Source organism: Variovorax sp. WDL1 (assembly GCF_001541225.1).
GTDB lineage: Bacteria > Pseudomonadota > Gammaproteobacteria > Burkholderiales > Burkholderiaceae_C > Variovorax.
Genome location: NZ_LMTS01000092.1, coordinates 1 through 54,393, shown reverse-complemented (window position 1 = coordinate 54,393; position 54,393 = coordinate 1). Strand labels below are relative to the sequence as shown.

General features: G+C 66.1%; 59 protein-coding genes and 1 tRNA gene (1 of these 60 only partly in view). 14 read left to right on the top strand and 46 right to left on the bottom strand.

Annotated features, from left to right (window positions below):
- The 15 genes from APY03_RS13400 to APY03_RS13330 form a co-directional block, all read right to left on the bottom strand.
- Positions 1-238, bottom strand: partial view of a hypothetical protein gene (locus tag APY03_RS13400; protein ID WP_068677583.1) — the 5' portion only. Its footprint begins 35 nt before the window's first position; the window shows 238 of its 273 coding nt (coding positions 1-238); the start codon lies at positions 236-238; its stop codon lies beyond the left edge, outside the window.
- A gap of 183 nt (positions 239-421) precedes the next feature.
- Complete coding sequence (locus APY03_RS13395; RefSeq protein WP_068677581.1) at positions 422-1,465, bottom strand: branched-chain amino acid ABC transporter permease; 1,044 nt, start codon at positions 1,463-1,465, stop codon at positions 422-424.
- Between the two features lie 4 nt (positions 1,466-1,469).
- A complete protein-coding gene (locus APY03_RS13390; protein WP_068677579.1) occupies positions 1,470-2,330 on the bottom strand; it encodes a branched-chain amino acid ABC transporter permease in 861 nt (286 codons plus the stop codon).
- Positions 2,327-3,049 (bottom strand): ABC transporter ATP-binding protein, encoded by a 723-nt coding sequence (locus tag APY03_RS13385; RefSeq protein WP_068677577.1) that lies wholly within the window; start codon positions 3,047-3,049, stop codon positions 2,327-2,329. The genes APY03_RS13390 and APY03_RS13385 overlap by 4 nt, the downstream gene beginning before the upstream one ends.
- Positions 3,046-3,765, bottom strand: a complete 720-nt coding sequence (locus APY03_RS13380; RefSeq protein WP_068677575.1) for an ABC transporter ATP-binding protein — start codon at positions 3,763-3,765, stop codon at positions 3,046-3,048. The genes APY03_RS13385 and APY03_RS13380 overlap by 4 nt, the downstream gene beginning before the upstream one ends.
- Complete coding sequence (locus APY03_RS13375; RefSeq protein ID WP_068677574.1) at positions 3,762-5,018, bottom strand: ABC transporter substrate-binding protein; 1,257 nt, start codon at positions 5,016-5,018, stop codon at positions 3,762-3,764. The genes APY03_RS13380 and APY03_RS13375 overlap by 4 nt, the downstream gene beginning before the upstream one ends.
- Positions 5,019-5,067: 49 nt before the next feature.
- Positions 5,068-6,135 carry a maleylacetate reductase gene (locus tag APY03_RS13370; RefSeq protein WP_068677572.1) on the bottom strand — a complete coding sequence of 356 codons (1,068 nt, stop codon included), beginning with the start codon at positions 6,133-6,135 and terminating at the stop codon, positions 5,068-5,070.
- Positions 6,136-6,170: 35 nt separating this feature from the next.
- A complete protein-coding gene (locus APY03_RS13365) occupies positions 6,171-7,145 on the bottom strand; it encodes a Bug family tripartite tricarboxylate transporter substrate binding protein (protein ID WP_232081145.1) in 975 nt (324 codons plus the stop codon).
- Between the two features lie 28 nt (positions 7,146-7,173).
- Positions 7,174-8,637: an aldehyde dehydrogenase family protein gene (locus tag APY03_RS13360; protein WP_068677597.1), complete on the bottom strand. Its 1,464-nt coding sequence runs from the start codon at positions 8,635-8,637 to the stop codon at positions 7,174-7,176.
- Positions 8,638-8,697: 60 nt separating this feature from the next.
- Positions 8,698-9,174 carry a nuclear transport factor 2 family protein gene (locus APY03_RS13355; protein WP_068677567.1) on the bottom strand — a complete coding sequence of 159 codons (477 nt, stop codon included), beginning with the start codon at positions 9,172-9,174 and terminating at the stop codon, positions 8,698-8,700.
- A gap of 16 nt (positions 9,175-9,190) precedes the next feature.
- Complete coding sequence (locus tag APY03_RS13350; RefSeq protein ID WP_068677565.1) at positions 9,191-9,562, bottom strand: c-type cytochrome; 372 nt, start codon at positions 9,560-9,562, stop codon at positions 9,191-9,193.
- A complete protein-coding gene (locus APY03_RS13345; protein WP_083944329.1) occupies positions 9,559-11,307 on the bottom strand; it encodes an FAD-dependent oxidoreductase in 1,749 nt (582 codons plus the stop codon). Before APY03_RS13345 ends, APY03_RS13350 begins: the two co-directional genes overlap by 4 nt.
- Before the next feature lie 65 nt (positions 11,308-11,372).
- A complete protein-coding gene (locus tag APY03_RS13340; protein WP_068677563.1) occupies positions 11,373-12,380 on the bottom strand; it encodes a hydroxyquinol 1,2-dioxygenase in 1,008 nt (335 codons plus the stop codon).
- 23 nt (positions 12,381-12,403) lie between these two features.
- On the bottom strand, positions 12,404-12,916 hold the full coding sequence (locus APY03_RS13335) for a hydroxyquinol 1,2-dioxygenase (RefSeq protein WP_068677561.1): 513 nt from the start codon (positions 12,914-12,916) through the stop codon (positions 12,404-12,406).
- A gap of 162 nt (positions 12,917-13,078) precedes the next feature.
- A complete protein-coding gene (locus APY03_RS13330) occupies positions 13,079-14,029 on the bottom strand; it encodes a LysR family transcriptional regulator (protein ID WP_068677559.1) in 951 nt (316 codons plus the stop codon).
- Between the two features lie 61 nt (positions 14,030-14,090).
- Here APY03_RS13330 and APY03_RS13325 point away from each other — a divergent pair, with 61 nt between their 5' ends.
- Positions 14,091-14,525, top strand: coding sequence for a DUF1841 family protein (locus tag APY03_RS13325; RefSeq protein WP_068677557.1), 435 nt, complete (start codon positions 14,091-14,093; stop codon positions 14,523-14,525).
- Here APY03_RS13325 and APY03_RS13320 read toward each other — a convergent pair.
- A complete protein-coding gene (locus APY03_RS13320) occupies positions 14,501-15,460 on the bottom strand; it encodes a LysR substrate-binding domain-containing protein (RefSeq protein ID WP_068677555.1) in 960 nt (319 codons plus the stop codon). The genes APY03_RS13325 and APY03_RS13320 overlap by 25 nt on opposite strands.
- A gap of 99 nt (positions 15,461-15,559) precedes the next feature.
- Between APY03_RS13320 and pcaH the strand changes: the two genes are divergently transcribed.
- Both pcaH and pcaG read left to right on the top strand, forming a co-directional pair.
- A complete protein-coding gene (gene pcaH, locus APY03_RS13315) occupies positions 15,560-16,291 on the top strand; it encodes a protocatechuate 3,4-dioxygenase subunit beta (protein ID WP_068677592.1) in 732 nt (243 codons plus the stop codon).
- 16 nt (positions 16,292-16,307) lie between these two features.
- The gene (gene pcaG, locus APY03_RS13310) at positions 16,308-16,916 is read left to right on the top strand and encodes a protocatechuate 3,4-dioxygenase subunit alpha (RefSeq protein WP_068677590.1); all 609 of its coding nucleotides are present in this window, start codon (positions 16,308-16,310) and stop codon (positions 16,914-16,916) included.
- A gap of 72 nt (positions 16,917-16,988) precedes the next feature.
- Here the strand turns inward: pcaG and APY03_RS13305 are convergent, their stop codons facing one another.
- Positions 16,989-17,672, bottom strand: a complete 684-nt coding sequence (locus APY03_RS13305) for a c-type cytochrome (protein ID WP_068677553.1) — start codon at positions 17,670-17,672, stop codon at positions 16,989-16,991.
- Between the two features lie 160 nt (positions 17,673-17,832).
- On the opposite strand from APY03_RS13305, the gene APY03_RS13300 reads away from it, so the two are divergent.
- The 9 genes from APY03_RS13300 (at position 17,833) to APY03_RS13260 (ending at position 28,854) form a co-directional block, all read left to right on the top strand.
- On the top strand, positions 17,833-18,675 hold the full coding sequence (locus APY03_RS13300) for an AAA family ATPase (RefSeq protein WP_068677551.1): 843 nt from the start codon (positions 17,833-17,835) through the stop codon (positions 18,673-18,675).
- Complete coding sequence (locus tag APY03_RS13295) at positions 18,672-18,917, top strand: hypothetical protein (RefSeq protein ID WP_068677549.1); 246 nt, start codon at positions 18,672-18,674, stop codon at positions 18,915-18,917. Before APY03_RS13300 ends, APY03_RS13295 begins: the two co-directional genes overlap by 4 nt.
- 5 nt (positions 18,918-18,922) lie before the next feature.
- Entirely contained in the window at positions 18,923-19,543 is a 621-nt protein-coding gene (locus tag APY03_RS13290) for a GNAT family N-acetyltransferase (RefSeq protein ID WP_068677547.1), read from the top strand.
- Entirely contained in the window at positions 19,537-20,724 is a 1,188-nt protein-coding gene (locus tag APY03_RS13285) for a vWA domain-containing protein (protein ID WP_068677545.1), read from the top strand. Before APY03_RS13290 ends, APY03_RS13285 begins: the two co-directional genes overlap by 7 nt.
- Positions 20,725-20,879: 155 nt before the next feature.
- Positions 20,880-21,797 (top strand): 2OG-Fe(II) oxygenase, encoded by a 918-nt coding sequence (locus APY03_RS13280; protein ID WP_068677543.1) that lies wholly within the window; start codon positions 20,880-20,882, stop codon positions 21,795-21,797.
- 60 nt (positions 21,798-21,857) lie between these two features.
- Positions 21,858-23,753, top strand: a complete 1,896-nt coding sequence (locus APY03_RS13275; RefSeq protein ID WP_068677541.1) for an autotransporter assembly complex protein TamA — start codon at positions 21,858-21,860, stop codon at positions 23,751-23,753.
- A 2-nt stretch (positions 23,754-23,755) separates the two neighbouring features.
- The gene (locus tag APY03_RS13270; protein WP_068677539.1) at positions 23,756-27,805 is read left to right on the top strand and encodes a translocation/assembly module TamB domain-containing protein; all 4,050 of its coding nucleotides are present in this window, start codon (positions 23,756-23,758) and stop codon (positions 27,803-27,805) included.
- Positions 27,806-27,838: 33 nt separating this feature from the next.
- Positions 27,839-27,913: transfer RNA gene (locus APY03_RS13265), tRNA-Arg, on the top strand.
- Positions 27,914-28,506: 593 nt separating this feature from the next.
- Entirely contained in the window at positions 28,507-28,854 is a 348-nt protein-coding gene (locus tag APY03_RS13260; protein WP_232324248.1) for a hypothetical protein, read from the top strand.
- A 498-nt stretch (positions 28,855-29,352) separates the two neighbouring features.
- On the opposite strand, the gene APY03_RS41420 is transcribed toward APY03_RS13260, so the two are convergent.
- Both APY03_RS41420 and APY03_RS40165 read right to left on the bottom strand, forming a co-directional pair.
- Complete coding sequence (locus APY03_RS41420) at positions 29,353-29,850, bottom strand: hypothetical protein (RefSeq protein ID WP_146039392.1); 498 nt, start codon at positions 29,848-29,850, stop codon at positions 29,353-29,355.
- A gap of 1 nt (position 29,851) precedes the next feature.
- Complete coding sequence (locus APY03_RS40165; protein WP_083944328.1) at positions 29,852-30,619, bottom strand: TIGR04255 family protein; 768 nt, start codon at positions 30,617-30,619, stop codon at positions 29,852-29,854.
- 346 nt (positions 30,620-30,965) lie between these two features.
- Between APY03_RS40165 and APY03_RS13255 the strand changes: the two genes are divergently transcribed.
- Positions 30,966-31,145, top strand: a complete 180-nt coding sequence (locus tag APY03_RS13255; protein WP_068677534.1) for a DUF3606 domain-containing protein — start codon at positions 30,966-30,968, stop codon at positions 31,143-31,145.
- A gap of 551 nt (positions 31,146-31,696) precedes the next feature.
- On the opposite strand, the gene APY03_RS13250 is transcribed toward APY03_RS13255, so the two are convergent.
- Positions 31,697-31,972 (bottom strand): hypothetical protein, encoded by a 276-nt coding sequence (locus APY03_RS13250; RefSeq protein ID WP_068677533.1) that lies wholly within the window; start codon positions 31,970-31,972, stop codon positions 31,697-31,699.
- A 45-nt stretch (positions 31,973-32,017) separates the two neighbouring features.
- On the bottom strand, positions 32,018-32,794 hold the full coding sequence (locus APY03_RS13245) for an SOS response-associated peptidase (protein ID WP_068677531.1): 777 nt from the start codon (positions 32,792-32,794) through the stop codon (positions 32,018-32,020).
- A gap of 63 nt (positions 32,795-32,857) precedes the next feature.
- Here APY03_RS13245 and APY03_RS13240 point away from each other — a divergent pair, with 63 nt between their 5' ends.
- Complete coding sequence (locus APY03_RS13240; protein ID WP_068677529.1) at positions 32,858-33,112, top strand: hypothetical protein; 255 nt, start codon at positions 32,858-32,860, stop codon at positions 33,110-33,112.
- 11 nt (positions 33,113-33,123) lie between these two features.
- Here APY03_RS13240 and APY03_RS13235 read toward each other — a convergent pair whose 3' ends face one another.
- The 25 genes from APY03_RS13235 to APY03_RS13110 form a co-directional block, all read right to left on the bottom strand.
- Positions 33,124-33,606, bottom strand: a complete 483-nt coding sequence (locus APY03_RS13235; RefSeq protein WP_068677527.1) for an effector-associated constant component EACC1 — start codon at positions 33,604-33,606, stop codon at positions 33,124-33,126.
- 89 nt (positions 33,607-33,695) lie between these two features.
- Positions 33,696-34,259, bottom strand: a complete 564-nt coding sequence (locus APY03_RS13230) for a hypothetical protein (RefSeq protein ID WP_068677525.1) — start codon at positions 34,257-34,259, stop codon at positions 33,696-33,698.
- Positions 34,252-34,743 (bottom strand): hypothetical protein, encoded by a 492-nt coding sequence (locus APY03_RS13225; RefSeq protein ID WP_068677523.1) that lies wholly within the window; start codon positions 34,741-34,743, stop codon positions 34,252-34,254. Before APY03_RS13225 ends, APY03_RS13230 begins: the two co-directional genes overlap by 8 nt.
- 8 nt (positions 34,744-34,751) lie before the next feature.
- Complete coding sequence (locus tag APY03_RS13220) at positions 34,752-34,982, bottom strand: hypothetical protein (protein ID WP_068677521.1); 231 nt, start codon at positions 34,980-34,982, stop codon at positions 34,752-34,754.
- Complete coding sequence (locus APY03_RS13215; protein ID WP_068677519.1) at positions 34,979-35,209, bottom strand: hypothetical protein; 231 nt, start codon at positions 35,207-35,209, stop codon at positions 34,979-34,981. The genes APY03_RS13220 and APY03_RS13215 overlap by 4 nt, the downstream gene beginning before the upstream one ends.
- Before the next feature lie 14 nt (positions 35,210-35,223).
- A complete protein-coding gene (locus APY03_RS13210) occupies positions 35,224-36,012 on the bottom strand; it encodes a hypothetical protein (RefSeq protein ID WP_068677517.1) in 789 nt (262 codons plus the stop codon).
- A 197-nt stretch (positions 36,013-36,209) separates the two neighbouring features.
- Complete coding sequence (locus tag APY03_RS13205) at positions 36,210-38,774, bottom strand: hypothetical protein (protein WP_068677514.1); 2,565 nt, start codon at positions 38,772-38,774, stop codon at positions 36,210-36,212.
- Positions 38,774-40,570, bottom strand: coding sequence for a hypothetical protein (locus tag APY03_RS13200; RefSeq protein ID WP_068677513.1), 1,797 nt, complete (start codon positions 40,568-40,570; stop codon positions 38,774-38,776). The genes APY03_RS13205 and APY03_RS13200 overlap by 1 nt, the downstream gene beginning before the upstream one ends.
- Before the next feature lie 10 nt (positions 40,571-40,580).
- Positions 40,581-41,294 carry a hypothetical protein gene (locus tag APY03_RS13195; RefSeq protein WP_146039393.1) on the bottom strand — a complete coding sequence of 238 codons (714 nt, stop codon included), beginning with the start codon at positions 41,292-41,294 and terminating at the stop codon, positions 40,581-40,583.
- 52 nt (positions 41,295-41,346) lie between these two features.
- Positions 41,347-41,886, bottom strand: a complete 540-nt coding sequence (locus tag APY03_RS13190) for an aspartyl/asparaginyl beta-hydroxylase domain-containing protein (protein ID WP_068677509.1) — start codon at positions 41,884-41,886, stop codon at positions 41,347-41,349.
- A complete protein-coding gene (locus APY03_RS41415) occupies positions 41,883-42,263 on the bottom strand; it encodes a cupin domain-containing protein (RefSeq protein ID WP_068677507.1) in 381 nt (126 codons plus the stop codon). The genes APY03_RS13190 and APY03_RS41415 overlap by 4 nt, the downstream gene beginning before the upstream one ends.
- Positions 42,260-42,985: a hypothetical protein gene (locus APY03_RS13180; RefSeq protein ID WP_068677505.1), complete on the bottom strand. Its 726-nt coding sequence runs from the start codon at positions 42,983-42,985 to the stop codon at positions 42,260-42,262. The genes APY03_RS41415 and APY03_RS13180 overlap by 4 nt, the downstream gene beginning before the upstream one ends.
- A gap of 2 nt (positions 42,986-42,987) precedes the next feature.
- Positions 42,988-43,977, bottom strand: a complete 990-nt coding sequence (locus APY03_RS13175) for a tail fiber domain-containing protein (RefSeq protein ID WP_068677503.1) — start codon at positions 43,975-43,977, stop codon at positions 42,988-42,990.
- Complete coding sequence (locus APY03_RS13170) at positions 43,974-45,434, bottom strand: hypothetical protein (RefSeq protein WP_068677501.1); 1,461 nt, start codon at positions 45,432-45,434, stop codon at positions 43,974-43,976. Before APY03_RS13170 ends, APY03_RS13175 begins: the two co-directional genes overlap by 4 nt.
- Positions 45,434-46,033, bottom strand: a complete 600-nt coding sequence (locus tag APY03_RS13165; protein WP_068677499.1) for a phage adaptor protein — start codon at positions 46,031-46,033, stop codon at positions 45,434-45,436. Before APY03_RS13165 ends, APY03_RS13170 begins: the two co-directional genes overlap by 1 nt.
- A gap of 4 nt (positions 46,034-46,037) precedes the next feature.
- Complete coding sequence (locus APY03_RS13160) at positions 46,038-46,355, bottom strand: hypothetical protein (RefSeq protein ID WP_068677497.1); 318 nt, start codon at positions 46,353-46,355, stop codon at positions 46,038-46,040.
- An 88-nt stretch (positions 46,356-46,443) separates the two neighbouring features.
- Positions 46,444-47,412, bottom strand: coding sequence for an SU10 major capsid protein (locus tag APY03_RS13155; protein ID WP_068677495.1), 969 nt, complete (start codon positions 47,410-47,412; stop codon positions 46,444-46,446).
- Positions 47,413-47,422: 10 nt separating this feature from the next.
- Positions 47,423-48,427, bottom strand: coding sequence for a hypothetical protein (locus tag APY03_RS13150; protein WP_157103403.1), 1,005 nt, complete (start codon positions 48,425-48,427; stop codon positions 47,423-47,425).
- Between the two features lie 108 nt (positions 48,428-48,535).
- Positions 48,536-48,844 carry a hypothetical protein gene (locus APY03_RS13140; RefSeq protein ID WP_068677488.1) on the bottom strand — a complete coding sequence of 103 codons (309 nt, stop codon included), beginning with the start codon at positions 48,842-48,844 and terminating at the stop codon, positions 48,536-48,538.
- A 13-nt stretch (positions 48,845-48,857) separates the two neighbouring features.
- Positions 48,858-50,297: a hypothetical protein gene (locus APY03_RS13135; protein ID WP_068677486.1), complete on the bottom strand. Its 1,440-nt coding sequence runs from the start codon at positions 50,295-50,297 to the stop codon at positions 48,858-48,860.
- A 1-nt stretch (position 50,298) separates the two neighbouring features.
- The gene (locus tag APY03_RS13130; protein WP_068677484.1) at positions 50,299-50,664 is read right to left on the bottom strand and encodes a hypothetical protein; all 366 of its coding nucleotides are present in this window, start codon (positions 50,662-50,664) and stop codon (positions 50,299-50,301) included.
- Positions 50,665-50,668: 4 nt separating this feature from the next.
- Positions 50,669-51,133 (bottom strand): hypothetical protein, encoded by a 465-nt coding sequence (locus APY03_RS13125; protein ID WP_083944325.1) that lies wholly within the window; start codon positions 51,131-51,133, stop codon positions 50,669-50,671.
- A gap of 9 nt (positions 51,134-51,142) precedes the next feature.
- Positions 51,143-53,497: a cell envelope integrity protein TolA gene (locus APY03_RS13120; RefSeq protein ID WP_068677482.1), complete on the bottom strand. Its 2,355-nt coding sequence runs from the start codon at positions 53,495-53,497 to the stop codon at positions 51,143-51,145.
- On the bottom strand, positions 53,494-53,682 hold the full coding sequence (locus tag APY03_RS13115; protein ID WP_068677480.1) for a hypothetical protein: 189 nt from the start codon (positions 53,680-53,682) through the stop codon (positions 53,494-53,496). The genes APY03_RS13120 and APY03_RS13115 overlap by 4 nt, the downstream gene beginning before the upstream one ends.
- 21 nt (positions 53,683-53,703) lie before the next feature.
- Complete coding sequence (locus tag APY03_RS13110; RefSeq protein ID WP_102905551.1) at positions 53,704-54,351, bottom strand: hypothetical protein; 648 nt, start codon at positions 54,349-54,351, stop codon at positions 53,704-53,706.
- Positions 54,352-54,393: the final 42 nt, after the last annotated feature.

Genomic DNA, 54,393 nt, shown 5'->3' with positions numbered 1-54,393 from the left:
CGTGCTCCGCATCGCCCAGCGCGTCGTCAGCCGTGCTGCGCAATTCGGTGCAGACGTGGACGACGCGATCCTGCGAGGCCTCGCGGATCTTCACCACGCCCGACCAGCCCCGCTGGTGCCGCTCGCAATCCAGCAGCATGGTCTGGCCGTGGGCGTGCGCAAAGACGGCAAGGCGCTGGCGCCGTCTCGCGGGCCGGCGCCAGATGCGGAAGCACGAACTCAACAGGGTGGTGATCATGACGGGCCTCGGTGAGGGCGGTCAGGACATTGAACGCCCGCGAGGCGGTGCACGGAAGTGGCGGAAGTCCCGTCGCGCCCATGGAACGCATGGAAGCCGGCAAAGCGTGCAAAAAGCACGGCATTCAGTGGCCCGCCCGCGACATATCCACCGCACGCGTCGGCCGGCGTGACAGGTTGCCGCTCAATGCGCCGATATGCGCATGCCCCCCACCAGCACCCTCTGCGTTGGAAACAGCGACCACCCCCAGCGCTGCTGCGCATACCCCCACAGCCCTTGCTTGAAGAAGATCGTCACGACGATCGCCAGCAACCCGAGTCCGAGCAGATACCACGTCCCGTAGTCGCTCAGGAACTTGTTGAGCGCCCAGAAAATCAGCGCGCCCACCAGCGGCCCCTCGATGCGGCCGATGCCGCCGATCACCACCATGAAGATCGCGAAGGCGGTCCAGTTGACGCTGAATGCGGCATCAGGGCTGATGCGCAGGTTGCCGACGAAATAGAGCGCGCCTGCCAGCCCGGCCCCGAATGCCGCAACCACGTACACCGCCAGCTTCATGCGCGCCACCGGGACGCCCTGCGACTCGGCGGCCACCTCGTTGTCGCGGATCGCGAGCAGGGCCAGGCCGCGCTTGCTGCGCAGGAACAGGTACACCAGCGCGACAGCCGCCACCACGCAGGCCAGCGCCATCCAGTAGGTGACGCTCTCGCGCGTTGCCTTCTCGATGCCGCGCAGCGCGGTGAGCGTCGTGCCCGATCCGCCGCCCACGGCCGACACGTTGGCGAAGCTGAGGCGAAACACCTCCGCAATGACCCAGGTGCCGATGGCGAAGTAGCCGCCCGAGAGCCGGAAGGCGACGAAGGACACCGGCACCGCGACCAGTGCCGCGGCCAGGGCACCCAGGGGAATCGCGATGAATGGATTCACGCCCGCGAAGTTGCCCAGCATGAGCATCACGTAGCCGCCGAAGCCGAAGAAGGCCTGTTGGCCGATGCTGACCATGCCGCCGTAGCCGGCGAGCAGGTTCCACATGATCGCGAAGATGAGGTAGCACGCGATCTCGACGAACTCGCGCATCCAGCTTGATTCGCCCCAGAAGGGCAGCGTGGCGGCAAGCAGGGCGATTGCGACTGCCGCGCCCAGGGCGGTGCGGTTCGCGGCGGTGCTGCGCACCACATCGAATGCCGCGGGCGTGGCGCTCGCAACGAGGGATGGGTTCCGGGTCATGACGTCAGCCTCGTGTCTTGGGAAACAGCCCCTGCGGCCGGAGCACCAGCACGATCAGGAACACGATGTGGCCGACCCAGATGCCCCAGCCCGGGTCGAGCCGGAAGCCGATCTGCTGCGTGATGCCCAGGATCATTGCGCCGGCCAGGGTGCCCCAGAAGGAGCCCATGCCGCCGATGATCACGGCCTCGAAGGCGAACAGCAGCAGCAAGGGACCGTCGGAGGGCGATACCGTCGTTCGCATCCCCTGCAGCGCGCCGGCCACCGCGATCAACACGAAGGCGATGGCAGTGGCGAAGGCATAGACTTTCTTCGCGTCCAGCCCCATCAGCTCGGCGATCTCGCGGTCGTCCGATACGGCACGGAAGGAGCGGCCCAGCGCGGTGCGCGCGAACAACCATTGCAGACTCGCGGTGGCGGCGACCGCGATGGCAAGGATGACCAGTGGCAGCACGCCCAGCGAGAGCGAGTCGCCGAGGGCGAGGCCCTGCGTGTTGAGGCCGCTGGTCTCGATCGATCGCGGATCGGCCGAGAACAGCTCGAGCAGAAGGTTCTGGATCACGATCGAGAGCCCGAAGGTCACGACCAGCGAGGGCAGCGGATCCCTGCCCAGCGTGCCGTTGAGCACGTAGCGCTGCAGCGCGTAGCCGAAGCCGAAGGCCAGCGGCAGCACCGCCAGCGCCACCGCGAAGGGCGCGCCGCCCGCCAGCGTGGTGCCGGCGACCACGGCAAAGGCGCCGAGGATGATGAAGTCGCCTTGCGCGGTGTTGGTCAGGCGCATGACGCCGAACATCAGCGACTGGCCCAGCGCGAACAGCGTGTACAGGCCGCCGAGGAGGATGCCCTGGAGGACGGTTTCGATCATGGTGCCGCTCCTGGAGGCTGGACGCCGAAATAGGCCTGCGCGATCTGCTCGCGGGACAGCGCATCGGAGCGCCCGGCGAGCGAGACGCGGCCTTCCTGCAGGCAATAGATGCGATACGACACGCGCTGGGCCATGGTCACGTCCTGCTCGACGATGGCCACCGTCATGCCCTCGGCGGTGATCGCGGGCATCGCGGCGTAGATCTCGCGGATCACGATCGGCGCCAGGCCCAGCGAGAGCTCGTCGCACAGGAGCAGCTCGGGGTTGCTCATCAGCGCGCGGCCGAGCGCCACCATCTGCTGCTGCCCGCCCGACAGCGCGGTACCGGGGTCGCGGCGCTTCTCGGCAAGAACGGGAAAAAGGCCGTAGAGGCGCTGCAGGTTCCAGGGGCCCTTGCGCCCGGCGAGGCCGCCGATCAGCAGGTTCTCCTCGACGCTGAGGCTGGGGAAGAGGCGACGGCCCTCGGGCACCATCGCGAGTCCGCGCTTGACGATCTCGCCGGGTGGCAGGCCGCCGATGGCCTCGCCCTTGAAGCGCACCGCCTCGCGCGGGGCACGTACCAGGCCGGTCAGGCACTTGAGCAGCGTGGACTTGCCCGCGCCGTTGGCGCCGATGATCGCGACCAGCTCGCCCTGCGCGAGCGAGACGTCGACACCGAAAAGGGCCTGGGCGTCACCGTAGAAGGCCTGGAGGGCTCGGGCCGTCAGCAGGTCGTTCATGCATCCATCCCCATGTAGACCCGCCGCACCTCCGCATCGCCCATGACCGCCCGCGGTTCCCCCTCCGCCAGCTTCTGCCCGAAGTTGATGACGAACAGCCGGTCGGCCAGCGACAACAGCGCATGCACCACGTGCTCGATCCAGATCATGGTCACGCCGCGCGCCTTGATGCGCTTCAGCTCCTCCACCAGCTGCCTCGCCTCGGGCTCGGTCAAGCCGCCGGCGATCTCGTCCAGCAGCAGCAGCTTCGGGCGCGTTGCGAGCGCGCGCGCCAGCTCGAGGCGCTTGCGGTCCAGCAGCGTCAGCCCGCCGGCCGGCTTGTTGGCATGCGCCATCAGCCCGGTCTCGGCCAGTACCTCGTGCGCGGTCTGCCACGCTTCGCGCTCCGGCTGCCCGCCGCCGAAGCAGGCGGCCGTGACCAGGTTCTCGAACACGCTCATGTTCCCGAAGGGCTGCGGCACCTGGTAGCTGCGGCCGATGCCGGCATGGCAGCGCTGGTGCGGCTTGAGGCCGGTGACGTCGCGCCCTTGGTACTCCACCCGCCCTGCATCGGCGCGCACGTCGCCCGAGATCAAATTGAACAGCGTGGTCTTGCCCGCGCCGTTGGGCCCGAGGATGCCCAGCGTCTCGCCCTCGGCCACCGCGAGCGTGATGTCGTCGGTGACCTTGAGCGCGCCGTAGGACTTGCGCACGCCATGCAGCGCGAGAAGGCTCATGACAGCAACTGCAACGTACCCGCGACCGGGATGTTCTTCGCGGCCTCGTTGTTGACGATGCTCAGCTCGACCTTGTACTTCTGGCCCTTGTTCCACTGGCCCAGCACCAGCGGCGTCCTGCTCACGTTCTTGAACGGCCCCTGGCCGCCCCACTTCACCGGGCCGACCACCGTGTCCAGGGAAGTCGCCGCGACCGCGTCCCGCACATCGCCGGCCTTGGTCGACCTGGCCCGCGAGAGCGCATTCGCCGCCACCTCGAACAGCGCATGCGCAAAGCCGATCGGCTGCGTCCACTGCTTCTTCGCGCCGGCCTCGTAGGCTTCAGCAAGTGACTTGGCGCTCTGCTTCGTCAGGCTCGACGTGAAGGGATGGGAAGGGCTCCACCACACCTCGGTGGAGAGGCCGTAACCCAGCTCGCCCAGCGCCTCGATCGCGCCGGGGAACAGCAGCGCCTTGCCCAGTGTGATGACCTTCGGCCTGAAGCCCTGCTGCCGCGCCTGCGTGAGGAATGTCTTGGCATCGGGCGGGATCACCACGCCGGTCACGATCTCGACGTTGTCGCGCTTGAAGGCCGCTATCTGTGCGCTGAAGTCCTGCGTGCCGTTCTGGAAGCGGCCAGGGTCGGTGAGCGTGAAGCCCATCTGCGAAAGCGGCTTCGGGAAGCCGAGCTCCTTGTCGCCCCAGGCGTTGCCGTCGCCGTCGTTGGGAAAGAGCCCGCCGACCTTCTTGTTGGTGCTGACGGTCTTCCAGCCGTTGGTGAAGTTGGCGATGACGTCCTCCAGCCCCCAGAAGAGGTGGTAGGTCCAGGCGAAGCCCTTGGCCGGATCGCCCTTGCGGCCGAAGAACCAGGGCTGCCACGGCACCACGCTCGATACGCACGGCACCTCGTTGAGCTCGCAGGCGTCGCTCACCGGGTTGGCGGTCTCGGGCGTGCCGGCGGTCAGCACCAGCGCCACCTTGTCCTTGAGGATCAGGTCGTTGGCCACCTCGCCCGCGCGGTTCGGGTTGGACTGGCTGTCCTTGAGCACGATCTGCACCGCGTACTTCTTGCCGCCGACGCCGATGCCGTCCTTGAAGGCCATCTTCATCTGGTCGATGACCCACCTGTCGGCCTCGCCGAAAGGCGCGAGCGGGCCCGTCTGCGGCGAGACATAGCCGATCTTGAGGGTGTCGGCGGCGAACACCAGCGGCGCCGTGCCGCCGGCGGCCAGGGCGGCCGCGGCCTGGGTGAACTGCCTGCGATTGAGGGTCATGGTTGTCTCCTTCTTCGTTGTCTGCCTGCACAAAGCCAGGTGGATGTCTTCAGCCGGGCGGCGCGCCCACGTAGGCGCGCTGCAACAGTGCTCGGATCGCATCGCGCTCGGCCGGGCCGAAAGGGCGCGGGTTCCAGTAGGGGTTGCTCACCGCGAGCTCGGCGGCGCGGTCCAGGTCGGTTTCCTTCATGCCGATGTCCTTCAGCGCGATGGGCGCGCCGTTGTCGCGCGCCAGGGCCTGCAGGCCTTCGGCTGCGTTCGCGGTGCCGAGCGCACCTGCAATGCGCTGCATTGCGCGCGGCGCGGCACCGGCGTTGAAGGCGATTGCATGCGGCAGCACCACCGTGTGCACCTCCGCATGCGGCAGGTTGAAGCTGCCGCCCAGCGTGTGGCACAGCTTGTGGTGCAGCGCCATGCCCACGTTGCCCAGGACGATCCCGCACAACCAGGCGCCGTACAGCGCATCGGACCTCGCCTCGATGTCATCGGGGCTGCGCCGGATCGCCGGCAGCGCCCGTGCGATCGCGGCGATGCCCTCCTCGGCCATCAGGTCCATCACCGGGTTGCTGTCCTGCGCGTACAAGCCCTCGGCCGCGTGCGCGATGGCATTGATGCCGCTGGTGACGGAGAGGCCGACGGGCAGGCTGCGGGAGAGCTCAGGGTCGTAGATCACGGTGCGCGGCAGCACACGCGGGTCCTTGCCGGTCTTCTTGAGGCCGGCCTCGGTCAGGCCGTAGATGGGCGTCATCTCGCTGCCGGCATAGGTCGTCGGGATTGCGACGATCGGCAGGCCCGAGTCCAGCGCAATGGCCTTGCCGAGGCCGGTGGTGGAGCCCCCGCCGATGGCCACGGCGCAGTCGGCACCGAGCTTGCGCGCGACCTCGCGGGCCTCGCGCGCGGTCTCGACCGGCACATGCATGACCGCGCGGTCGAAGATGCCCGCGGCCTGCGCGCCGAGCAGCTCGGCCACGCGCTCGGCCTGCCCGCGCTGCTCGGGCGTGGACAGCACCAGCGCACGACGCGCCCCCAGCGCCTCGATCTCGCGCCCGAGGTGTGCGAGGCTGCCGGCGCCGAAGACTACGCGCTGCGGCTGGCTGGTATAGATGAAGTCTCGCATCGACGTGGCCTCTGTTTGCTTGCTCTCTGAATTTGCTAATCCAGGCTCAGGTTGCGCTCGCGCACGAGCCGTGTCCACTTGTCCTGCTCCCTGCGCAGCGCCGAGGCGAACTGCTCGGGCGTGTTCGCGATGCCGGTCAGGCCCTGCTCGCGCAGCCGCTGGTCGAAGGCAGGTTCGGTCACGATCTTGCGTACCTCGGCCTGCAACCGGTCGACGACCGGACGGGGTGTGCCCGCCGGGGCCAGCAGGCCGACCCAGGAGTTGACCTGGAAGTCGGGGTAGCCGCTCTCGGCCACGGTGGGCGTTCCGGCATAGGCGGGCACACGCTGCGCGCCGGTCTGGGCCAACGCACGCAGCTTGCCGGCCTTCACATGCGGCTGCGCCAGAACAGCAGAGAGGAACATCATCTCGACCTGTCCGCCCAGCAGGTCCTGCTGGGCGGGGCCGCCGCCGCGGTAGGGAATGTGCGTGACGAAAGTGCCGGTCTGCACCTTGAAGAGCTCGGCCGTCAGGTGGTTGCTCGAGCCGGGCCCGACACTCGCGTAGTTGAGCTGGCCCGGCTTGCTCTTGAGCAGGCCGACGAAGGACTTGAAGTCGCTGGCCGGCACCTTGGGATTGACCACCAGCACCAGCGGATTGCTCGCGATCTGCGTCACCGGCTGGAGGTCCTTCTCGATGTCGAAGCTGAGCTTGGGATAGACCAGCGGATAGGTGGCATAGCTGTCGAACACCATCAGCAGCGTGTGGCCGTCAGGCGCGGCCTTGGCAACCTCTGCCGAACCCACGGTTCCGCCGGCGCCGCCGCGGTTGTCGATGATGACCGGCTGCCCCAATGCGGCCTGCAGCCGCGGCTGCAGCTGCCTTGCCACGGTGTCGACGATGCCGCCGGGCGGGAAGGCCACGACCACGCGCACCGGCTTGGCGGGCCAGGGCTGCTGGGCAAGTGCCGCGCCTGCGGCCGCAAGGGCCAGGCTGCACGCGGCGAGGACTCGAACTGCAAGCGACGTCACGTTCATTCTTCTTCTCGAGGTTGGCTGCTCAGCGCACGAAGTGCGGCGGAATCTGCGCATCGACATTGACCCAGACGCTCTTGACCTGCGTGTACTCGCGCATCGCGTCGAAGCCCATTTCGCGGCCGTAGCCGCTCTGGCCCACGCCGCCGAAGGGCGAGCCCGGGTTGACGCGTTTGTAGCTGTTGATCCAGACCATGCCTGCGTGCAGGTCGCGTGCCACCTTGTGCGCGCGCTGGAGATCGGTGGTCCACAAGCCGCTGCCGAGGCCGTAGTCGGTGCCGTTGGCGATTCGCAGCGCCTCCTCGTCGTCCTTGAAGGTGAGCACGGTGACAAAGGGGCCGAAGACCTCTTCCTGCGCCACGCGGTCCTGGAAGGACCTGGCACGCACCACCGTCGGCTCGACGTAGCAGCCACCGGCCAGGTCGCCGCCGGGCGACTTGCCGCCGGCGAGCACCTCGCCGCCCTCGCCCTTCGCGACTTCGACGTAGCTCAGCACGCGCTCGCGATGCTGGGAACTGGTGAGCGGGCCCATCTCGGTGGCGTCGTCGAGCGGGTTGCCCAGGCGGATCGATTGCGCCAGCGGGATGAACTTGTCGAGAAAGGCATCGGCGATCCTCTCGTGCAGCATCAGGCGCGAGCCCGCGATGCAGGCCTGCCCCTGGTTGTGGAAGATGGCCCAGGCGCTGCCGTTGATGGCGGCCGGCAGGTTGGCGTCCTCGAACACGATATTGGGCCCCTTGCCACCGAGCTCCAGCTGCACCTTCTTGAGGTTGCCGGCGCTGGCCTGGACGATGCGCCTCCCCGTGGCGGTGCTGCCCGTGAAGGCGATCTTGGCGATCTCCGCATGCTCGGCGATGTACTGGCCGGCGACGCTGCCCAGGCCCGGCAGCATGTTGACCACGCCTTCGGGCATGCCCGCCTCGGCCATCAGCTCCACGATCTTGAGCGAGGAGAGCGGCGTGATCTCGGCCGGCTTCATCACGATGCAGTTGCCGGCCGCGAGCGCGGGCGCCATCTTCCAGCTGGTGAACATCAGCGGGAAGTTCCACGGCACCACCTGGCCGACGATGCCGACCGGCTCGCGCAAGGTGTAGTTGAGGAAGCCGGCCTCCACCGGAATGGTCTCGCCCTGGAACTTGTCGGCCATGCCGCCGAAGTAGCGGAAGCAGGCGGCGGTGCGCGGCACATCCAGGCGGCGCGAGTCGCGTACGGGGTGCCCAGTGTCCAGCGACTCCAGCCGCGCCAACTCCTCGGTGTTGGCCTCGATCAGGTCGGCGAGTTTCAGCAGGATTCGGCCGCGATCGGCCGCGGCCATGCGGCTCCAGGCCGGGAAGGCGCGCTTCGCCGCGGCAACCGCCTTGTCGACGTCGGCCTTGCCCGCCAACGCCACCTCGGCGATGGTCGAGTTGTCGTGCGGGTTGAGGGTGGCGAGCGTCTCGCCGGACTCGGCATCGACGAAGCGGCCATCGATGAAGAGCTGGTGGCGAATGGGCGTCTTGAGGCCGGCGGCCCGCTGGATGTCTGCGAGGTTCATGGTCGCTCAGTTCGCTCAGTTGTCGGTGCCTCGGCCGGCCAGCCACGGATAGCGCGCCGTGTCCTTTCCGGCGTAGTCGGGGTCCAGGTAGATGAAGCAGCGCTGGATCAGGAAGTCGCGCACCTCGAACACATCGCACCAGCGCCCCGCACCCCACTCGGGCACGCCGGCGCGCCAGGGCCCGTCGGCATGCTCGCCGTGACTGGTGCCTTCGCAGGCGAACAGGTGGGTGCCTGTGAAGATCCAGTTGAAGCTTGCGTAGTCGTGGCGAATGGACTTGCCACGGCTGCCGACCTCGCCGAAGAGCTTGCCGATCTCGTCCTTGCCGTTGGCCAGGCCCCACTTCGGGAAGTAGACCTGCGCATCGCTCGCGAACAGGTCGAGGATGGAGCCGCCGGTGGAAGTGACGCCGCCGTTGTCGTAGGCCTTGAGGTATTCGAGCGCCACTGACTTGCGTTGCTCGTCGGTCATGGTTTGACGGGTGAGGGCCATGGTGGATCTCCTTCTTTCACTTGAGTGACTGCATGTACTCGATGAGCGCGGCGCGCTTCTTCGGGTCGTCCTGGAAATAGGCCATCGTGCTGCCGGGCGCGACGGCCTGGGTGTCGGCAAGCCACTTGTCGAGCAGCGCGCGGTTCCAGGTCTTGCCCTTCATCGCGTCGAGGTACTGCTTCGAGTAGGTGAAGCTCGGGCTGGCCGCGGCCGGTTTGCCGAGCAGGCCGTAGAGGTTGGGGCCGACGCCGTTCGGCTCGCCCTTGCCGAAGCTGTGGCATTGCGTGCAGGCGTTCTGAGCCAGCCGCTGGCCGGGCGACTGGGCCTGCGCGTGGTGCACGGCGAGCACGAGGAAAGCAGCGAGCGGGAGCAGCAGCGAGGTCTTCATGCGGCGCTCCTTCCCTCGGCATGGGCCGCGTTCGCCGCACGGTAGGCGAAGGCGATGATCGGCCCCAGCGTCGCACCGCCGGCCCAGTAGGCGCGGCCCGAGGCCGAGGCCACGCAGTTGCCCACGCCGTAGAGGCCGGGGATCGGCTGCTCGCGGGCGTCGAGCACACGGCCGCTGGTGTCGGTCTTCGGGCCACCCTTGGTGTCCAGCGTGCCGGCGACCACGAGCGCCGCGTAGTACGGGCCGGCATCGGCCAGCGGCCACATGGTCGGATTGGTGCGGCCGGGCTCGGCCTTCACGTCGCCATTGAAGAGCTGCTCCACCACGCGCTCGCCGCGCTTGAAGTCCAGGTCCTTGCCAGTCTTCGCGAACTGGTTGAAGCGTGCGATGGCGGCCTGCAGGTTGGGCAGGAACTCAGGCGCCAACCGGGCGCCGCCGATGGCGCTCGCGTACCTGGCGAAGCGCTCGTCGATGCCGCGTGCCAGCTCGGCCAGTGTCGCGCCCTTGATCACATGGCGGTCGTCGGTGCCGGGCGGCACGATCAGCCTCCCGTACTCGGCGCTGGCCGAATTCTGCTGCGAGCGCTCGTCCCAGACCGCAATGCGCACGAGGTCGGGGTACTCGGCCTTCGCGCCGTCCCATTCGAAGAAGGTCTGCGCCAGCTCGTTGTACTGCAGCTTCTCGTTGACGTTGCGATGGCCGTACTTGTTGACGAAGAGCATGGAGTCGCCGGCCACCGAGAACATGCCGGAAATGGAGCCGTCCTTCGCGATCGCCTTCTCCAGCGGGATCGGGCAGGTCCAGGCGTAGTTCATGTTGCGCAGCTGCGCGCCCAAGGCACCGGCGATCGGCACGAAGTCGCCTTCGTTGCTGGGTGCCGCGCAGCCGCCGAAGATCGGGCCGTTGAGGAAGTTCCTGCGCAGCTCCACGTTGTGGGTGAAGCCGCCGGTGGCAAAGATCACCGCCTTGCGGGCACGCAGGCGCACGGTGGCATCGAGCTCGTCCTTTGCCTCGACGCCGATCACGCGGCCGCTCTTGTCCTGCAGGATCTTGGTGACGCGCATGCCGGTGCGGATGGGGATGCCGTCCTGCCTGGCCTTGGTTGACAGGGTGCGCACCGCCACCAGGCCGCCGTCCGACATGCTGGGGATCGCGTCCCTGGGCACCAGCACGCGTCCCTTGGGCGCCTTGTTCTCGGGCAGCTCGGCGAAGTAGTCGGGCACGTCGGCCACGTGTCGATACGGCAGCGCGCCCTTGGACGCAAGCAGCTCGGCCGCGGGGGATGCGCTGTCGTAGAAGGCGGCGCACATGTCGTACTCCCACTGCGTGAAGCCGTAGCGCGGATGGTTCGGGTCATAGCCTTGCGGGTTGGACAGGCGTGCCACGTACTTCAGGAAGTCGGGCTTGGGATCGGCGATGCCCGCCTTCTTCATGGCCTCGTTGTTCGGCACCCAGTACCAGAACGCGGCCTTGGCGGTGGTGCCGCCGATGCTGCCGGCCTTCTCCAGGATCACCGCGCTGTTGCCCTGCCAGCGCGCGAACAGCGCCGAGGCCAGGCCGCCGCAGCCGCTGCCCGCGACCACGATGTCGTAGGTGGCGTCGAAGGCTGGGGCCGTTGCTGCGTCGGCCTCTTGCGTCGCGAGCCCGAGGGTCGCTGCCGCGACGGCTGCCGAGCCCGCGCCGGCTTGCTGCATGAACCGCCGGCGCGGGTTGGCGCCGGCATCGGACCGGCTACGGTCTGCCATATGTGTCTCCTCAAGAAGGAAGCGAAGCTCAGAAGGACGCGCCGCAAGTGCGGCGCGTTATCGTCTTAAAAACTCACCGGGATCTCGGGGCTCTCGCCCTTCTGGATCTCGTAGACGAGGCTCGGCGAGCCGTTCTCCCACACCAGCAGCATCGAGCGCTTGGGGCTGAAGCCCTGGTGGCGGCAGTAGGCGGGCATGGCGGCCATGTCGCCGGCCTTCATGATCACGCGGGCCATGGGGCGGCCGGTGTTCTTGTCGCCGCAGTCCCAGTGGATCTCGTCGGTCATCTGGAAGAACCACTCGACGCGGTCATTGCCGTGGATGATCGGCAGGATATGCTCCTCCGTCGTCGGGCACATGAAGCTGTGCTTGACGACCGAGGTGAAGCTCGGGTTCCATGTGACCTGCGAGCGGCTCAGGAAGCCGAACAGGTTGAAGGCATGGACCTCGTTCTCGAAGCCGGGCTCGGGATGCAGCTCGGGTTGGCCTTGCGGCACGTCGGCGAAGGCGCGGTTCACCGGCGCGCCGGTGTCGTCGCTGCGCAGCCGGAGGTCGTCCTTCAGGCCGACGCAGCGCTTGGCAAGCTCGCGGGCGCGGGTGATCTTGGCGGTGTTGTTGCCCTTCTTGCGGCCGTAGGGCGAGCCGGTTTCCTGCGGCGCGGAGAACGGATCGAAGCTCTCGTTGGTCCAGTCGTCGAGCATGGCCTCGAAGGTGGCGCGGATCTGGGCGGTGGGGAAGTTCTCCAGCAGGTCGATGCCGGCCTCCTTCATGGTGCCGTTGTAGCTGCCGGCGTAGAGGTCGACCGACTGGTAGTGGTTGACGGTGCCGACCACGTCGTCGAAGTTGACCCAGCCGTAGAAGAAGCCCCAGGCGACGTCGCGCATGAGGGCGCGCAGGTAGTTGCCGGCGTCCATCGTGTGGCTCATCGGGCGGCCGTCCTTGGTCTTCCACGTGATGTGGGCGAAGTACTCGTCGCGACGGAAGCCGAAGCTGCCGAGGGTGAATTGCTTGTAGCCGAGTGAGGCATCGGGCTGCGACGCGATCACATTGGCGAGTTCGGCGGGTGCGTTCATGGTTGGACTCCTCGGGGTTCGGTTCAGTGGGTCTGGCAGATATCAGCCCACTTCTCGACGGAGAGATCGCCCTTGCAGGTCTGCAGCACGATCACGCCGGGCTCGCCGACGCTGCGGAACTGGTAGGCGGTGTTCTTCGGCAGCAGGCCCTGGTGTCCGCGCGTGAGCTTCATCCAGCCCATCTTCTGGCCCTTGGGTTCGCCCTTGACGAGCAGCGCGCCATTCTTGTTCTCATCCGCGACGGCCTGGGAAGGGTCAAGCTTGACCAGGTGCACGTCGACCTCGCCGTCCATGACGAGCGCGAACTCGTCATGCGCGCAGGTGTACCAGGGCGAAGTGCCTTCGGCACGCAGCGTCTCGAGCACGTAGATCTGGTTCTGGCCGAATACGACCTTCTCGTAGGGCTTGCTCTTGCTCGCGATGTCGAAGCAGTTGGACATCGCGTAGTGCTTGACGTCGTCGTCGATGGGCTCGACATGGCCCTTCTCGTAGCTCTTGAGCGAGCCGAAGCGGGTCTGGTAGGCGGTGGCTGTCATGGGCTTGTCTCCTTCGGTCATCGGGCAGCGCCGTGCTGCGATGGGTGAACTGTAGGAAGCCGGGCGCCTCTTCGGTAGGCCTTGGATGCGGGCCGCATTGTTCGGTGGATCCGGTCAATCGGCAGGGTTTTCCCTCGGTTGGCCGCCGAGCGACAGGGAAGGCTAGGCGTCGGCAATCAGGTCGGCGGGAAGCAGTCCCTGCTCGACCATCGCCGCGTCCCAGGGCGCCACCCGCGTGAACGCCGCCGTGATGTGCTCGATGAAGAGCTTGAGCTTGAAGGCGTTGCGCGAGGTCCCCGCATAGACCGCATGGAGCGAGAACGCAGACAGCTGGTGCTCCGGCAGCACCACCTGCAGTTGCCCCCGCAGGATCGGATCGCCAGCCACCAGTGTCGGCAGGCACACGATGCCGGCATGCTCCAGCGCATATTCGCGCAGCAGGTGCACGCTGTTCGTCAGCAGGGCCGCGGTCATGTAGATCGTCACCTGCTCGCCCTCGTGGTGGAAGGTCCACCGGTCTCGGCTCGGATAGCCCGAGTAGAGGCCCAGCCGGTGCTTGTGCAGGTCGCGCGGCGTCAGCGGCACGCCGTTTGCGCGCAGGTACTCGGGCGTGGCGCAGAACACGCGGCGCACGGGGAACAGCGGGCGCGAGATCAGCTCGGTCGAAGCAGCCGGAAAGATCTGCAAAGCGCAGTCCACGCCTGCCTTGACTGGATCGACCACCGCGTCGCTCACGATCAGCTCGAGATGAATGTCGGGATAGCTGGCCTGGAAGGCGCGCAGCACCGAGGCCAGGTGGCCCAGCACGAAGCCGGTGAGCGCATGGATGCGCAGGATGCCGGTCGGGCCGGCACGTGCGCCGCGCATCTGGTCCATGACGTCGTGGGCCCGGCCCACGAGCTCGGTGCAGTCGCGCAGGAAGGCCTGCCCGACATCGCTGAGCCGCACCACGCGCGTGCTGCGGTGGAACAGCGGCGCGCCCACATGCTCCTCGAGCTGCTTGACCCGCGCGGTAACCACCGACTTGGCGACGCGCATCTGCCGGGCGGCCTCGGCGAAGCTCTGCGTCTGCGCAACCCGCACGAATGTCTCTATGTTTTCAAGTCGGTCCATGGCCCGCAATGTAGCGGCCGCACGCGGCGTGCGCCCTTGGGGGCGGTGCTAACCTCTGCCCATGTTCAATCCCACCCAAGAGGAAGTGCGCCGCTTCTTCTGCGATGTCTACGCGAAGAGCCGGCAGGGCCTGCCGATGGAGGCATTGGAGATCATCGCCAGCCGCTGGATCGACGAGCACCCCGAGTACCACGCCGAACTGGTCGACGCCGAGGCTGCGGTGGCGCGCGTCTACGACGGCGCCGACGGGCGCGAGAACCCTTTCCTGCATCTCTCGATGCACCTGTCGATCAGCGAGCAGTGCTCCATCGACCAACCGCGAGGCATCCGCCAGGCAGTCGAGCTGCTGGCTGCTCGGCGCGACTCGCTGCTCGATGCGCACCACGAGGCGATGGAGTGCCTCGGGCAGATGATGTGGGAGAGCCAGCGCGCCGGCCGGCCACCCGACGGTGAGGCCTACGTGGCCTGCGTTCAGCGCCGCGCCACGCGCGTCTGAGCCTTTCCGCTCTCGCGCAGCAGTGCGATCAGCGCCTCGCGCGCGGCCGACGGCTCGGCGTCGGTGCGCAGCAGCAGGCCTACCGGTTCCTCGGTGCCCGCGGTGTCGACCGCCAGGCGCACCAGCTGGCCGCTGGCGAGGTCGTCGCGGGCAGCGCCGATGGGCGTGAACCACACGGCGTCCGAACGCAGCAGCAACGCGCGAGCGACCGAGAGATCCAGCGTCTGCGTCCCATGCGCAGGCAGGCGCAGGCCCAGACCCGACAGGAAGCTCTCGGTATGGTGGCGCGGGATCGTGCCCTCGCCGTAGATCACCAGCGGATAGCGCAGCACGTCCTGCACCGAAGGCGCGGCCTCTGACAAGGGATGGCCCGCGCGCGCGACCAGGGCGAGGGGCTCGGTGTAGAGCAGCTCGAAGGTGAGGCCGGCCATCAGCTGCGGATCGCTCATGCGGCCGGCCACGAGGTCCAGCTCGCCGGCGCGCAGCGCATCGAGCAAGGGGCCGTTGGCGCCGGTCTGCACCTGCACTTGCACCCGGGGCAGACGCTCGCGCAGCGCGGCCAGCGCCGCCGGCAGCAGGGAGGGCGCCACGCTGGGCAGCGCGCCGATGCGCAGGCGTTGCAGGCGCTCGCCTGAAGCCGGCATCAGTGCCTCGGCGCTGGCATCGAGCGCCTCGAGCACGCGCAGCGCGTGGGCGAGCAGTTGCTCGCCCACGACCGTGAAGCCCTGGATGCCGCGCCGCCCCGCGCTGCCGCGCTCCACCAGCCGGGCGCCGGCCAGGGCCTCGAGCTCGGCCAAGGTCTTCGACACCGCCGGCTGGCTCAACGCCAGCCGCTCGGCCGCGCGCGCCAGATGGCGCTCCTGCGCCACTGCCACCAGGCAGCGCAGGTGCCGGAGTTGCACATTGCGCAGGAAGGTCTCGGACTTGGCAGCCATTCAATTACCAATGCTTATGAAAAAACGCAAGAACGTCAATTTACATCAGCAACGCGCATGAATAGAGTGATGCATTCCCACGAACCCGGAGACAAGTTCATGAGCTCTTCCGCTCCCCCGACCGGCGCGCTGCCCACCCTGACGCCGCGCGACTGGGCCAGCCATCCCTCGTACGTCTATTCCGGCTACAAGTCGACCGCCAAGCGCGGGCCGCAGCAGCCGCTGATTCCGCTGAAGGCCTCGCTCGGCGAGCTGCGCCAGCCGGTTTACGGCCACAGCAGCATCGGCGAGTTCGACAACGACCTCACACGCAATGCGCGCAGGAACGGGGAGCCGCTGGGTGAACGCATGATCCTGACCGGCCAGGTGCTCGATGAGCGTCGCCGCCCGGTGCGCAACACGCTGGTGGAGCTGTGGCAGGCCAATGCCTGCGGCCGTTACGTGCACAAGGTGGACCAGCACGATGCGCCGCTGGATCCCAACTTCCTCGGCGCCGGCCGCTGCCTGACCGACAACGAGGGCCGCTACCGTTTCCTCACCATCAAGCCCGGCGCCTATCCGTGGGGCAACCATCCCAACGCCTGGCGGCCGCAGCACATCCACATTTCGCTGTTCGGCCAACATTTCGCGAGCCGGCTGGTGACGCAGATGTACTTCCCGGGCGATCCGTTGCTGCAGTACGACCCGATGATCACCGGCACGCCGGAGAAGGTGCGCAACCGGCTGATCGCCGATTTCAGCCTCGACGTCACCGAAGAGGGCTATGCGCTCGGCTACGTGTTCGACATGGTGCTGCGCGGCGCCGACGAGACGCCTTTCGAAAACCGCTGAAGCCCTGGAGACACGCATCATGATGAGCGCACTCGAAACCAACTTCGGCCAGACCCCTTCGCAGACGGTCGGCCCCTACTTTGCCTACGGCCTCACGGCGACCCAGTACGGCTACGACTTCGACCAGCCCTTCGACGCCGTGCTCGCACTCGACAACGCGCGCGGCGAGCGCATCCGCATCGAGGGCCGCGTGATCGACGGCGACGGCAAGCCGATCGATGACGCGCTGGTGGAGATCAGCCAGCCCGACGGCACCGGTGCCTACCCGCAGTCGGTGGAAGACGCGCAGGCCATCGGGTTCCGCGCCTTCGGCCGCGCGGGTACCGGCACCGATTCGCAGAAGCGCTTCGTGTTCCATACCGTCAAGCCAGGCGCCGAATCGCCCGGCGAAGCGCCGCATGTCAACGTGATCGTGCTGATGCGCGGCATGCTGCTGCACGCCTTCACCCGCATCTACTTCAGCGACGAGGCGACGGCCAACGCCGAGGACAAGGTGCTGGCCAGCGTGCCGGCGCAACGGCGCCAGACGCTGGTGGCGCAACGCAGCGAGATGGGCGGGCAGGTCACGTACCGCCTGGACATCCATATGCAGGGGCCGAACGAGATGGTGTTCTTCGATGTTTGAGCTATAGAAGCGCTGCGCCTGAAAAAGCAAAAAGCCCGCTGCTGCGGGCTTTTGCCTGAGAGCGGCGCCGCTCTATCTGGTGCGGTGGATGCGCGACTCGGGCACCGTCTTGAGCTCGCCGGGCAATGAGCTGATGTAGCTCGCCAGCTCCTTCAGTTCGGCGTTGCTGAACTTCTTGGCCTGCTGGCTCATCACGCCGTTGGAGCGGCCGATCTGCAGGTGCTTCTCGATCTTGTAGGACTTGAGCGCGACGTAGAGGTAGTCGGCGTGCTGGCCGGCCAGCTTGGCGACGGTGCCGTCGTTCGGGGTGTTGAAGTTGGCGCCGTGGCACTTGGTGCAGGCGTTGTCCTTGTCGCGCGAGATGAGGGCCTGCACGCGCTCGCTGGGCTGCGCGGCAACGGCGGCCGGTGGCGCATCGCCTTCCTGGACGCCGAGTTGGCTGTAGTAGGCCGCGAGATCTGCAATGTCCTGCTCGTTCAGCGAGTCGGCGATGGCGCGCATGGTGGGATGCTTGCGGTCGCCGCCCTTGTAGGCAGCGAGAGCCGAGACGAGGTAAGTGGCGCTCTGGCCCGCGATCATCGGGACCTTGTGAACTTCAGGAAAGCTGGCTTGATAGCCGACGATGCCGTGGCAGCCGATACACATCGCCACCTTCTTCGAACCGTTTTCGGCATTGCCGGTGATCTTCTGGGCTTGGGCGGAGACCGTCACGCAAGCGACAGCGAGGGCAAATACCGCGGACAACAACTTGTTCATTTTGCGCGCACAATCTCGTGGAGAACTGGTTTTCAAGTCAACATTTGATTATATGCGGGGGCTCCCGGCAGTCCCGTGCGTGAGGCACTCGGGCGTTGCGCGACGCAGATGAATGGAATGTTGGGTCCTTCATCCACCCCCTTTCTGCTCCACGCCATCCATGAAATTCAAGGGCTCCGACAACTACGTCGCCACACAGGATCTGATGCTCGCGGTCAACGCGTCTATCGCGCTCAAGCGCCCGCTGCTCGTCAAGGGCGAGCCCGGCACCGGCAAGACGATGCTCGCGGAAGAGGTGGCCGGCTCGCTCGGGTTGCCGCTGCTGCAGTGGCACATCAAGTCGACCACCAAGGCCCAGCAGGGCCTCTACGAATACGACGCGGTGAGCCGGCTGCGCGACTCGCAGCTGGGCGACGAACGAGTGAAGGACATCCACAACTACATCGTCAGGGGTGTGCTGTGGCAGGCCTTCACCGCCGATGAGCCCGTTGCGCTGCTGATCGACGAGATCGACAAGGCAGACATCGAATTCCCGAACGACCTGCTGCGCGAGCTCGACCGCATGGAGTTCTACTGCTACGAGACGCGCCAGTTGATCCAGGCGAAGCACCGGCCAGTCGTCTTCATCACCTCCAACAACGAGAAGGAGCTGCCCGACGCCTTCCTGCGCCGCTGCTTCTTCCACTACATCAAGTTCCCCGACGCCGAGACGATGAAGAGCATCGTGGCGGTGCATTTCCCCGGCCTCAAGCAGGAGCTGCTGGCTTCTGCGATGAAGACCTTCTACGACGTGCGCAACCTGCCCGGCCTGAAGAAGAAGCCTTCCACCTCCGAGCTGCTCGACTGGCTCAAGCTGCTGGTGGCCGAGGACATCCCGCTCGAGGCGCTGCAGAGCAAGGACGACAAGGTCGCCGTGCCGCCGCTGGTGGGGGCGCTGCTCAAGAACGAGCAGGACGTGACCTTGTTCGAGAAGCTGGTGTTCATGCAACGCCACAATCGATGAGCGAAGGCCGCCCGTCCACCCGCCAGTTGCTGTTGCTGGGCGTTGCGCAGGCCGTCCTGTTCGTCCTGGGCGCGGTGCTGGGTCGCTGGCTCGGCATGGCCCTCGGGCTTGATGCCTTCGGTCCCGGGGGCTACAGCAACGATGCGATCTTCGGCATCCTGCTGATCGGCCTGGGCGGCGGCGCCGGCGCGCAGCTGGCAAAGGCTTGGTTCACGAAAAGGTACGGTTCATCGAGGAGTTAGCGAAGATGGCATTCGTCGAACCGGTCACCTTGAGATCGCGCGGCGTCGCGCTGGTGCCGCTGGCACTGGCGCACGAAGAGGGCCTGCGCGCCGCGGCCGCCGACGGCGAGTTGTGGAAGATCCGGGTCACGTCGGTGCCGCAACCGCAGGACACGCGCGGCTACATCGAGGCGGCGCTCGCAGGCCGCGAGGCGGGCCACCGCTTCGCCTTTGCCGTGACCGACGAGGCGAGCGGCACGGTACTCGGGTCGACCAGCTTTCACGACATCCTGCCCGCGGTGAAGCGCGTCGAGATCGGCTACACCTGGTACGCCCGGCGCTGCCACCGCACACACGTCAACACCACCTGCAAGCTGCTGATGATGACGCACGCCTTCGAGACGCTGGGCTGCCACGTGGTGGGCTGGCGCACCGACAACTTCAACCATGCCTCGCAGCGCGCGATCGAGCGCCTGGGTGCACACAAGGACGGCGTGATCCGCGGCCACGCGTTGCGCCGCGACGGCACCATCCGCGACACCGTGATGTACAGCCTGCGCTCGGGCGAGTGGCCCGAGGTGCGGGCCCAGCTGCTCTACCTGCTGGACAAGCCGCGTCCCGAAAACCGGAGTGATTCGCCATGCTGATCGACTTCTTCTACACCCTGCGCTCGGCCAAGCTGCCGGTGTCGGTCAAGGAATACCTGAGCCTGCTGGAGGCGCTGCAGGCCGACGTGGTCGGCCCGAACTCGGAGGACGCCTTCGGGCTCGACGACTTCTACTATCTTTCGCGCACCGCGCTGGTGAAGGACGAAAAGCACTACGACAAGTTCGACCGAGCCTTCGCTGCCTACTTCAAGGGTGTGGAGCTGGTGACGGACTTCACCAAGGAAGTGCCGCTCGACTGGCTGCGCAAGACGCTGGAGCGCGAGTTCACGGCCGAGGAGAAGGCCAAGATCGAGAAGATGGGCTGGGACGAGCTCATGGAGACGCTCAAGAAGCGCTTCGAGGAGCAGAAGGAGCGCCACGAGGGCGGCAACAAGTGGATCGGCACCGGCGGCACCTCGCCTTTCGGGCACGGCGGCTACAACCCGCAGGGCATCCGCATCGGCGGCGCGGGCAAGAACAAGAGCGCAGTCAAGGTCTGGGACCAACGCGCCTACAAGGACTACGACGACAGCCAGGAACTGGGCACCCGCAACATCAAGATCGCGCTGCGGCGACTGCGCAAGTTCGCCCGCGAAGGCCACGAGGACGAGTTGGACCTGGATGAGACGATCCACAAGACGGCAGCCAACGCCGGCTACCTCGACATCAAGATGCGGCCGGAGCGCCACAACAACGTGAAGGTGCTGCTGCTGATGGACGTGGGGGGCACGATGGACGAGCACATCCAGCGCGTCGAGGAGCTGTTCTCCGCAGTCAAGACCGAGTTCAAGCACCTGGAGTTCTACTACTTTCACAACTGCGTCTACGACTTCATGTGGAAGAACAACCGGCGGCGCTTCTCCGAGAAGTTCGCCACCTGGGACATCATTCGCAAGTACAACAAGGACTACAAGCTGATCTTCGTCGGCGACGCGACCATGAGCCCCTACGAGATCCTGCAGCCGGGCGGCAGCGTCGAATACAACAACGAGGAGGCTGGCGCCGAGTGGATCCAGCGGCTGACCCACACCTTTCCGAAGTTCGCCTGGATCAACCCCGAGCCGCAGGGCGTCTGGCAGTACCGGCAAAGTATCGCGGTCATGCAACAACTCGTATCGCACCGCATGTACCCGCTGACCCTCAAGGGCCTCGAAGAAGCCATGCGGCTGCTCTCCAAGTAGGCGCCTGCGACGCCTGGGATACCTTTCCGACCCGTTACGGTCGGAAAGAATGCGAAAAAAGTTGTCACAGCGCCGAGACCTAGGGTTACATTTAACACCTAAGGATTCAAATAAGGCGCCTTGTTGACACGGCGCCCTGTTGGAGGTGTTGCGCCATGTCTGCCGTACTTTCGCTGCCGCTCGAGGCGCCCGTTCTTGAGCAAACGCTGCCGCCGGCGGCACCGGAGGCGCTATTCCCGCCCGACGACTACGTGAGCATCCGCGGCGTGCGCCTGCCGCGGACGGAGCTCGTCGATCGTTCCCTGTTCTCGGCGGCACAGCGGGATCGGCTTCGCAATGCTTTGATGGCCGCCTCCCCCTTCCCGCACCTGGTGCTGGAGAACTTGTTCAACCCGAAGCTGCTGGAACTGGTGGCCGAGGAATTCGATGCCCAGCCCGGAACCTCCTGGACGGAGGTCAAGAGCCGCTACGAATCCACCCGCCGTTCAGTGCTCGGTCCGGCGCTCGGCCCGGCAACACAGCTTTACTTCGACACGGTCCATTCCGGCTGGTTCATCGACTGGCTTTCCTCGCTGACCGGAGTGCCCTACCTGCTGCCCGACCCCAAGCTGTTCGGCGGCGGGCTGCACGAAAGCCGCACCGGCGCGACCTTTGCCGTGCATCGCGACTTCAATCGCCACCGCCACCTCGGGCTGAAGAACGAGATGGTCTTCATCACCTATCTCAACAAGGGATGGAGCCCGGACTGGGGCTCCGGCCTGGAGCTCTGGGACAAGAAGAACGACCGCTGCGTCAGCACCGTGCAGCCTGAATTCGGCCGCACCATCCTGCTGCCGCATGGCCCGATCAGCTACCACGGGCACACAAAGCCGCTACAGGCGCCGGACGGCCGCCCGCGCCGCTCGGTCGCCGCCTACTACTACAGCAGCCCGCTGGCCGGCAAGCAGCACGGCGATGAATCGGCGTCGGTCTTCATGAAGACGCATCGCGTGGACCGGGCGAAGGCGGTCGCGCGCATGCTCACACCGCCGGTGGTCTGGCTGCTGGCACGGAAGGTCACCGGCCGCGCTTGAACGGCAGGCCGCGGCTCCCGCCTACGGCGCCCGCGCCGGGCATGCTGTCAGAATGGCCGCATGCTCAGGGTGTTTGGGTCACTCGCGCCGGCGTGGATGCCGGCGTTTTTTTGTGCAGGCCTACTTCTGCTGCTGCAGGGCTGCAGCCTGCTGCCGAAGAGCGAGCCGGCTGAGTCCGCCGCGAGCGCCCGGCCCGTGAGCGGCGACAAGCCGGCCGGCACGCGCGAGGCCTTCAGCGTCGCGGTGCAGGCGCCCGACGCAGTGCGCGAGTACCTCGAGCGCCACCTCGAAATCCAGCGCTATCGCCAGATCGACGACCTGGGTGCCACCGAGCTCTCGCGCCTCATGGTGGCTGCCGAAGGCAATGCGCGCGAGCTGCTCGCGACCCTGGGCTATTTCGCGCCCGCACTCACGCTGGAGCTGAACGAAACGCCCGCAGCCAAGACGCCGCGCGAGGTGCGCATCAAGGTCGATCCGGGCGAGCCCACGCGGGTGCGCCAGGTGCAGATCGACTTCAGCGGAGCGATCGCAGCCGATGCCACCGCTGCGGCCCAGCGCGAGGCAATCCGCAACGACTGGCCTTTGCGCGCGGGACAGACCTTCACCCAGATCGGCTGGGACAACGCCAAATCTGCCGCGCTGCGCAGCCTGACGGCCAAGCGCTTCCCGACCGGCAGCGTGGCGCTGAGCCGCGCGGAGATCGACGCAGATCGCGGCGAGGCCAGCCTGCGCGTCGACTACCGCTCGGGCCCTGCCTACCGCTTCGGTCCGATGGAGGTGCGCGGCAACGAGCGCTACGACGCCGACGCCGCGCGTCGCATCGCGCGCGTGCCCACCGGCAGCGACTACGACCAGCAGAAGCTGCTCGATGCGCAGCAGCGCCTGGCCAGCAGTGGCTACTACGACTCGGTCTTCCTGACGCTCGACACCGACGGCAACAACCCCCTCTGGGCGCCCGTGATCGCCCAGGTGCGCGAGGCGCCGCTGCAGAAGGTGGTGCTGGGGGCCGGCTTCACGACCGACAGCGGGCCGCGGGTGTCGCTGGACCACATCCACAACCGCATGCCCCTGCTGGGCTGGCGTGCCGTCTCCAAGCTGTCGGTCGACCGCGAAACCAGGTCACTGGGCACCGAGTGGAACGCCGTGCCCGACGACAAGGGCTGGCGCCGGTTCGGCGCAGGCCAACTCAAGAGCGAGACCTCCGGCAGCTACGAGGTCGACAGCGGACGGCTGCGCGGCGGCCTGGCCAAGTCGAGCGACCACATCGACTACACCTACTTCCTGCAGTATGACTACGCGAAGAACCGCGGGATCAACGCCCCACCCTCGGCCTCGGCACTGTCGGTGAATTGGGGCTGGACCGGGCGCTACTTCGACGACCCGGGAGTGCCGACGCGCGGCCACGGGCTGGCGCTGGAGCTCGGCGCCGGCTACACCCTGACGGGCGAGCACCTGCCCTTCACGCGCATCTACGGCCGCTGGCTCGGCATCGTGCCGCTGGACTGGGGCGCGACGGGCGACAGTGCCAGTGCAGCGCGCAGCAGCCGCCTCCAATTGCGCGCGGAGGCAGGCGCCTTGACCGCCAGGCAGAGCGCGCAAATCCCGGCCACCCTGATGTTCCTGACCGGCGGCGACACCACGGTGCGCGGCTACGGCTATCGCCAGATCGGCACCGAGCGCAGCGACGGCCAGATCATCGTCGGCCGCTACATGACGGTGGCGAGCGTCGAGTGGCAGCGGCCCTTCGTCTATCGAGGCAAGCTGACGGAGTGGGAGAGCGCGGTCTTCATCGATGCAGGCGCGGTCGCCGACCGGCCTGGCGATCTCAAGACCAAGGTCGGCATCGGCGTGGGCGCGCGCTGGCGCAGCCCGGTGGGTCCGGTGCAGGCCGACGTGGCCTATGGCGTCGACACGAAGAAGTTCAGGCTCCACCTGCGGCTGGGCTTTACGTTCTGAACATGGAGCTGGACACGCAGACCTCCTCCCCTCCGCTCGCGCGCTCGCGCGGCCGGCGAGTCGTGCGCGCCGTGGCGTGGAGCCTGCTTGCCCTGATCCTGCTGGCAGGCGTGCTCACGGCTGGCGCCTGGTGGTGGCTGGGGTCGAACCAATCGCTGGCCTTCGCGCTGGCGCGGGCGGCGCGTTACCTGCCGGCGGGCCAGACCCTGGAGAGCCGCGAGGTCAGCGGCTCGCTGCGCACCGGCGGCCGCATCGGCTGGCTGCGTTGGCAGAGCGAAAGCCTGGCGGTGGAAGTGCACGAGGCCACCATCGGATGGCAGTTGGCGCCCCTGCTCAAGCGCAAGGTTCAGCTCGGCGAGTTGCATGCTGCGCAAGTGCTGATCGAGCACCGCGGACCGGTGGAAGACAAGCCGCCGGAGCCCTTGGCGCCGATCGTGCTGCCGGTGGATGTCGAGCTTCCGTTTCGCATCGACACGCTGCGCTGGGCCGGCCCACCTGCGCTTCGGGCGAACCAACTGGCAGGCAGCTATCGCTATGCCGGCAACGAACACCGGCTCGTGGTCCAGGGCGTGGACATCGCCGAGGGCCACTACGGCGCGCGCGTCACGCTGCAAGGCCCGGCGCCGATGGCTCTCGATGCTGCGCTCGAGGGCCGCGTGCGCGCGCCGCTGGCCGAAGGCCGAGACATAGAGGTGCTGGCCGAGGCCACCGCCAAGGGCACGCTCGCCACCGCCGATGCCCGGCTGGCCGTGGCGGCCCAGATCAAGCCCGCCGATTCCGGAACCGCAACGCCAATGGAGGCGCAGCTGCAGGCCAACATTGCGCCGTGGCAGCCGCAGCCGGTGATCGACGCCCGGGCGCAGCTGCAGAACCTCGATGTGGCTCTCCTTTGGCCCGAAGCGCCGAGCACGCTGCTGAGTGGCGAAATCGAAGCCGGCCCCGACAGCAGCGCGCCCACCGGCAGCACGGTGTGGCAGGCCCGCGCCGACATCCGCAACGCGAAGCCCGGCCCGTGGGACAGAGGCCGGCTCCCTGTCGAGCAGGTCCAGGTCCGTGCCAGCTTCGACGGCAGCACCTGGACCTTGCCCGAGGCCACGGTGCGCGCCGGCAGCGGCCGCATCGAGGCCCAAGGCCAATGGAGCCCGTCGCCTTTGCCTTGGCAGGCCCGCGCTCGGGTTCACGGCGTACGGCCCGGCGCGCTGCACAGCGAGCTGGCCGGGGCGCCGGTGAGCGGCAATGTCAGCGCCGAGCAGCGCGGCGAGGCGCTGCTCTTCGATCTCGCGCTGCAGACCAACGGCGGTGCCGGCAGCAAGGCGCTGCAGGGCCTGCGGCTCGACCGCGCGTTGGCCCGCGGCCAGTGGCAATCCGAGGTGCTGGACCTGCGCACGCTGCGCATCGACGCGGCCAATGCGAGCCTCGAAGGCAAGCTGCAGGTGCGCGTCGCCGAGCAGGCCGGCAACGGCGACCTGAAGCTCGTGGTGCCGGGCGGCAGCGCACAACTGCAGGGCCGCATCGGACCGGCCAGCGGCGGCGGCGAGTTCCGGGCCCGCGTCGACGAGGCAGCCACCCTGCAACGCTGGGTGGAGAGCCTGCCTGAACTCTCGGCTGTGTTCGCGGGCAGCAGCGCACAAGGCAGTGCCCAGCTCGACGCGTCGTGGAAAGGCGGCTGGCAGGCAGTGCAGCGTCGGCTGCAGAACGGGAGCACGCCGGCGCCCCGCGGCAGCGCCGAGCCGACCCTCGAGGCCACGCTCTCGGCGCCTCGCCTGGCGCTACGGCTGCCACCGCCTGGCAACGACCCGGCCCCGGCGAGGGAGATCCAGCTGCGCGACCTGCGGGCCGAGCTGGCCGGCAGCCTCGCCCAGGCCACCTTGGCACTCAAGGGCGAAGCCGGTAGCGGCACTCGGAAGCTCATCCTCGACGCGCGCGCCAGCGGCGGCCTGGAACGTGCGAACCAATGGCGTGCCTCGATCGCCACCCTGACCCTGCAGGCGCAGGACAGCCAGCGTCCCGGACCGTGGACGCTGGAGCTGGAACGCGCGCTCGACATCGCCCTGAAGAGCGACGACGCCGGCCACCTCGAGGTGGAGGCTTCGGCCGCCAGCGCCACGCTGCGGGGCCCGGCGCCGGGGACCGTGCGCATCGACTGGGAACCGCTGCGCTACAGCCACACCGGCGCCGCGCCTGACCGGGCCTTCCGGCTGCGTTCGCAGGGCCGCTTGCGAGGCCTGCCGATGGCCTGGGCCGAGGCGGCGGGCGGCAGCGCAACGTTGGCCGAGATGGGCATCAGCGGCGACCTGCTGTTCGACGGCGACTGGGACATCGACGCTGGCGACACGCTGCGCGCCCGCGCCCGGCTCGCGCGCGCCAGCGGCGACATTCGCGTGCAGGCCGGCGAGGCCGCGCTGGTCACGCGCATCGAAAGCCGTGGCACTGGCGCCGCGAGCGAGCGCAAGATGAATGCGGCGGCGGAAGGCCCCAGCACGCCCGCCGGCCTGCGCCAAGCCGAACTGGGCCTCGACGCCGAAGGCAACACCGTGCGGGCCAACCTGACCTGGGACAGCGAACGCGCCGGCCAGATCCGCGCCGAGGCCAGCACGCTCGTGCTGCAGCGCGCCGGCGGCTGGCAATGGGCGCCGGACGCTCCGCTCGCAGGACGGGTGACGGCGCGGCTGCCCAATCTCGGTGTCTGGTCGATGCTGGCGCCCCCTGGCTGGCGCGTGGCGGGCACCCTGGAGGCCGACGCGGCGCTCTCGGGCAACCGCGCTCTGCCGCGCTGGAACGGCACGCTGTCCGCCGACCAGCTCGCGCTGCGTGCGCTGGTCGAAGGGCTGGACCTGCGCGACGGGCGCCTGCGTGCGTCGCTGAGCGGCGAGCGCATCGAGATCACGGAATTCACCCTCAAGGGCGGCGCCGGCAGCAGCACCCGCATCCCGGGGCAGAGCGGCAACCTCAGCACCGCGGCCAGCGAGGCCGCCAGCGGCGGCGGCACGCTGTCGGCGCGCGGGGAGCTGAGCTGGGGCGCGGCACCGGCCAGCGGTACTGGCATCCGCATGGCCATGCAGGCCCAGCTGCGCGCGCTGCGCGTGCTGGTGCGCACCGATCGCCAGGTGACGCTTTCGGGCGATCTGCAGGCGCGGCTCGATAACGGACAGTTCAATGTGCGCGGCAATCTCAAGACCGACCGGGCGGTGATCATCCTGCCCGACGAGAGCGCGCCCGGCCTGGGCAGCGACGTGGTGGTGCGCTCGGCCGCCAGGGATCGAGAGGCGGCCGAGGCCGCGCAGCGCCGCACGGTCAGCGAGGACGCGCAGGCCGCCAAGGCGCAGACCGCGAAGCCCCCGGACATCGCCGTGGGGCTCGACCTCGGTGAGGATTTCGCGGTGCAGGGACGCGGGCTGACGACGCGGCTGGAAGGCAAGCTCGAGATCCGCAGCACCGCGCTGAACGCGCCGCCGCGCATCACCGGCGAGGTGCGCACCGTCAAAGGCCAGTACCGCGCCTACGGCCAGCGGCTGGATGTCGAAACCGGAATCGCCCGCTTCAATGGCCCCTACGACAATCCGGCACTCGACATCCTCGCCATACGGCCCAATATCTCGCAGCGTGCCGGCGTGCAGATCACCGGCAGCGCGCAATCGCCGCGTGTGCGCCTGTATTCGGAGCCCGTGTTATCCGACGCGGAGACCCTGTCATGGGTGGTGCTGGGCCGCGCCTCGGCCACCAGCGGCGGGGAATCGCTGCTGCTGCAGCAGGCCGCGCTGGCGCTGCTGGGCCGGCTTGGCTCGGGCAGCCACGGCGGCGGACTCGCAAGCCGCTTCGGGCTGGACGAGATCGGCTTCAAGGGCCCCGGCAACGGGGGCGACGTGCGCGATTCGGCCGTCACGGTGGGCAAGCGCTTGTCGAAGGACTTCTATCTGACCTACGAGCGCAGCCTCTCGGGCACATTGGGCAGCCTGTTCATCTTCTACGACCTCACGCGCCGGCTCACGCTGCGCGGTCAGGCCGGCCAGCAAAGCGGCATCGACCTGATCTACACGGTGAAATACGATTGAGGCCGCCGAGCTGTTAAAGTCGCCGCCGCCTCAGTCCTCGTAGTTCAATGGATAGAACGGGGTCCTCCTAAGACTCAGATACAGGTTCGATTCCTGTCGAGGGCACCAGTAAGGTATTGATTTTGTTTATGTTTCCCGCTGACCGGGACGGCTTCGGGACAACTCAATGAAATCGTCGCGCCCGTCGGGCCTCGTCCAGCGAAGTTGCGTCATTTGCGGCAAGCAATTTTGGTTGCCTCAGTGGCGAGCATCCGACGGTCGAGGGAGGTGCTGCTCCCTTCTCTGCGGCAGCCGCTACTCCACCCAGTTCCTTGCGAACGCATGGAAACCTGAGCACCTAGCGCTGATTCTGCGTCTGAAGGAGGACGGACTTTCGGATGCCGAAGTGGGCGCCCTGATCGGCAGAAGTGCCGATGGTGTGGCAAGGCAGCGAAGCAAGCTGGGCGTTACAGCAACACGCATGCCTCCATGGACCGCTGAGGAGATTGTCATGTTGCATGAGCTCGCCCCCGTGTTTTCTGATCGGGAGATCTCAGCGCTACTGGGTCGCTCTTCAGTAGCGGTCAACATGAGAATTCACGCTCTGGGCATTCAACGACCCGTCTCCTTCTACATCGAGCGCAACAGATTCCGCCCCCTCTATCCGCCAGAGTTGCGAGAGGTCATCGCCCTCCAAAACAAGGTCAAGCGAAAACTCAATGATGCAGAGAACAATTGCAGATCTCAGAGAGAAACTGTTCGGGCAGCTCGAAGAGCTAAGTGACACGAGTAAAAAGGTTGACCTTCGTCGTCATCGCCTCAGGGTTGACGTGTCGCAAGCCATCATCGATTCCGCCAGGGTGGAAGTTCAGCTCGCCGCGGTGCTGAAGGGCGGACTTGACGTGCCATTCGTGGAAGGTCAAACGTCAGAGCGCTTGCCGGGAAGTGCGGCAAAGCCGCCGCTGCCCGCTCCAGTCGTTTCGCCGATGCAGCGCACCGCCGAGCTGCTCCAGGGCGGCCCGGACGCTGGGCACCCGTGGCGTAGAGATCAAGCCAAACGACGCGCCTGAGCACCGTACGCGATGCCCGGCGCTAGCTATGCGGGGTGCTGTTGAGTTTCAAGCTTGCCGGGTTCCCAATAGGTCATGGCAAGGTACAGGAGCTGCTGGACAGCCAAACGCCCGGGGGCATCGCTCTGCAAAGGCCACGTCTCAACGCCAGGTGAAGGGGTCACCGAGGCATGCGGATCGCCGTCAAAGCGCGGAGAATGGCAACAGTCCATGATGCCTTGAGCGTCCGTCAGCGCCTTGCCTTGGATGGCTGCGACCGGCACTACTGCTAGCGCACCGAGCTTCGTAGGCTTTACGTCGCCTGGCGGGCGAGCTAAAAGCCACGTACGTAACGTTGCGAGCTTGGCTGAATACTCCGCCGGCTCAGGATGAAGAAATTCTAGCCAATTTACCGAAACAGAGGCTTCGTGGCCCTGCTCACCATAGCGAAGTTCGAATGCAGCCGTTGTAGGCTTTCCACCGTCGCATTGCGAAGCCCGACATGTTCGCGCAACTGAATCAGTAATTGGAAGCGGCACTTGCAGCGCGAGAAATAATTTGAGCAGCCGAGCGGTGATCGGCAACAAAGAAAGCAATCTGGCTCTTTCCCCAATCTCTCTTTAACTGCTCACCCGATTTGACCGTAATTGCAAAATCAATCTCGTATCGGTCAGCAAACCGAATCGAAAGACATTTTCCTTCTATCTCCCAAGTCGCCACCAATCGCCCATCCGATTCTGCACCGAGAGACGGCATCCGGGCGGCGGGCTGGTATTGCATGAAGCAAGCAAACCCCTCACGCGAGTTCTCATCCAAAGGCCGAGAACACTCCTCAAAGAACATCAAGTCGAGCTCAATCAATTTTCGCTCGATTGACTGGCGCGATGTCACGTCTGCGGCATCTCCGCCTACCGCCGCGTACAATGTCGAATCGCTAAATCGAAGACCACTCCACTCACGGCGAGCATCAGAAAGACCGCTTGCTTTGAATGAACTTGGTGCTGTTTCATATGTCATATCAGGACCTTAGCTCCCAAAGTGAGTGCATATTCGAGGAAGTTAGATCTTTGAATCCTGCGACTAGAAAGTCGTGTGCTTTTACTATCCACCTGTCGTAGGTCTCACCTTCTATAATGGGGCCTCGAACAGCCAACTCAAGCTTTATGGCCTCCTGCTTTGTAGCCATATTTTTTGCTGGCTGAAGTACCACTTCGAGGGTGCTCGAACCATCAGGCAAAGGAAAGGTCAAGCTTCGATTAAATCCGGCTGGCGGAGGAAGAAAGCGATCTCCCTCATTCCAAAAGAAATCCCTCAAGGAATTTTGGGCGATTGCAGCAACCGATCCAGGCTCGCCGTCTATGTAATTCACATAGGTGATTTCCCCACCAATGGTCTGCAATTTAATGCCCGTTAATTCGCCTACGACATCGTCGAGAACTGCCCAGATCTCTTGACTATCCTTAAGTAGCTGGGGGAAACGCGGATACTCACCGCCTCCGGGTCGACTACGCCAGTTGTAGTAGAACCGATTCTGTTGCAACTGCACAAGCAACGCCTCGTCCTGAGAGACATACCACACTCGCGGCAACATACTGAGCGGATTTAGTTGAAGCATTTCGTGTGGCGCATAGATAGGCTGCACATGCTCAACTTTTGGAAAGCGGTCGCGGATTTTGGCCCAGAAAATTCCGTGATACGGCGCTAAGAAGTCCGGCCGATGCAGAAAGTTGCGACCTAAGACAACCTCGTTGATCGGAGGTTTTCCAAAGGTGATGGGTTCAGGCACGTTCGCTCCTCATGTGGCGCACTGTAGCAAGAAAGCCTGCGCAAAATCTCGCCTATGGCAGACGCGACCCTTAGCCGCGGCCTTTTTGCGCGGATCATCCGTGCTCCGTCATCGCCGGCTAGATGAAGCCTACTCCTTCAACGGGCGTGCGTTGAGGTCGGCCGGCGACGCGCGTTGACTCGCTTGCCTTGACGAGATTGGTGTTCCTACACGCCCAGCTCGCAGAGACCGTGCGCTCTTGGCCACAGCCCTTCCCAATCCGAAGAAGCCATGGCCTGAAACGGGACGCCGCCTACACAGAGCACAGCGGCTGAGGGCAATCTGTTGGCACGTATAGGAGAACTACATGGCAGACGACAAGACCAAGGTGGGCGGCCAGGACCGCAACCGCATCAATCTGAACCAGGACTACGAGGTCAGGGACTGGACCCAGTCGCTTGGCGTCACCGAGGACGAACTGCGCAAAGCGGTCGCTGCGGTGGGGAACCAGGCCGACAAGGTTCGGGAGTACCTGAAGGCGAAGTGACGGTAAAGCTTCCGATCTCGGCCGAGCGGCTCGTGGCGCCGCTGCGCAAGGGCTCGGCTGCTGGAACGGACAAGCCTACTTCGCGGCTGGCGCCAGTACGAAAGGGTGCGCGCCGCGTCAGTTCGAGTTCGAAATGAAGTAATGCGTGGTCAGCGCTCATGATGGCGCCATGGTTAGATCACTCGCCCTTCTTTTGACTCCGCTGGTCACCCTAGGTCTCGTGTATGCCTTCGGCATCGGTGCGCTGATCACATGCGTTGTGCTCGCCTTTCTTACGTTGATGCTCTCAACAGGAAATTCGAACACGACGCTGCGAAAGAACGTCGCCGCGACTTCGGCCACACGACTGTGGCGGCCGGGCTATACGGTCGCAGGCGCGCCCTTTCGGCAGCACGAGCTATGGCGCTCGGCTGATTGCGGCGCCAAGTCGTTCAATCAGAATAGGGTACGGTTTCGGCAACACCCTACGCGGCAATCCGAGACTGCGAGGACCCTCCGGACGAACGAAAGTTGGCGGAGGGCCCTTCGTTATGCGCCCTCCTCCCGAATGGTCACGGCGGCAACTGGTCGAGGTGGTCTATGGTGTCGCGCAGTCGGACCAAGGCTCGCAGCGTCTCAGCGAACGCTTCTTTGCTGATCCCTTGCTCGGCAAGCATGTTAAAGACGAACGCCTCAAAGGCATCGCCGATGGGGCCTTCGAGCATCTGGTGTTCTTCCAGGATCACGTTGCCGCGGAGCAGCAGATCCGCCATGGCGCGCGCGACGGGGGCATGTGCATTGTCGAAAGCATCGATGAGCCGCTCGAACTCTTCAGGTGTTGCTGGCATGGGAGCATTTTGCAGCTCCTAAGGCTCGGCACCTTCGGCTGCGCGCTAGAAGAGCGTCGGCTCCTCGGCCGCTGGCGGCTCCTTCGGCTGGGCGCGCGCCGGTTTGGGCTTCGGCTGCCGCGGCGGGTCTGGCGGCGCCGGGGCGGCGTCGAAGATCTCGGCCGGCGCAAGCTTGAGCAGCTGCTGCGCCTGCTCGACGGTGCCCTCCAGCCACTGATCGAAGTCGGCGGCCTCGATCGGGACCACCGACCGCTTGTCCTGGCGCTCGAGCGGCAGCACCTGCTTCGTCGCAGGGTCCACCTCAGGCTTATGCATGCGGCCCATCAGCGGGTGTCCGTCGGCGTTGAGCGTCAGCATGGTGTAGCTTTCGAACTCATCGCCCGTTGCCTTGTCGACCCAGACGTTCCAGAGGCCTGCCAGGCCCCAGGGCTCGCCATCGGCGCGCCGGAAGCGCCACCACTCGCAGCGCGGGAACGGCCGGTCGTGCTGGCCCCAGTACGGCTCATCGAAGCTTGCGGCAGGGATGATGCAGCGCTGGCCACGCTTCCACGGGTCCTTGTAGCTGGCCTTTTCGGCCAACTCCTCGCTACGGGCGTTGTTCGTCGGGTACTTGAGCTTCGGCTCCTTGGCGAACCAGGGGATCAGGCCCCATTGCCCCACCGCAAGTTCGCGCTCGTAGCCCACGGCGTCGCGGCGGCGCCGGACGAAGGGCCCGGGTGCTCTGGGAAAGATGTCGCGCACCCACAGCGGCGCTTGGCGCGCGCCAATGTGCCAAAACCGTTCGATTTCCTTGATCTCCGGGCTCTCGTATCGATTGCACATCCGCGAGATTCTGCGACAAACTATACTGGATGCAAACACAGTATGAGAGTTCGAGTATCCCTGATGCGCAACGCCGGGTGCTGGCTCACCTGGAATCAGAAGCCACGCCAGTTCGAGGGCACGCTGCTGAGCAGCCGCGCCAGCAACAAGGGAGACGAGCAGGGCGTCACCTACATCTATTTGGCTGACCACGGCCCGAGGTTGTATGACGCGAAGGTCAAATCGGTGTTCGCCAACGAACTGCGGATCGTTGGCGTTGAGAAGCATGAGTCGGCTTGGGTGCTGCAGGAGTGGAACTGCGAAATCCTCGCCGACTAGACGCGCGGTCTTCAAGGGAACCAGTCTTGGCCGTCCCCGCTTTCATCACGCTGCACGGACTGCCTCTTCCGCTCCTCCTCCTCATTAGCCGCTCTGCGCCGCCTCTCCCGGTCGAGATCGTCGAGAGAGCCTAAGTAAATCTCAGGTTTGTCCATGGCCATCGCCAGTTTGATCATCGCCTTCACCTGCTCCTGGGAGGCATGCATCGGAAACTCAATCGATCGCCCGTTCGCCCCTGTAATCGACACTTTTTGAGCGTTGCGCCCCGAAAGGTAGGTGCACAAGCCAGTGATCGCAGCGCCAATCACCCCGGCACCGGCGGCCACAAGCGCCACCGTGATCGCGCCGTAGACCTCGCCAGGCCCGGGCTTACGACCGCCATAGGTGAACTGTTCTCCTACCTCAGAAATCTTGAACTTCTCAAGACCGAGTTCGGCAGCGCTCGGCTCGTTCTTGCCAGCGTATCGAATCGTGATCTGCTCTTCCTTGGCCATGGTTCACCCTCTTGAGTGCGGCAAACCGCCGCGCCGCACCACTTTTCGCGTTCCTGAGAACCGAAGTCAACCCCACATGCGGCTGCCCGCTACTTTCCGGCCTGCTCGGCAATCTTGCGCACCGCGTCCCCACTCGCCTTGCTGCCCCGGCTGGAGCCAATGAAGTAGGCGATGGCGCCCGTCAGACCGGTCTCGACAGTCGCATAGGCCCGCACGATCAGCGCCCTGACGAAGTCGTCGGCCGGGAGCGTCCCGAAGTAGAACGCGGAGAACGTGCCGGCCCAGAGCAGGAATAGCACGAACAGGATCACCTGCGGTGTCGGGTCGCGAGTGGCCACCTGCCGAGCTCGCGCGTCCTGCACGTCCTTCAGGTAAGCGTCCTCGGCCGCTTGGTTGATCTTCAGCACATCGATGTCGAGCTCGCGCATGCGGATGGCCAGCGCGTTGGCGGCCTGCTTGATTGCGACGATCTGCTCGGGCCCGAGCCGGCCAGTGGACAGCGCAGCCGCCAAGTCATCCTCGGTGGCGTCTCGATTCCCTAGCAGGGCTGCGCCAAGCTCCGCAACTGCTGCGCCTACCAGCGGGCCGCCGAGTGCGGTCCCAAGCACCGGTGCTATACCAGCGACCAGCTTCTTCCAGTCGAAGTCAGCCATGGTCGAGCACTCCCATCGCGCGGCGCGCAGTTGCATGATTGCCCGGCCACTTCTCCGGGTGCGGTCGTCCCGGGCGCCAAGTCCTCATGTAGAGATCCCAGCCCCCATCGGCATCGTTTACCGCAGGCAGCGGCTTCGGGTCGGAATACAGCAGCAGCCGCGCGAAGCCGCAGGCCAACAAGTCGTCGGTCTCCAGCTTCGCCCAGATGGCCCAAGCGTCCCAGGGCACTCCGCGCTCGGCGCAGAGTCGGTGCGCGTGGCCGGTTGTGGCGTGGTGGTTCATCACCCCCTTGACACCGCCGCCGCTCTCGAACTGCCACAGGCCGCGCGCGGGCCCGTTGCCCATCTGCCGGCGCAGTTGCCGAGGGTCTTCCTGCAGGGTCATCGCCAGGAGCTGCACGCGTGCCTTCAAACTGTCCATGGCGAGCGGCAGCATCGCGAGGCCCGGATTCAAGATTCGGGCGATCACTTCGGTTAGTTCCATCTTGCCCCCTACGAGAGATCGCCAGGCTTGGTGAATTGCCCCTCGGCCCAACGCTTGATGCGTAGTCCCCACTCGGTTTCTTCGCGCCACCACTTGCGAACCAGGTAGACGATCTGCAGCACCACCAGCACCCCAGTAAGGAATGCAGTCCAGCTGATCTGCGAGTACCACGCGATGCCGCCAGCAGGCGCTGTGCGCACCGCGAGTTCGACGGCGATGTCCTTGATTTCCTGCTTCATTCGCCGCCCTCCTCGCCTTCGATTGGGCGAAGCTCCCACCGGCCGCCCTCCAAGTCTTTGGGGTCCGGCACATGGAAGGGCAGCTCCTTCGCCGCATCGAACTTCGGCGGCGCGATGCGCGTTGCGAACGCGGGACACTGGAGCTTGCCGGGTTCGAGCTGGTCGAAATCCGCGGGGATGCCTCCTGTGAAGTGGCGCGTTTGGGCGTGATAGCTGAAGACGTACATGCGCGGCGCCTCTCTCAGTACTTGATGTAGTAGGGAAACGCGATGTTTCGCGGCCGGCCATCGGCGCCGCCGCTGTTGTGGATCGTGATCCCGACCCCAGAAGCGAAGATGGCAATCCCGGTGCCGTTGGGACCGATTGAGATGTTGTGGCTGTGCGCGCCGTCCGCGCTGGTGCCAGAAGGGCCCGTCATCAGGGCCGCTGTTGCAGCGCCTGGCCCGAGAGACAACGTGTTCTGCGAAGCGTTGTAGGCGTGCGTGTGCGAGCCCTGGATGTCCGCCGAGGCGCTGTGCCCGTGGCCCGGGTCGGAGACACCGTGAGCGTGCGTGGGGTCGGTGTAGCCGTGGCCGTGAATGACGTTCTCGTGATCCTGAAAAGCTCCAATGGCGCGACCGGGGTCGAAGCCGCGGGACTCATCCAAGTTCCGCAGAAACAGGCCGCGAAGATCCGGCACGCGAAAGTTTGAGACGCCGTCGCCTGTCGAGAACTGCCCCTGCCATGTGGTGCCGGCCCCCCAGATAGCCTCGGTCGTGATGCAGCCCGAGGCCGCAGCGAAGGCCCAAAGCGCGGCATAGGTGGTGCGGCTCACGACTTGGCCGTTCATCTTCAGGTAGCCTGGCGGCGCGTTCAGGGTCGGCGCCCGGACCATGGTCCCGACCGCAACGCCAGCGCCGTCGCGCAGCTGTGCGATGAAGCTCAGCGCGTAGCGGATCGCGTCGTCTAGCGTGGATGGGAGGTCGCTGCCGTCCGGGCCGTTGAGGGCCGGGTTCGTGCTGCAGGCTGCAAGGGTGGTGGTTACTGCCATGAAGGAAGCTCCAGAAATGCGAAAACCCGCCGAAGCGGGTTTCAGGTTGGGAAAGCGCGTGGAAGCGTGCTTGCAGGGTCTTTCAGAGGGCGCGCCCTAGAATGCGCCGATGGATGGACTGTTCACTGAATTCCTGATCTGGAAGGCAATCGGCCTTTGCGTTCTGGCGTTCGTCGTGAGCTTCGTGTACCGGCTCATCACTGGCCGGTCACTAACAGAGGCGCGGCGCGTGAAAGAAGAGGAGTAAGCGCCGAGGTGCCAGCAAGGCCAAGCGGCCGGCCGGCGCTCACACGCTGATAGGCCTCGATCGCACGCGCGAGCTCTTCGGGATCAGCCAGCATCGTGCCGAGGCGGTCCACCTTCCCACGCTTGGCGGACTGCCGCAGCGCGTCCAGCATGGGGCCGGTGAAGCGGCCAATGACAGGCGTCCGGCTTGCGATGCCGTTAACCAAAGGGTTGTCGAGCAGACCCAGGCTCAGCGCGTTCTGCACGTTCTGCGCCGTGTTCGAGCCAGTGGCCCGGCCGAGGTTGTCCGCGGCATCCGCACGCGCCAGGTCCCGGCCTACGCCGCTCAACGTGGCACGCTCACCATCGTCGAACAAGCCATTGACTGCGCCGCTGCGCGCGGCCAACCAGCGATTGAACTTGGCGTTCGTGAGCGCGCCTGCGGCATTGGTCTGGGCCGCCGCATCCGTCACCGCGTAGTTCTTGAGGAGCCCCGTGGTCTCTGGCGATGCGACACGACCGAATGCGGCCATGTCATCCGCCTGCGAACCGCGCGGGCTGAAGAACTTCGGCGCCAGCTCGCCGCCCTGCGCAGCCGGTTGACCGTCGCCCCCCTGCCGGAAGATCGAGGCCTGCGGGCCCGTGCGAAAGCGCTGCATGCGGTCCTGATGGATCGCAAGCGCCTGGCGCCACTGGTTGACGATGTCTCCAGGGAAGTTCTCGGCGCTCTGGCCGTTGCCGGCTGCAACGTTGTCCACGGCGGCATCGATGTCGCGGCGCATCTGATCCAGCGCGGCGGCCTCCCGCGTGCGACCCTTGGCCTGCGCCTCTGCATGCGCCTCGCCGATCGAGCTCCGGAGGTTCTGCACCTCGCGGAACGGCACCGGCTTGGGTAGCGTTGTGGCGCCAGGCGCGTCGCCCATCGCACTCTCAAGGCCAGCGCGGAAGGTGTTACCCCGATCGGCGGCTACGGAATAGACCTTGTTGCCCATCGCGTGCTCGCGTAGGACGTTCATAAGCGTGGCGGGGTCAGCATCCGGGAGGAAGCCCTGCGCGTGCATCGCCTCAGCCAACGTGTCGGGCGACTGCCCACGACCGTTCTGGATGATCGAGCGCATGTTGCCGGTCTGCTTCAGGTCGCGGATCTCACCGGCGAGCAGTTGAGCCCCCTTGGAATCCTGCTTGATGCCGCCGAGGCTCTTGATTGCCTGGACGATGTCTTGGCCCTGCCGGCGCACGCCTGGCACGGCCGAGGGCGCCACAGCTTCCAGCGTCTCCTCGCCGATGTCGCGTGCGGTGTCGATCGCGCGAGTGGCATTGGCGCCGCCGTTGAAGGTGCCGCGGCCCATGAAGCGCTGCTGTGCCGCCTCCATCTGCGGGATCGGGAGGAGGAAGCGCGTTTCGTCGAACGGGTCCACGGCGTCGAACGCGGCGGCGGTGCGGACGCGCGCAGCTTCGTCTGCAGCACGAACCTCCGGACCGAGCGCGTTGCCGAAGTTCTCAGCCGACTGCTGCACTGTGCCGGTCACAGGCGAAATCCTGTTCAGCGCGTCCAATCGAGCCGCGTCCTGCGCTTGCGAAGCCGTGAGGAGGTGCGTGTCGCCCGAGTTGCGCAACGTGCGCGCGAGCTGGCTCACACCGGGGTTCTGCAGGATCTGCGGCGCCGTGGGGGCCGCCTGCACGATGCTGGGGCCCTGCTGCGTGAGTGCTGCGCGCACGGCCGGCAGTTCGCTCGCCTGAAACCCAGCAGCGTCGACGATGGTCCGGGCATCCTTGGCGATCTGCGGCGCGAAGGACCGGCGCAGGCCGGACGCGAGCATGTCGCCGCCCTTGGCGAACGCCAGGAAGCCAGGCGGGAGCGCAGCGCCCACCAGACCGCCCATGCCGGCGTCATCGGGGTTCACGAGACCGGCCGAAGCCGCACCCGTGATGCCGCCGCCCAGGGCCCGCGTGCCGAGGTTCAGCAGCCGTCCGGTCTTCGTCGCCGGCACTACCCCAGTGCGGAACCCGCTCGATGCGAGCGATTCTGCGAGCGGCGCCAGGCGCGGAACCACCGCGCGCACGGTGCCGCCCAGCGCCGCGCCAGTGCCCGCAGTCCCTGCGATGTTGGCCGTGAGCCGCCCGGCGCTGAAGGACGGGCTGGCATTTTCCTCGTTGAACTGCTTCAGCGAGGCCTCGCGATCCGCGTTGGCACGTCCTGCATCGCTCTGCGCGGGGGTTCCTGTGATCAAGGCGGACAGTTGCCCCTTCTTCTTCCAGCGATCCTCTACGATGGAATCAGGCAGGAACTCGGCCGCCTTCTCGTTGGCCTTCGTCAACCCGGTCAGGATCGTGTTCCCGATGTCGGCGGCGCCGCTGGGCAGGCCCTTTGCGAATCCGACGGGATCGACTTCGATGCCGAGCGCGGACAAGGTCGGGCCGATGAGCGGAATCGCAGCCGTGCCGATCTTCTTGACCGTGCTGGACCGCGGCGGTTCGTCCACCAGTTCCCAGCGCGCGGGCGCGGGGCTGGCGTCATCGATCAGTTCGTAGGCCATCAGTTCGCCGCCTTCCAGGTGATGCCGTCAGAGATCATCGTCTTGCCGGTAGCGGTGTCGCGCACCGATCGGCCCTTGAACTGGGACGGGTTCGGCAGGTTTTCGAAAACTTGCCTTTTCCCCTTGCCGCCAGGGTTGTTCGGCAACGGGGCATCCGGCACCTGCTCGCCTCGCGTCAGCTTGAGCCCGCGGTCGACCACGTCGCGCAGATCCTTCAGCGCCGCGGTGAACTCTTCGGTGCTCTGCGCCTTGTCCAGGCGTGCAATCGCGTTCTCGGCCTTGGCGCCCTCCACCTCGGTGATCGCGCCGCCGCCCTTCAGGCTGTTGTACGCCTGCAGGAAGGTCTGGCCCTTGAGCTGGCTGCGCACCTGCGCGAAGTTCCATGCATCGGTGCCCGGCACGTAGTTGCGAGGGTCGAGCGTGCCTTGCAGGCCGGTCGCCTCTTTCAGGCCGGGATGGGTGAGCGCCTTGTCGATGGTCCGAAGCGCATCGTTGCCGGCGTTCAGGGCCTTCTGCTTTTCGGCTTTTGGCACGATGTCGGCCTTGATCTGCTCGACGCTGCGCACGCGCTCCGCCTCTTGCGCGGTCTTCTCGCGCGGGCTGAAGTCCGTACCACCTGCAACGCCAATGCCCGTCGCATCAGGCGCAGGAGCGGCAGCAGGCGCACCCAGAGGACGGCCCGGGAGAGCCGCAGCCGTGACTGCAGGGATTCCCGGAGCCGCGCCGGCCTGCCCGCCCTGCGTGAGTTGCGCCAGCACCTGCGCGCCGCCCGGAAGGCGCTGGAGTTCCCGAGCCAGGCCGGCCAGGTCGGACTGAGCCCTCTGCACGGCCGCAGGATCACCGGACTGTTGTGCGCGTTGCAGCTCCTGGCCAGCCTTGCCAAGCTCCGCAGACAGGATCTCGACTTGCCCAGCTGCAGCATTTGCGGTGCTGCCACCCGCAAGCCCCGGCGAATTGAACTGGCGGCCAGGCGCAGGCACGCCGAGGGGCCGGCCAGGGAGCACCGGCGCAGGCGCGCGGGCGATGCCAAGATCCTCGGCGACCGATGTCGGCTCCGGCCGGCCATTCGCGCCAATCCGGCCCTTGCCGGGCGTGTAGGGCGCCTTTGCCCGCTCCTGTGCTTCGACGAACGCGCCGGCCGCATCAATCGAGCCGGGCGCCGCGTACGCATAGGGCTGGCCGGAGCGTGGATCGACGCCGGTAACCGTGGTCTGCCCGTTGGCCGAGGTTGAGATGCCCGGCATGAAGCCGGTAGTCGAGCCCGGGTCGTTCTTGTTGAAGCGATACCCGTTGACCACCGTCCAATCGGGTTTGCTGCGCGAATCGATGAACTCGGACAGCTTCTTGCCGCCATTGAAGCGCCAGTCGGCAACCACTTGGTCGAGCGGGATGCCGTAGCGTTCCGAGATCTGCCGTGCCGTCATGCCCCCGAAGGGCGCGCCGCCACCGCCAGAAGCCGGCGCGCTACCAGCCCCGGCCGACGCCATCGAGCCGCCACCTCCCGCGGCGCCATCGCCGAAGATGAACATGCGGTCGAAATCGGCTTGCTGCTGCGCCTTCAGGGTCGCGGCCTTGCGCGCCTCTGCCTGGCTCGTGTTCTCGTCGATCTGCGACTGCATCAGCGAGCGCTTGAAACGCCGATCCTCGGTCGAGTCCTTGCGCTGGCGCGCGTAGTCGATGCCCGAGGCCAGGCGCTGGCCAAACCCCAGCGGAAACGTGGAAGGGCCGCCTGCAGCGAGCAGACCGAGGCCAAGCGCCGCATCGTCGGACTCGAGAAAATCAAATAGGCCTGCCATCGTTCACCCCTTAGAAAGCACCAGGGCCGCCGCCGCCAGAGCCATCAGCCGCTGCCGAGCCGCCTACGCTGTTGCCGCTGTTGCCCATCAGCCCGCCAGGGCTGGCGAACCGCTTGACGCCGAACTGAGACAGGTTCATCGGGTCGTTGCCACCCATCAGGAAGAACTCTTGCATGTCGCGATAGGCCTGCGTACCGGGCTTCGGCGTGTCGCCGTAGGTGTAGGCGCCATAGCTCCCGTTTCCACGGTTGCCGGCGCCGAGCGACATCTGCGTCTCGCCCATCAGCCAGGGCGAACGCCCCGAGTCGAGCAGGTACTGCTGTTGCGGCGTGTACCCCATGTCCTGCTGCACGAACTTGCGTTCGTCGGTCTTGGGAGCTGGGACAGGATCGGTGACGTCTGCAATCGGGCGCTGGCCCAGTCCTTCAGCCGTCGCCTTCCAGTCCCATGCTTTCGGGCGCGCGCTGCGGTTGTTCTTGTCGAAGCCAACCGGCTGCCCGCCGAGCTGGTCGAGCAAGGACGGCACGAGCGTGCGCCCATAGTCGCTGAGCGCGAACTGGTTGTCGTAGGCGGCGTCCTGCTGTGAGCTGAAGGGGTTCGCGAGCATTTGGCTCTGCATCGCCTGCCCTTGGGCGAGGTTCTGCATCAGCCACGGCTGCGCCGCCAGCCAGGGCTCGCTGCTGCTCGACTTCGTGCCGGCGCCGCCGTTCTTGTCGCTCTTCATTTCATCGCCTAGCAGTGAAATGCCGGCGCCGATTGCTGCTCCCCAGGGCATATCAGTTCCTTTCCGTCCGAATGCAGACGATCATGGTGATGCGGTCGCGCTGGCTGTCGTTCGTGACCCAGTGCGTGTAAGCGTTGTCGAACCAGAAGACATCACCAGGGCACGTCACCAGCGACTCGCCCTCGAAATGAAAAGCCTGTTCGGGCGCGGCCTCGATCTGCACCGCGAACTTGTCGTAGTACCGCGCGTGCCAGCCCGGGTCGGTATGCGGCTTGCAGACCTGGCCAGGCTTGATGCGTGTGATGAGCACACCGCCAAGGCGCTCGCCACGCACGGCAGCCATCAGCGGAAACACGATGTCGCGCACCGGCAGCACGTCGGCCGGCCTGTACCAGACGCTGTCATGCGCGCCGTCGGCCTGCATCGTGGCGGGATCGGCAAAGCGAGCCCAGATGTCCGAAAGCCCGTGGTGCGGAGAGCCTTCGGGCGCGGTGCGCTCGGTGCGCTGGTCCCAGAGCTCGGGATGCTCGGCGAGCGCTGCCCGCAGCGGCGCCACATTGAGCCCCTGCCATAGAAGTTTGATGTGGCTCACCCCAGCAGCACCTCGTCGACCCGCTCGGGATCGGTGCAATCGGTCGCCCAGATGCACAGCCAGACCGCATCGGTGACCGCGTGCACAGCATGGGTCCTGCCGGCCTTCACTTCGATCGCGCATGGCCCACGCAGCCACATCGGCGAAGCATGGCCTTCAACTTCGAGCCTCACCTCGCCGCTGACCAAGTACGACAGGTGATCGTGATCATGGGCGTGCTGCGCCAGGGCTGCGCCGGCCGGGATCTCGGTCTCCTTCACGTAGGCTCCGCCGCCGAAGAAGTGCGCCACGCCGACGCCCGCCTTTGCAAGATCCGCATCCTTCAGCACAGCTGCCGCGGCGCCAGGGCCGGCACCGCCGATGAGGGCCGCGATCATGCGAACCAAGTCCCCGTGTCGCCGTTCCAGCCCGAGCTGTCCGCGCCGCCCCAGTCCCAGCCGCCCGAACTCGAGCCCGAGCCGCCATTGCTGTTCCACCACTTCGACCCGAGCTGCGCGCCGCCCATCGCCGTGGCAAGCGGGTTGCTCGACGTGCCTTGCGTGGTGGTGGACGTGCCGAAGCCATTCCCGACGCCGTTCGCCATGTTGGTGAACTGCGTGAGGTAGTTGAGCGGCGTGTTCTGCCGGGTCGTCGAGTTGCTGATGTCGGTCGCATTGCGCCCGCCTATCCAGTCGATCAGGCCCATGCCTGCCTGCAGGTTCCCCATGTTCTGCGTGTAGCCGTCGTTGAACACGTCACGGTCGAAGTTCTGTTCGTAGCGGCGCGTGCCTTCGTCGAACTGGCGCTTGCCCTCTTGCGCGCCTTGGTCCCACTGGAACATCTGTCGCTGCTGGCTGTAGTCGTTGAAGCGCAGCTTGCTTGCGGCGTCGCCGATGTTGCGTTGCAGCCCTTCAGCGTTGGCGCGCTCCAGCTCCTGCAGCCCCGAGTTGCCGAAGCTTCCCGACTTGATCATTGCGGCGTTGGACGCCGGCAGCACGGTCCTGCCGTAGTTTTCGACCATGTCCCGGGTCGTCAGGTCGATGATCGATTGCAGGTTGGGGTTGTTCTTGCCCAGGAAGGGATTCGCATCCCCCAGGCCCCAGTTTGCGACTTCTGCCATGGTCAGTTCCCCTTCAGAGATTGGATTTCGGCTCGCGCTTCGGCGAGCTCGGCCTTGAGCTGCTGCACGGCCCGCCAGAGGTAGGCGCCCGCGCCGTCGTAATCCAGTGAGCGGATCGGGTCCGGGTTGTCGTCGGTCGCCTTGTCCCGCAGGACCAGCGTGGGCGCGTGCGGCTCGAAGTGGTCGGCGATGAAGCCGGCGCGGTGCACGGGCGAGTCATCGAGGTTCTTCACGTCGGTCCGGTCGTACTCGCAGGGGATCACCTCATCGATCCACGAGAGAACGTCGCCGAGTGGTTTCCGATTGATCTTCACTCGGCCATCCGAGGTCGCCACCCAGCCGCCCACCGAGTAGCCGGTGCCGTTGTTGCGCATCTCGAAGACTGCGGGCGAGGTCGAGCCGAGGATCCAGCGGCAGCCGGCCCACACGCCAGGTACGTGGTAGCCCTGGAAAGAAATGGTGTCCCAGCTCGGATTGGTCTGCAGCACCTGGCTTGCGAAATTCCCGCCGTCGGCGAAAGCGCCGTTGACCTGCAGCCCATACACTCCGCCCGCCTGCAGGCTGCGAGAGCTGACGATGTCGCCCGGAGTACCTATGCGCCCATCCGAGCGGCGGAAGTCGATCGAGCCGAGTCCGGCGCCAGCATCGCTAAAAAAGGTCAGGTTGGCGTCAGACCCTGCATTCGCCCCGCTCTCGGCCGACGAGTTGCCGAGCAGCAGCTGCCAGCGCAGCACGCCCGCACGGTAGGCATTGATCGCGACGCTCTGCGCGGCGCCTACCTTGTTGAGGATCAGCACCGCGTCGCCGTCGCCGCCGTTGACAGGCGCGATCGTTGCCGCCGTCCCATTCCCGCCACTGCGCGCTACCGTGAAGCCCGACAAGGCATCGACGTTCGTATTGATCGCCAGCGCCACCTCGCGAGCCCACGCCACGAGCGAAGCGTAGAGGCCTGCCCCAGGCGCAAGGCGCGGCTCCTGTCCGATCTTCTTCATCGGGCACCATCCGGCCGCAGCGGCAGCTTGTGGGCGGTCTCATGGTGATCGCCCATGAAGTCGAAGCGCACACGGTGGAAACGCCCGGACTGCCAGACATCGAAGCCGCCGTCGTACATCTGCTCAGTCGGGCCCGCGGCAAGTGCATCGCCCTCGTTGAACTTGAAGAAGCCGCTGGCCGACGCGCTGGTGGGCGACTGCGTGAAGCGAACACGGACCCGGTCGAGCAGCAATACCAGGTCGTCGTCGCCGTAGTCGCCCGTCGTGTAGCTTGAGGCGCCGCACACGCCGCTGTTCACGACGAGCTGATGACTCGCGTTGAAGTAGGCGAACGCGCGACCGCCCGAGAGCCAGTACTGCGAATCGAACGGGACGGGCGGCAGGCCATCGATCGAGCTCGAATAGACGTTCAGTCCGTCAATCGTGGTGCCTGGCGCCGTGAAGCTCAGCGCGGCCTCGGACACGAAGTCGGAGCGGCCCCAGCGCTTCGTCTTCACGTTGTAGACCAGCACCCTGTCGAGCGCGCCTAAGCTGCCAGTCGAGGCGAAGCTGACCCAGACAAGCTGCCGCTGCCGGTCGAAAGACACGCGGGTCCTGTACCGGTAGGTTTGCGAGCTGTTGCGCCGGAACCAGACGCGCACCTCATCGCCGATCGACACCGGCCGAGTGCTGTCGAAGAGCCAGAAATCGTCCTCGCCGACGATAAAGTGAGCCCCGCCGATGTCGCACACCGCATCCAGCCCCACAGCGCCGCAGTCGTTCGAGCCAGGCACAAGCGTCCATTGCCAGGTGCCCGAAGCCGAGCCGACGAACTGGCCCAAGAAGATGCCGCGGGTCTTGTAGGCAATCACGTAGTCGCCCAGGCCTGCAGCAGCCTGGATGCCGCCCGGCACCGCCACAAGGCGGCCCGTGGTGGCGCCGGTCGCAACGCTCGGCGTCCAGTCGGTCTGATTGCCCTGCGCGCAGCACCACCAGCGGTCCGGCGACACGCCGAAGGTGCCGTCGTTCGTGTTGAACGCAATGACGAAATTGTTCGAGGCGCTGACGACGATCTTGGCGCGCGGAGCGGTCGCGATGGCCGCGAAAGCACCCGTCGTCGAGCTCTGCATGGTGTCCACCAGGTTCGACGCGATCGTGGTGTCGCCGAACTGGCAGAAGCTCCACCGAGAATCAACGCTGCCCGTGTAGCTGCCGCCCCCGGCGCTGCGGTCGGTCCAGGTGGTGCTGAGCAGTTCGTACAGCTTGGTCTGCGTGCCGGCGAAGATCCGCCGCGTCTCGTCGAGCTTGGTGATGATCACTGCGCCGCGGCACTCGGCCGCCAGAGCCGCGACATTCGCAGTCGCCCCGGTCGGCGCACCGGCAAAACCGGTCTCCGTGGGAATGATGTTGGCGCAGTCGGTGAAGATCCCGGGCGTGTTCGGGTCCACATCCGGCGCGAAGCCAAGCAGCTTGTCCATCAGCGCTGCATCCTCAGGCGCGAGCCGCTGATCTGCGCGGCCTCATCGGCACCCTTGAGCCCGTTGATCGCCTTGTCGAGCAGCGAGCCGAACTCGGCGACCTTGTCCGGGTTTTTGACGAAGATCGCGGCCTCAAGCAGCGAGGCATACAGGTAGACGCTCGGCGCCCTCGTGAGCAACCAGTTCGTCGGGGCGATCTCAAGCAGCCCCGGGTGCTGGTAGTACTTGACGTCCAGCACGAGGTCAGCCGACGGCGTCTGGCCATAGAGCAGCCGGCCGCCTTCCAGGCTGTACGCACGCGGATTGCCGCATGGCGCGAGGTCTTCCAGCGCATCAGGCGCCATGTATTCGATCCGCGGCTCGGTGGCGCTGCGGATGCGCTTGAAGGCCAGCCAATCATCGGGTAGCGCCACCCAGTTCTGCCCGGCAACGATCGTCAGCGTGTCGGACGCGATGCCCCATGACACGCGCACGCGCTGCCAGATCCGCTCCTCCGCCAGGCGGATGAAGTCGGGGACGCGTCCGACCACTGTTGAGTCGCCGCGCGCTGCCCAGGCCGACACAGCAGTCTGCAGGTCGGTGTAGTTCGAGATCGTCATGAGCTCAGCACTTCAGGTACTTCTCGAACATGACGAACTGGCTGTTTTCGCGCAGCCAGGCCTTGATGGCGTTCTTGCGCTGCGTGTTGTCGCGGATCAGCAGGAACCGCGCGTACTCGGCCGGCGGGATGTGGCCCACCAGCCGCCCTTCGCCCCAACGCATGCCCTCCGTGGACTCGCGCGCCGCGCGCGCGTACTGCAGGTGCGGCTCCGCGTCGTACGAACGCTGGACGATCAGGGAATCGCCTTCGAAGTGCAGTTGCGTACGCACACCCTGTGCGTTCGTGCCCTCGTCGACAGTGACGTTTTCCTCATAGCCCATGGCTTCACCTCCGGGTCGCTTCTCAGCGATGCCTTGAAAGAAAAAGGGCCTCCGGTGAGGGAGGCCCTTCGATGCGCGCGAGCGCTGATTACGGGGTCAGATCGGCGATCTTGCCCATTGCCTTCTCGGCGTCGACCGTGAGCGTCACGTCGGCGGTCACGAGCACCTTCTCGCTGTCGCCGGTCTTGCCCATTTCCTCGGTGCGGAAGCCGTCGAGGAACGACAGCTCACCATGTTCGGGGTTGACCAGGAACACGGTCGACGAACCCTGCATGATGTAGTGCGGAACGATCTCGATCTCGCCGAAGTCGCTCATGTACACGTCCGCGCCGCCGACGATCCGGCCCTGCTCCTTCTTGCCCACCTGGTAGCGGTTGACCGCGATACCCGTGAAGCCGGAGAAGGTGACCTTGTGGCTGGGCGACATGACCGCCTGCGGGGGCACCTGGCCAGACGCCGTGTAGGCGGCCTGTGCAACGGTCTTCAGCAGTGCCTCGGTGAACGTGCGGGCGGTGCCGGCGACCGGAGCCGTCAGCGGTGCGCCCGAGGTGTGGGCCGTGGTCGAGCCGCCCGCGCCGTGGGACACGTTGCTGTAGATCAGCACGCCCAGGCCGCCCGACTTCGACGCAACCGACGAGGAGCCGGCGACCGCAGCGTTGGACGAAAGCACCATCGCCTCGATGTCGCGCTTGATCTCCTTCATCTTCTTCGCCTTCTGGTAGGCCATCGACTTGCTCTGGCCGGCCTTCTTGACGACGTTGGCGCGACGGCTGACCGCCGGGCGCTTGGTGAAGATCTGGCAGTAGTTGCCCACGCGATCGGTGCCGGTCAGGGCCTCGGCCGCGAAGTCGTCACCGTCGATTGCCGCGTTGTCCTTGTTCGCCGCGGCGAGCGCGTCGCGCTGCCACTCGTGCAAGGTGTTGGTCGCGGTGCCACGGCCGAAGTTGGTCGTGATGGGAACGTCTTCGGGATCGACGTTGTAGATCTTGTCGACCAGGTCTTCGCGAACGGAGTTGTTCACGTCATACCGGTCGAATAGGTTTGCTGGCTGTGCCATCTACGGCTCCTCAGATGTTGTTTGCAGACAGAAATGCGGCAAGGTCGTCGACCTTCGCGCGGCCGGTTTTGAACCGCTGCGAGACCGCCTTGTTGACCTTTTCGCCCTTCGGCACACTCTGGCGTTGGGGCGGCAGCTTCGGCGCGTTCTGCACCTTTTGCTTCACCGTCGTCTTCGCCTTGTTTTGCAGTTCGTGAAACGCCATGGCGTCGCGCATGATCAGCACGAGAGAGGGATCGGTGATCTTCTTGAAGCGCTCGGCGGGAACGCCGTACTTCGAGATGATTCCCTTGAAGATTTCCCCCAGGTCGGCGGTGCTGTTGATGCCTTCCTTGCGCAGCGTGCCCCAGGCTTGCTGCACAGATACCTCAGCTTGCTGTCGCGCCTCCTGCTCGGCTTGGTTCTTCTCGAGCTCCATGCCGTAGCGCAGCTGCTGCAGCACGTTTTTCACGGCTGTAGAGCGCGCGCTCTCTTCGATCCAGGCGGCTTTGTCGGTCACCGCCAGTTGCGCCATTTCGGCTTCACTTTTCAGGCCCGCGAGTTGCTGGATGGCGTCGTGTGCCAGCGTCGCCTGCTGCAGGTAGTAGTTCCGGCCCTCGTCGAGCCTCTTGGAAACCGCTTGCACTGCCTCGCGTTCCCGATTGCCGAGCTCCTGCGTCTTGCGGGTGTAGTCCGCATGGCGCTGATACCCGGCGATGAGTTCCTTTTCGTCCACCTCGATCGTGGTGTCGGCCCCGTCTTCGCCTTTGACAGGGACTTTGAACTTAAGACCTTGTCGACCTTTTTCAGGCTCGTCCTCGGGGTCGACTTCCGGATCTTCCGGGTCGTCCTCGGGTTTGTCGGGGTCTTCTTCCGGCTCGTCGTCCGGGTTTTCATCGATTTCGGAGTTGTCCGGCTGTTCGTCGAGTTCCGCATCGCGTCGGGAGGTTCCTGATTGGTCGGCCTCGGGGTTTTCGACCAGGAAACTCGCCAGATCATCCACAGTCGCAGGGGCCGAATCGGCTTGTCCAGGCATGGTGATTTAACTTTCTAGCTTCGACCTCCCCCGCGAGACACCAGGGGGAAGACATAGGGAGGGACGCATCACTGCGGAGCCCAGATGGGGCGGGTGTACGCCCGGAAATCAGCGCCCGGTGACCTGGCGCAAGCCGCGCCGCAGGCGGGACTCGTCGCGTATGTCATCGGCATCGATCTTGGCCTGCGCCAATTTGCCGTGTTCGATCATTCCGCGCAGCGTGACCTTGATTCGGTCGACCAGCTTGAGCTGCTGCAGCAAGAGCCGTTGCCCTTCCGCGTCGCGCATGTCGGCCTTGCGCAGCGCGTTCATGATGGTCGCGTCCATCCGCTCGAACGCCTCATCGAACGCCGGGCTGTCGAGGACCAAGCGGGCTTCGACGCCGAGCGTCGCAATCTGTTGTTCCGTCTTCTTCACGTTCTGCCTTCCGTCATGCGAGCAACAGCGCAATCAGCGCCTCTTCTTCGTCGATATGGGCGGCAAGCACTGCCCGCGCCTGCTCTTCGGCCTGCATCTGCTGTATGCGAAAGGCCACCTGTGCCATGAAGGCGAGCTGAGCCTCAAGGCCCGACCCTGCCGGGATCACCGGACGTTGCGCGAGCCACTGCTGCATCAGCGCCCGGAACTGGGCTTCGCCGCCATCCTCCAGCGCCACCTGCGCGGCCTGAACCTCGATCACCTTGGCGCGCTTCGCTGCCCGCTCCTTCGCCGGCTTCACGCGCTTTTCGTTCCTCGCCTCCAGGATGCGTTGCATCAGGGGCTTGAAGGACACTTCTCGAGCGCCGCCCGCCTCAAATCCACCCAGGCGCGGCGGCAGCGTGGTTCCCTGCGTGACTGTCGGCGCATGCCCGCTCAACACGATCGCGCCGGCACCTGGCAGCACGCTCTGTGCGCCCGATTGCGTGACGGTGGGTGCATAGCCCATGATCGCGATAGACCCGGAGCCCGGAGCAACGCCGTGCGGCTGTCCAATGCTCGGCGCATACCCCGTCAGCGCCAACGAACCCGCGCCCGGCTGCACCGAGAGCGATTGCGAAACCGTCGGCGCATGCCCGGTCAGCGTGAGAGCCACCGCACCTGGCGCAAGCGAATGCGGCTGCCCGATCGTCGGCGCAAAGCCGGTCAGGGCCAGCGCACCGGCGCCAGGGGCAAGGCTCTTCGGCTGCGCGATGGTCGGCGCGTGGCCGGAAATAGCAACGCTGCCAGCCCCGGGATCTAGCGCAGTGCCACCGCCGCCCGCCGCTTCCTTGAGCGCGAACGAGACCGTGATTCCGTTCGACGCACCAGGCGCCACCGTCCACGCTGATGGGACGGCCGCAGTCGTGTTCACGTTCTGCGTGCCAACAGCGGCGCACCAGAATTGCCCGGTGTCCGTCTCCTCCGTGACGTTGAAACCTGCGTTGCTGTTCGTGAACGCGCTAATCGTGCCGGCGTCCGTCCCGATGAAGGTCAAGATGCCGTTCAGCGCCTGCACCTGCCCCAGCGTCGGCCGCGAGAAGGGATTGCCGCTGCCGCTCACGCCAGCATTGAGCGAGCTCGCGTCATAGGCTGCAGCTGCTGCACCTTTGGCGACCACCACAAAGGCAACAGGGTAGGTCGAGCCGCTATAGGTGATGTTGACCGTGTGCCCGCTGCCTGTAGCCGCGCTATCTTTCTCCCACACCGCCAGGCGCGTGCCGCCCTGCGTCAGATTCGCTTTGGCCGTGCCGTAGGCGTTGCTCTTGCTGTCTGTCGGCGTGTTGATCGTTATGCCGGAATCCGAGCTCGACGACACCGTGATAGCCGGCGCGCCGCTCGTGACAATCCCGCTCGACGTGATGCCCGTGACGCCCGAGCCAGTGACCTTGACGACCTGATAGGTGATCGCCATTTCAGAACCTCTCGATCAGCACCCCGGCCGTGACGGTCTGGAGCACCTTGAAGGCCAGCAAGTAGGCGCCTGGCGGGAAAGGCTCCCCCTCCTGGATCTCCCACATGCAGGACCGAAAGTTGCGCTTCTCATCGCGGAAGACCTCTTGCCCGCCCGAGAACGTGAACCCCTGCGTGCTTCCGTCCGGGCCGGTCAGCGTGACCTCTGCGATCGGGCCAGCGGGCCAGGGTGCGCCGTCGGCGTGCGAGATCGTGACCTTGATCGCGCGGACAGGGTTCACTAGGCCGGCCGGGATCGTTGCCGACACCGCATAGGGGTTCACCCGGGCCGCGTACTGCTGCGACGCCCGGGACAGGAAGACGGCCATGGACTCAGGTTGCCGACAGAATGCCGTTCGCGTGCGGAGTGACGGTCAGCGGGTTGCCGGCAGTCGTCAGCGGCACGTCGGCCGGCGCCGAGTCGCCTAGGAAGTGGCCCAGCATCGGGTTCACCTTGCCGTTCAGCGTGCCGAGGTAGTACACGACACCGCGGCGCCAGGCAGGAATGCCGGTGCCGGTCGCGTTCCACACCGCAGCAGCACTGGTGAACTTCACGACACCGCCCGTCTGGGTCAGGGCAACGCTGGTCAGCGCAATGCCGCCGGTGGAGTAGCCCTGGCCGTTCGCGATCTCGTTCCCCGAGGCAGCCGCCCACAGTTCATCCGTGGTGTTGTTCGGCGTCCAGCCTGACGCCACCAGAGCCAGCCGCCAGTTCGCGGCAGTGGCGTTCAGGAGGTTGGTCGCGTTGAAAAGATTGAGCTTCGCCAGATCGGGGAAGACGAATACACCTGCAGGCATGTGGCCTCCTTATTGCAAGCCGACGACGCGGCCGTTTTCATCGCGCACGATCGGGCGCATCTGTTGACCGTGCTGCACGCCGACAGGCCGGCCGTTCTCGTCGCGAACGATGCTCTTCGGCGCTGTCACCATGTCGGCGACATAGCCCAGGGCCTGCATCACAGGTTCCATCGGGTCCACTTCGACGGCGTCCCCTTCCGGGGTGAACTCGACGTTGGGCGGCACGCCCTCCGGGTGCGCGATGCGCGCGACGATGATCTTCGTTCGGTTGTCTGCCAGGACCTTCTCGCGTGCGGCCTCGATCTTGGCCAGCTCGATACGTTCGTCCGCCGCGTCCTTTTCCCGCTGGCGCTGTGCATCGCGTTCGTCGTTGGCCAGCTGTACGGCGTTCTGCGCCTCGGCCGCGCGTGTGGCGCGCTGGTCTTCGAGCTCGAGCTTGCGCATATCCCGGGCGGTCTCGGCCTGGAAGCGCTGCGACTCGGCCTGCAGTTCCATCTGCTTGACCATCACCTGCGGCGGCGGGCCCTCTTGCTTCTCGGGCAGCTTTGCGTCGCCCGGGTCGGTCAGGTAGTCGCCCACGTTCTTGAAGCCACTGAGGTCCAGCATCTTCGCGTTCGTGTTGTAGATCTGCTTCGGAGTGACCATCATCGGGCCCAGCGGAGACTGCGCGAGCTGCAGCTGCGTCTGCTTGACGCCGTTGAGCACAGCCATCTGGCCCTTCTTGTCGCCCGTGCCCAGGCCGACATTGATCGTCATGTCGTAGCTGTCGCGCCATTCATTCGGATCGAGCTCCACGAACTCGCCGCGCAGCTTGAAGGCGATCTTTTCCATGCCGCCTTCGGTCAGCAGCTTCAGGATGCCCTGGAATACCGGCTTCACCAGCACCTCAGCGAACATGCGCGCGATCAGTTCGGTGCGCTGCTTCGAGGCGTCGTCGATGATTTGGGTTTCGCCCAGCGTGCGGTCGCCGCGCAGCGCGTTCGGGTCGATTCCCATGCGCTGCTTGGTCAGGCCGGTGCGCTGCTCGCGCATCTCGTCCACGTAGGCCAGCAGCGGCTGCATCTGGTTGCCGACGTAGGGCGTTGCCTCCACGCCAATAGCGTTCTCGCCCCAGGTCTGCACCACCCCGCCGGGCCGGCCGTCCAGCAAGTCCTCGATGCTGGCCATCGGCGCGCCGTGGCTGTCGACCATCACCGTCTTGCGCGGGTTGTTCGCGAGGGACGCATTGTTCACGACGCCACGCGTCAGGTCGGTGCGCAGCTTCTGCAGGTCGCTGACGATCTCCCAGATGCTTTGACCGATCACGCGATGCTGTACGAGGATCGGCGAGCCGGTGGCAACCGGAACCTGGCTGCATTCCTCGCTGCTGAGGATCTTGTCCTTCAGCCGCCAGATCTCGCGCCGCTCGGCGATTCCATCACCATCAGCGTCAACCAGCACCCACTCGATGCGCAGCCAGCCAGTCGACAGGCTTTCGTCGTCGCTCGCGCTGCTCTGGGCTTCCGTCACGTCCTCGTTCGACCGGCCAGTGCGGTCGCGACGATCGAGAGAATCGGCGGCATTGCCAGGCTCCGCGCTGCCGGCCAACTCTTCGGCAGTCACGTCCTTGTAGCCCATGACGTGCAGATCGGACAGTGTCACCAGCATGTTGCGGGCGACGTAGGGGCAGTCATGCAGGAGCGGGCTGGTCCAGTCGCGCTTCACCAGCAGGCACTCGGGCTCGAACGCATCAACCTTGATGACCTGGCGTTCGGTGATGCGCGCGATCTTGGCATTCAGCAGCGTCTGCATCATCGGCTGACCGTCCGGGCCGATGGCTGGCTGCCCGGTGGCAGGGTCGATCAAGGGCGATGGCACCGTTTCGATGCCCTCGATCTCGTCACCTTCCTGCATGGTCGCGGCAAGCGTCAGCTCGGTCGCGCCGCGGACAGGGATGGTCTCTTTGCTGCGGACCGTCTCTTTCCGCCAGTGAATCGCGCAGTTCTTGTACATCAAGGCGTCTTTGAACGCCGTGTACAGCACGAGAAAGCCGCTGTTCTGCTTGTAGAACACGTAGTTGCAGGCATCGGTCGCCTGCTGGGCGCCCTTCACCTCGGCCTCGCGCGTCGGATCGAACACGACAGCGTCTTCGGAGCTGATGAAGATCTTCAGCAGCTCGGGCAGCAGCCATTCGATGGTGTCCTGGACATCGCTGGTCACCACCTGCGACCAACCGTCCTCCTCGTTCCCGTATGGACGACGGAAATACTCGAGAGTCGCCTTCCGGCGATCGGACGCGAGCTGGCCGAACGTGTAGTCGGCTGCGTCCTCTTCGAGCAGCTGCAGGTAGCTCAGCAGCTGCGTGTCGTCCATCTTCTCGCTCACGCTGCGGCCTTACCCTCTGCCTCGGCGCGGTTGCGCTCGATGGGCGACAGTTCGGGCCACGGCGGGCGGCCACGGACTGCAGAGCCGTCCGGGTAGGTGTACGTCTCGGACAGTACCGCTTCGTCAGCGGCCGGCACGTCGCCCTGGGGCTTCGATTCGGGGGCGCTGGTCTTGCGAGTTGCCATGGTTCTTTCCTTTCTGCGCCGTCAGGCGAGGACTCGATTGCGCTGCTTGAGCGGTTTCGGGGGGCGCGGCGGGGCGCCGAGCTCGGCGAAGGTCAGAAGCCAGGCATCCGCCCGGTTCGGGCTCTTCACGCCTCGCGCCTTGAGCTCCGGCTTACCCTCTACCTTGATCAGGCCGTTACTCAGAACCGAATAGGTGGGAACGGTCAGCTCGGCGATCGTCTCTTCGTCGTCGGCCAGGTGGCAGTCTTTCGCCTCCAGCCATTCGCGACCCTTCCACCAGAGCTCATCGCGCAACCGGTTGAACTGACGGTCGGCCTTGGCGTTCACCGCCTCGGCCTCGGCCACGTTGACGCCGTTGACTGGCAGGCCCAGCTCTTTGAGGCGGTCGACCACGCCAGCACCGATGCCGATCACGTCGACATTGATGGAGACCGGGCGCTCCGATTCGGGCGTCTTGTCCCACTCGGCTTTGATCAGGCCGGCGGTCTGCATGGTGTCCTTGCCCCACCACTCCTCCACCGGCGCGAGCTGGTGATTGCCCTTGCGCTTCGCCAGCGCCGAGCTGTCGTCGCCGAAGCGAGCAACGTCCACGCCCCAGATCACCGGCGCACTGGCGATCACCGCCACTTCGCGGATCTTGGCCGCCTCGCAGAGCTCCAGCGAGATCACTCCGTATGCGTCTGGCCAAGTCACCTTGCCGCCAAGCGGGCG

Bases quoted from the DNA above. Each gene is read 5' to 3' on its own strand.
- APY03_RS13350 (WP_068677565.1), bottom strand. From the start codon at position 9,562: ATGAAGACCTCGCTGCTGCTCCCGCTCGCTGCTTTCCTCGTGCTCGCC.
- APY03_RS13305 (WP_068677553.1), bottom strand. From the start codon at position 17,672: ATGAACAAGTTGTTGTCCGCGGTATTTGCCCTCGCTGTCGCTTGCGTG.
- APY03_RS13335 (WP_068677561.1), bottom strand. From the start codon at position 12,916: ATGACAGCCACCGCCTACCAGACCCGCTTCGGCTCGCTCAAGAGCTAC.
- APY03_RS13165 (WP_068677499.1), bottom strand. From the start codon at position 46,033: ATGACGATCTCGAACTACACCGACCTGCAGACTGCTGTGTCGGCCTGG.
- APY03_RS13230 (WP_068677525.1), bottom strand. From the start codon at position 34,259: ATGGCTGACTTCGACTGGAAGAAGCTGGTCGCTGGTATAGCACCGGTG.
- APY03_RS13300 (WP_068677551.1), top strand. From the start codon at position 17,833: ATGAAATTCAAGGGCTCCGACAACTACGTCGCCACACAGGATCTGATG.
- APY03_RS41420 (WP_146039392.1), bottom strand. From the start codon at position 29,850: ATGACATATGAAACAGCACCAAGTTCATTCAAAGCAAGCGGTCTTTCT.
- APY03_RS13245 (WP_068677531.1), bottom strand. From the start codon at position 32,794: ATGTGCAATCGATACGAGAGCCCGGAGATCAAGGAAATCGAACGGTTT.
- APY03_RS13195 (WP_146039393.1), bottom strand. From the start codon at position 41,294: ATGAAGAGCGACAAGAACGGCGGCGCCGGCACGAAGTCGAGCAGCAGC.
- APY03_RS13320 (WP_068677555.1), bottom strand. From the start codon at position 15,460: ATGGCTGCCAAGTCCGAGACCTTCCTGCGCAATGTGCAACTCCGGCAC.
- APY03_RS13285 (WP_068677545.1), top strand. From the start codon at position 19,537: ATGCTGATCGACTTCTTCTACACCCTGCGCTCGGCCAAGCTGCCGGTG.
- APY03_RS13175 (WP_068677503.1), bottom strand. From the start codon at position 43,977: ATGAAGAAGATCGGACAGGAGCCGCGCCTTGCGCCTGGGGCAGGCCTC.
- APY03_RS13330 (WP_068677559.1), bottom strand. From the start codon at position 14,029: ATGGACCGACTTGAAAACATAGAGACATTCGTGCGGGTTGCGCAGACG.
- APY03_RS13270 (WP_068677539.1), top strand. From the start codon at position 23,756: ATGGAGCTGGACACGCAGACCTCCTCCCCTCCGCTCGCGCGCTCGCGC.
- APY03_RS13115 (WP_068677480.1), bottom strand. From the start codon at position 53,682: ATGGCAACTCGCAAGACCAGCGCCCCCGAATCGAAGCCCCAGGGCGAC.
- APY03_RS13125 (WP_083944325.1), bottom strand. From the start codon at position 51,133: ATGCCTGCAGGTGTATTCGTCTTCCCCGATCTGGCGAAGCTCAATCTT.
- APY03_RS13345 (WP_083944329.1), bottom strand. From the start codon at position 11,307: ATGGCAGACCGTAGCCGGTCCGATGCCGGCGCCAACCCGCGCCGGCGG.
- APY03_RS13150 (WP_157103403.1), bottom strand. From the start codon at position 48,427: ATGCCTGGACAAGCCGATTCGGCCCCTGCGACTGTGGATGATCTGGCG.
- APY03_RS13240 (WP_068677529.1), top strand. From the start codon at position 32,858: ATGCGCAACGCCGGGTGCTGGCTCACCTGGAATCAGAAGCCACGCCAG.
- APY03_RS13160 (WP_068677497.1), bottom strand. From the start codon at position 46,355: ATGGGCTATGAGGAAAACGTCACTGTCGACGAGGGCACGAACGCACAG.
- APY03_RS13275 (WP_068677541.1), top strand. From the start codon at position 21,858: ATGCTCAGGGTGTTTGGGTCACTCGCGCCGGCGTGGATGCCGGCGTTT.
- APY03_RS13325 (WP_068677557.1), top strand. From the start codon at position 14,091: ATGTTCAATCCCACCCAAGAGGAAGTGCGCCGCTTCTTCTGCGATGTC.
- APY03_RS13130 (WP_068677484.1), bottom strand. From the start codon at position 50,664: ATGGCCGTCTTCCTGTCCCGGGCGTCGCAGCAGTACGCGGCCCGGGTG.
- APY03_RS13370 (WP_068677572.1), bottom strand. From the start codon at position 6,135: ATGCGAGACTTCATCTATACCAGCCAGCCGCAGCGCGTAGTCTTCGGC.
- APY03_RS13215 (WP_068677519.1), bottom strand. From the start codon at position 35,209: ATGTACGTCTTCAGCTATCACGCCCAAACGCGCCACTTCACAGGAGGC.
- APY03_RS13375 (WP_068677574.1), bottom strand. From the start codon at position 5,018: ATGACCCTCAATCGCAGGCAGTTCACCCAGGCCGCGGCCGCCCTGGCC.
- APY03_RS13235 (WP_068677527.1), bottom strand. From the start codon at position 33,606: ATGGCCAAGGAAGAGCAGATCACGATTCGATACGCTGGCAAGAACGAG.
- APY03_RS13260 (WP_232324248.1), top strand. From the start codon at position 28,507: ATGCAGAGAACAATTGCAGATCTCAGAGAGAAACTGTTCGGGCAGCTC.
- pcaH (WP_068677592.1), top strand. From the start codon at position 15,560: ATGAGCTCTTCCGCTCCCCCGACCGGCGCGCTGCCCACCCTGACGCCG.
- APY03_RS13390 (WP_068677579.1), bottom strand. From the start codon at position 2,330: ATGATCGAAACCGTCCTCCAGGGCATCCTCCTCGGCGGCCTGTACACG.
- APY03_RS13205 (WP_068677514.1), bottom strand. From the start codon at position 38,774: ATGGCCTACGAACTGATCGATGACGCCAGCCCCGCGCCCGCGCGCTGG.
- APY03_RS13380 (WP_068677575.1), bottom strand. From the start codon at position 3,765: ATGAGCCTTCTCGCGCTGCATGGCGTGCGCAAGTCCTACGGCGCGCTC.
- APY03_RS13385 (WP_068677577.1), bottom strand. From the start codon at position 3,049: ATGAACGACCTGCTGACGGCCCGAGCCCTCCAGGCCTTCTACGGTGAC.
- APY03_RS13395 (WP_068677581.1), bottom strand. From the start codon at position 1,465: ATGACCCGGAACCCATCCCTCGTTGCGAGCGCCACGCCCGCGGCATTC.
- APY03_RS13295 (WP_068677549.1), top strand. From the start codon at position 18,672: ATGAGCGAAGGCCGCCCGTCCACCCGCCAGTTGCTGTTGCTGGGCGTT.
- APY03_RS13220 (WP_068677521.1), bottom strand. From the start codon at position 34,982: ATGAAGCAGGAAATCAAGGACATCGCCGTCGAACTCGCGGTGCGCACA.
- APY03_RS13255 (WP_068677534.1), top strand. From the start codon at position 30,966: ATGGCAGACGACAAGACCAAGGTGGGCGGCCAGGACCGCAACCGCATC.
- APY03_RS13280 (WP_068677543.1), top strand. From the start codon at position 20,880: ATGTCTGCCGTACTTTCGCTGCCGCTCGAGGCGCCCGTTCTTGAGCAA.
- APY03_RS13250 (WP_068677533.1), bottom strand. From the start codon at position 31,972: ATGCCAGCAACACCTGAAGAGTTCGAGCGGCTCATCGATGCTTTCGAC.
- APY03_RS13155 (WP_068677495.1), bottom strand. From the start codon at position 47,412: ATGGCACAGCCAGCAAACCTATTCGACCGGTATGACGTGAACAACTCC.
- APY03_RS41415 (WP_068677507.1), bottom strand. From the start codon at position 42,263: ATGATCGCGGCCCTCATCGGCGGTGCCGGCCCTGGCGCCGCGGCAGCT.
- APY03_RS13355 (WP_068677567.1), bottom strand. From the start codon at position 9,174: ATGGCCCTCACCCGTCAAACCATGACCGACGAGCAACGCAAGTCAGTG.
- APY03_RS13340 (WP_068677563.1), bottom strand. From the start codon at position 12,380: ATGAACGCACCCGCCGAACTCGCCAATGTGATCGCGTCGCAGCCCGAT.
- APY03_RS13290 (WP_068677547.1), top strand. From the start codon at position 18,923: ATGGCATTCGTCGAACCGGTCACCTTGAGATCGCGCGGCGTCGCGCTG.
- APY03_RS13210 (WP_068677517.1), bottom strand. From the start codon at position 36,012: ATGGCAGTAACCACCACCCTTGCAGCCTGCAGCACGAACCCGGCCCTC.
- APY03_RS13135 (WP_068677486.1), bottom strand. From the start codon at position 50,297: ATGGCGATCACCTATCAGGTCGTCAAGGTCACTGGCTCGGGCGTCACG.
- APY03_RS13180 (WP_068677505.1), bottom strand. From the start codon at position 42,985: ATGGCAGAAGTCGCAAACTGGGGCCTGGGGGATGCGAATCCCTTCCTG.
- APY03_RS13170 (WP_068677501.1), bottom strand. From the start codon at position 45,434: ATGGACAAGCTGCTTGGCTTCGCGCCGGATGTGGACCCGAACACGCCC.
- APY03_RS13225 (WP_068677523.1), bottom strand. From the start codon at position 34,743: ATGGAACTAACCGAAGTGATCGCCCGAATCTTGAATCCGGGCCTCGCG.
- APY03_RS13200 (WP_068677513.1), bottom strand. From the start codon at position 40,570: ATGGCAGGCCTATTTGATTTTCTCGAGTCCGACGATGCGGCGCTTGGC.